Origin of the sequence: Peribacillus sp. YIM B13481, assembly GCF_042787985.1 — a bacterium.
Classification (GTDB): Bacteria; Bacillota; Bacilli; order Bacillales; family DSM-1321; genus Peribacillus; species Peribacillus simplex_A.
This window is the reverse complement of record NZ_JBHZPE010000016.1, coordinates 1-57,671: the sequence shown is the minus strand read 5'-3', so window position 1 is coordinate 57,671 and position 57,671 is coordinate 1. Positions and strand designations below refer to the sequence as shown.

At 36.5% G+C, this 57,671-nt stretch carries 43 protein-coding genes and 1 pseudogene; 30 read left to right on the top strand and 14 right to left on the bottom strand.

Annotated elements, in window-relative coordinates; all coding sequences use genetic code 11:
• Positions 1-492 precede the first annotated feature (492 nt).
• Positions 493-891, top strand: a pseudogene (locus ACFX4X_RS11785) (LysR family transcriptional regulator); the annotation flags it as partial.
• Positions 892-969: 78 nt separating this feature from the next.
• Here ACFX4X_RS11785 and ACFX4X_RS11780 read toward each other — a convergent pair.
• Complete coding sequence (locus tag ACFX4X_RS11780; RefSeq protein ID WP_377383597.1) at positions 970-1,755, bottom strand: glucose-1-dehydrogenase; 786 nt, start codon at positions 1,753-1,755, stop codon at positions 970-972.
• A gap of 18 nt (positions 1,756-1,773) precedes the next feature.
• On the bottom strand, positions 1,774-2,634 hold the full coding sequence (locus tag ACFX4X_RS11775) for a GRP family sugar transporter (protein ID WP_377383594.1): 861 nt from the start codon (positions 2,632-2,634) through the stop codon (positions 1,774-1,776).
• A gap of 195 nt (positions 2,635-2,829) precedes the next feature.
• On the opposite strand from ACFX4X_RS11775, the gene ACFX4X_RS11770 reads away from it, so the two are divergent.
• Positions 2,830-3,390: a thioredoxin family protein gene (locus ACFX4X_RS11770; RefSeq protein WP_377383591.1), complete on the top strand. Its 561-nt coding sequence runs from the start codon at positions 2,830-2,832 to the stop codon at positions 3,388-3,390.
• Between the two features lie 240 nt (positions 3,391-3,630).
• Here the strand turns inward: ACFX4X_RS11770 and ACFX4X_RS11765 are convergent, their stop codons facing one another.
• Positions 3,631-4,176, bottom strand: a complete 546-nt coding sequence (locus ACFX4X_RS11765; protein WP_089362838.1) for a helix-turn-helix domain-containing protein — start codon at positions 4,174-4,176, stop codon at positions 3,631-3,633.
• Positions 4,177-4,627: 451 nt separating this feature from the next.
• Here ACFX4X_RS11765 and ACFX4X_RS11760 point away from each other — a divergent pair, with 451 nt between their 5' ends.
• The 20 genes from ACFX4X_RS11760 to ACFX4X_RS11665 all read left to right on the top strand — a co-directional run bounded on the left by ACFX4X_RS11760 (position 4,628) and on the right by ACFX4X_RS11665 (position 41,043).
• The gene (locus ACFX4X_RS11760) at positions 4,628-4,867 is read left to right on the top strand and encodes a PLD nuclease N-terminal domain-containing protein (protein WP_061461669.1); all 240 of its coding nucleotides are present in this window, start codon (positions 4,628-4,630) and stop codon (positions 4,865-4,867) included.
• Positions 4,864-5,769 (top strand): ABC transporter ATP-binding protein, encoded by a 906-nt coding sequence (locus ACFX4X_RS11755; RefSeq protein WP_061461670.1) that lies wholly within the window; start codon positions 4,864-4,866, stop codon positions 5,767-5,769. Before ACFX4X_RS11760 ends, ACFX4X_RS11755 begins: the two co-directional genes overlap by 4 nt.
• On the top strand, positions 5,766-6,554 hold the full coding sequence (locus ACFX4X_RS11750; protein WP_061461671.1) for an ABC transporter permease: 789 nt from the start codon (positions 5,766-5,768) through the stop codon (positions 6,552-6,554). The genes ACFX4X_RS11755 and ACFX4X_RS11750 overlap by 4 nt, the downstream gene beginning before the upstream one ends.
• A gap of 48 nt (positions 6,555-6,602) precedes the next feature.
• Complete coding sequence (locus tag ACFX4X_RS11745) at positions 6,603-7,319, top strand: ABC transporter ATP-binding protein (protein WP_317777769.1); 717 nt, start codon at positions 6,603-6,605, stop codon at positions 7,317-7,319.
• Positions 7,294-8,886, top strand: a complete 1,593-nt coding sequence (locus ACFX4X_RS11740) for a hypothetical protein (RefSeq protein ID WP_317777770.1) — start codon at positions 7,294-7,296, stop codon at positions 8,884-8,886. The genes ACFX4X_RS11745 and ACFX4X_RS11740 overlap by 26 nt, the downstream gene beginning before the upstream one ends.
• Positions 8,887-8,974: 88 nt before the next feature.
• Entirely contained in the window at positions 8,975-9,259 is a 285-nt protein-coding gene (locus ACFX4X_RS11735; RefSeq protein WP_377383584.1) for a transposase, read from the top strand.
• An 836-nt stretch (positions 9,260-10,095) separates the two neighbouring features.
• Positions 10,096-10,752 (top strand): hypothetical protein, encoded by a 657-nt coding sequence (locus ACFX4X_RS11730; RefSeq protein WP_377383581.1) that lies wholly within the window; start codon positions 10,096-10,098, stop codon positions 10,750-10,752.
• Between the two features lie 12 nt (positions 10,753-10,764).
• Positions 10,765-18,288, top strand: coding sequence for an amino acid adenylation domain-containing protein (locus ACFX4X_RS11725; RefSeq protein ID WP_377383578.1), 7,524 nt, complete (start codon positions 10,765-10,767; stop codon positions 18,286-18,288).
• A gap of 10 nt (positions 18,289-18,298) precedes the next feature.
• Complete coding sequence (locus tag ACFX4X_RS11720) at positions 18,299-18,565, top strand: phosphopantetheine-binding protein (protein ID WP_377383575.1); 267 nt, start codon at positions 18,299-18,301, stop codon at positions 18,563-18,565.
• 26 nt (positions 18,566-18,591) lie between these two features.
• Positions 18,592-23,310, top strand: a complete 4,719-nt coding sequence (locus tag ACFX4X_RS11715; protein WP_377383572.1) for an amino acid adenylation domain-containing protein — start codon at positions 18,592-18,594, stop codon at positions 23,308-23,310.
• A 79-nt stretch (positions 23,311-23,389) separates the two neighbouring features.
• On the top strand, positions 23,390-31,066 hold the full coding sequence (locus ACFX4X_RS11710; protein WP_377383569.1) for an amino acid adenylation domain-containing protein: 7,677 nt from the start codon (positions 23,390-23,392) through the stop codon (positions 31,064-31,066).
• On the top strand, positions 31,063-33,969 hold the full coding sequence (locus tag ACFX4X_RS11705; protein ID WP_377383566.1) for a non-ribosomal peptide synthetase: 2,907 nt from the start codon (positions 31,063-31,065) through the stop codon (positions 33,967-33,969). The genes ACFX4X_RS11710 and ACFX4X_RS11705 overlap by 4 nt, the downstream gene beginning before the upstream one ends.
• 24 nt (positions 33,970-33,993) lie before the next feature.
• Positions 33,994-34,725 (top strand): thioesterase II family protein, encoded by a 732-nt coding sequence (locus tag ACFX4X_RS11700; RefSeq protein WP_377383563.1) that lies wholly within the window; start codon positions 33,994-33,996, stop codon positions 34,723-34,725.
• Between the two features lie 602 nt (positions 34,726-35,327).
• Positions 35,328-35,666, top strand: coding sequence for a carboxylesterase family protein (locus ACFX4X_RS11695; protein WP_377383560.1), 339 nt, complete (start codon positions 35,328-35,330; stop codon positions 35,664-35,666).
• Positions 35,641-35,919, top strand: a complete 279-nt coding sequence (locus tag ACFX4X_RS11690; RefSeq protein ID WP_377383557.1) for a hypothetical protein — start codon at positions 35,641-35,643, stop codon at positions 35,917-35,919. Before ACFX4X_RS11695 ends, ACFX4X_RS11690 begins: the two co-directional genes overlap by 26 nt.
• 320 nt (positions 35,920-36,239) lie before the next feature.
• Positions 36,240-37,304 (top strand): C45 family autoproteolytic acyltransferase/hydrolase, encoded by a 1,065-nt coding sequence (locus ACFX4X_RS11685; protein ID WP_377383555.1) that lies wholly within the window; start codon positions 36,240-36,242, stop codon positions 37,302-37,304.
• Positions 37,305-37,530: 226 nt separating this feature from the next.
• Entirely contained in the window at positions 37,531-37,821 is a 291-nt protein-coding gene (locus ACFX4X_RS11680; protein WP_125161863.1) for a DUF3817 domain-containing protein, read from the top strand.
• A 189-nt stretch (positions 37,822-38,010) separates the two neighbouring features.
• Positions 38,011-38,778: an ABC transporter ATP-binding protein gene (locus ACFX4X_RS11675; RefSeq protein WP_377383551.1), complete on the top strand. Its 768-nt coding sequence runs from the start codon at positions 38,011-38,013 to the stop codon at positions 38,776-38,778.
• A complete protein-coding gene (locus tag ACFX4X_RS11670) occupies positions 38,765-40,684 on the top strand; it encodes an ABC transporter permease (protein ID WP_377383548.1) in 1,920 nt (639 codons plus the stop codon). The genes ACFX4X_RS11675 and ACFX4X_RS11670 overlap by 14 nt, the downstream gene beginning before the upstream one ends.
• Positions 40,685-40,689: 5 nt before the next feature.
• The gene (locus tag ACFX4X_RS11665; protein WP_125161860.1) at positions 40,690-41,043 is read left to right on the top strand and encodes a YxeA family protein; all 354 of its coding nucleotides are present in this window, start codon (positions 40,690-40,692) and stop codon (positions 41,041-41,043) included.
• A 59-nt stretch (positions 41,044-41,102) separates the two neighbouring features.
• Here the strand turns inward: ACFX4X_RS11665 and ACFX4X_RS11660 are convergent, their stop codons facing one another.
• Together ACFX4X_RS11660 and ACFX4X_RS11655 are read right to left on the bottom strand one after the other, a co-directional pair.
• On the bottom strand, positions 41,103-42,503 hold the full coding sequence (locus tag ACFX4X_RS11660) for a sensor histidine kinase (protein WP_377383545.1): 1,401 nt from the start codon (positions 42,501-42,503) through the stop codon (positions 41,103-41,105).
• Between the two features lie 6 nt (positions 42,504-42,509).
• Positions 42,510-43,211 (bottom strand): response regulator transcription factor, encoded by a 702-nt coding sequence (locus tag ACFX4X_RS11655; protein WP_125161858.1) that lies wholly within the window; start codon positions 43,209-43,211, stop codon positions 42,510-42,512.
• A gap of 402 nt (positions 43,212-43,613) precedes the next feature.
• On the opposite strand from ACFX4X_RS11655, the gene ACFX4X_RS11650 reads away from it, so the two are divergent.
• Positions 43,614-44,789, top strand: coding sequence for an MFS transporter (locus ACFX4X_RS11650; protein ID WP_284471762.1), 1,176 nt, complete (start codon positions 43,614-43,616; stop codon positions 44,787-44,789).
• 76 nt (positions 44,790-44,865) lie between these two features.
• Here ACFX4X_RS11650 and ACFX4X_RS11645 read toward each other — a convergent pair whose 3' ends face one another.
• The 6 genes from ACFX4X_RS11645 to ACFX4X_RS11620 form a co-directional block, all read right to left on the bottom strand.
• Complete coding sequence (locus tag ACFX4X_RS11645; RefSeq protein WP_125161856.1) at positions 44,866-45,603, bottom strand: amino acid ABC transporter ATP-binding protein; 738 nt, start codon at positions 45,601-45,603, stop codon at positions 44,866-44,868.
• 29 nt (positions 45,604-45,632) lie between these two features.
• Positions 45,633-46,337 carry an amino acid ABC transporter permease gene (locus ACFX4X_RS11640; RefSeq protein WP_125161855.1) on the bottom strand — a complete coding sequence of 235 codons (705 nt, stop codon included), beginning with the start codon at positions 46,335-46,337 and terminating at the stop codon, positions 45,633-45,635.
• On the bottom strand, positions 46,321-47,145 hold the full coding sequence (locus ACFX4X_RS11635) for an amino acid ABC transporter substrate-binding protein (protein WP_377383540.1): 825 nt from the start codon (positions 47,143-47,145) through the stop codon (positions 46,321-46,323). The genes ACFX4X_RS11640 and ACFX4X_RS11635 overlap by 17 nt, the downstream gene beginning before the upstream one ends.
• 335 nt (positions 47,146-47,480) lie before the next feature.
• Positions 47,481-47,792, bottom strand: coding sequence for a hypothetical protein (locus ACFX4X_RS11630; RefSeq protein ID WP_377383537.1), 312 nt, complete (start codon positions 47,790-47,792; stop codon positions 47,481-47,483).
• A 410-nt stretch (positions 47,793-48,202) separates the two neighbouring features.
• On the bottom strand, positions 48,203-48,673 hold the full coding sequence (locus ACFX4X_RS11625) for a DinB family protein (protein ID WP_377383535.1): 471 nt from the start codon (positions 48,671-48,673) through the stop codon (positions 48,203-48,205).
• 567 nt (positions 48,674-49,240) lie between these two features.
• Positions 49,241-49,651, bottom strand: coding sequence for a GNAT family N-acetyltransferase (locus tag ACFX4X_RS11620; protein WP_089362864.1), 411 nt, complete (start codon positions 49,649-49,651; stop codon positions 49,241-49,243).
• A 552-nt stretch (positions 49,652-50,203) separates the two neighbouring features.
• Between ACFX4X_RS11620 and ACFX4X_RS11615 the strand changes: the two genes are divergently transcribed.
• On the top strand, positions 50,204-51,097 hold the full coding sequence (locus ACFX4X_RS11615) for a TIGR01777 family oxidoreductase (protein ID WP_377383532.1): 894 nt from the start codon (positions 50,204-50,206) through the stop codon (positions 51,095-51,097).
• 70 nt (positions 51,098-51,167) lie between these two features.
• On the top strand, positions 51,168-52,343 hold the full coding sequence (locus ACFX4X_RS11610; RefSeq protein WP_377383529.1) for an LL-diaminopimelate aminotransferase: 1,176 nt from the start codon (positions 51,168-51,170) through the stop codon (positions 52,341-52,343).
• A gap of 177 nt (positions 52,344-52,520) precedes the next feature.
• Here ACFX4X_RS11610 and ACFX4X_RS11605 read toward each other — a convergent pair whose 3' ends face one another.
• Positions 52,521-52,763 carry a hypothetical protein gene (locus ACFX4X_RS11605; RefSeq protein WP_377383526.1) on the bottom strand — a complete coding sequence of 81 codons (243 nt, stop codon included), beginning with the start codon at positions 52,761-52,763 and terminating at the stop codon, positions 52,521-52,523.
• Between the two features lie 262 nt (positions 52,764-53,025).
• On the opposite strand from ACFX4X_RS11605, the gene ACFX4X_RS11600 reads away from it, so the two are divergent.
• Both ACFX4X_RS11600 and ACFX4X_RS11595 read left to right on the top strand, forming a co-directional pair.
• Entirely contained in the window at positions 53,026-53,298 is a 273-nt protein-coding gene (locus tag ACFX4X_RS11600; RefSeq protein WP_061461701.1) for a phage holin, read from the top strand.
• A gap of 165 nt (positions 53,299-53,463) precedes the next feature.
• Positions 53,464-53,943 carry a C40 family peptidase gene (locus ACFX4X_RS11595; protein ID WP_061461702.1) on the top strand — a complete coding sequence of 160 codons (480 nt, stop codon included), beginning with the start codon at positions 53,464-53,466 and terminating at the stop codon, positions 53,941-53,943.
• Between the two features lie 88 nt (positions 53,944-54,031).
• On the opposite strand, the gene ACFX4X_RS11590 is transcribed toward ACFX4X_RS11595, so the two are convergent.
• The gene (locus ACFX4X_RS11590) at positions 54,032-54,568 is read right to left on the bottom strand and encodes a GDYXXLXY domain-containing protein (protein ID WP_284471750.1); all 537 of its coding nucleotides are present in this window, start codon (positions 54,566-54,568) and stop codon (positions 54,032-54,034) included.
• A complete protein-coding gene (locus ACFX4X_RS11585; RefSeq protein ID WP_377383521.1) occupies positions 54,561-55,619 on the bottom strand; it encodes a DUF2157 domain-containing protein in 1,059 nt (352 codons plus the stop codon). Before ACFX4X_RS11585 ends, ACFX4X_RS11590 begins: the two co-directional genes overlap by 8 nt.
• 231 nt (positions 55,620-55,850) lie before the next feature.
• On the opposite strand from ACFX4X_RS11585, the gene ACFX4X_RS11580 reads away from it, so the two are divergent.
• From ACFX4X_RS11580 to ACFX4X_RS11570, 3 genes are read left to right on the top strand one after another with little or no spacing between them, the layout of a single operon-like run.
• Positions 55,851-56,168: a PadR family transcriptional regulator gene (locus ACFX4X_RS11580; protein ID WP_089362873.1), complete on the top strand. Its 318-nt coding sequence runs from the start codon at positions 55,851-55,853 to the stop codon at positions 56,166-56,168.
• Positions 56,168-56,719, top strand: coding sequence for a DUF1700 domain-containing protein (locus ACFX4X_RS11575; RefSeq protein WP_377383518.1), 552 nt, complete (start codon positions 56,168-56,170; stop codon positions 56,717-56,719). The genes ACFX4X_RS11580 and ACFX4X_RS11575 overlap by 1 nt, the downstream gene beginning before the upstream one ends.
• A complete protein-coding gene (locus tag ACFX4X_RS11570) occupies positions 56,716-57,510 on the top strand; it encodes a DUF4097 family beta strand repeat-containing protein (protein WP_377383515.1) in 795 nt (264 codons plus the stop codon). Before ACFX4X_RS11575 ends, ACFX4X_RS11570 begins: the two co-directional genes overlap by 4 nt.
• The last annotated feature ends 161 nt before the right edge of the window (positions 57,511-57,671 follow it).

Below are 57,671 nucleotides of genomic sequence, written 5' to 3'. Positions count from 1 at the left end.
TGACCCTTCTTTTCTTTTATAAGGAGAAAAAATATAACATATACATGATGGTCCATCAATTTCCTAAAAAGTGGACCGCTTGGAAAAGTCCCGAAACGTCCAAAAAAGATTGACGAACAAAGAATAGATAAGGATTCTGTGCATAACTTGTGGACAATAAATGATCAAGTGACCATCCAAATCCATGAAGCTTTAGTTTTTAAAATCGGGAAAAAGAGAATGGAACTATTAGTTTTATTTACTTAGAATCCTCTACCTGCATAAATAGTATTAGGTTCCTTGAATACCATGTTGTATGAATCGCAATAAATATATCGTGACTTGTTGATTGTTCAGTTAATTAAATTACACCTTTACTTATTGGTTTTATAGGATTAAAATCGGTGAAAGAATTATTATAATAGGATGAGCTGATTGGACAACCAAAAGCTCCTGAACGCGATAAGCGAACAGGAGCTTTTTGCGTTCATTTTGGAAAAAGGAGTTGGGAAGATGAATATTGACCATATTGAAGCTTTTATGTATGTTGTTCACCTTAATAGTTTTCATAAAGCCGCAGAGGCAATGTTTTTATCACAGCCAACGGTTTCGGCAAGAATTAAGACACTTGAGAGTGAACTCGATTCAGTACTATTTGAGAGGCAAGGGAGAGGGATTATTTTAACCGAAAAAGGGAAAGCCTTCATTCCATTTGCGGATCAAATTATTCGCACCTTTCAACAGGGGAAAAAACAGTTGAAAACAGGAAGCGAACTGGAGGAAATAAAGATAGGGGCTAATATCATTACATCGCAATACTTTATTCCATTTGCTCTTCCTCTATGGAAAATGGAAAACCCCAATTTACGCTTTAAATTTATTTCAGCAACAAATGATGTATTAATGGAAAAATAAATTCTTTTCTACTATCCATATACATTTTCTTGTTATAAAAGGGAAATTTCAACAGCTACCTAAAACAGAAAAACTTTAGCCTTTTCCTGCTTGGAATCCTGGATATTTGGTCATTCCGCCATCAGCATATAAGGTCCTGCCCGTTACGTAGCTTGATTCAGCTGAGGCTAGCCAGGCAGCACAAGCGGCAATCTGTTCCGGTTTACCGATATATCCCATCGGTATCAGGTCGATGACTTCTTGTTTAGATTTTGGGTCATTGAACTTCTCTGCATTGATGGGTGTGTCGATTGCGCCGGGGGAAATGTTATTTATCCGTATCCCTTTAGGAGCATATTCAAGTGCAAGGGTTTCTGTCATCATCTTCACTCCGCCCTTACTTGCTGCATAATGGACAAAATGAGGCCATGGAATCCGGTCATGAACGGAAGACATATTAATGATATTGCCCTTGATACCATGATCGAGCATATAACTGATAGCTTCCCTGCTTGCGAGGAACATACCCGTAAGATTTACATCGATGACTTTCTGCCAATCCTCAAGCGTCAGCTTTTCGCTCGGGACTTCATTTTCAATGCCTGCATTGTTGATCATGATGTCGATGGTACCGAAAGTGTCGATAGCAAATGAAAGTAATTTCTTTACATCTGCTTCCTTTGAAACGTCGCCTTGAATGGCTGCGGCTTTCCCGCCTGCTGCTTCAATCGTTTTAATGATTTCCTTATGGTCCCCATTTTCAGTGTGATAATTTAATACGACATGTGCTTTTTCTTTACCGAACCTTTCGGCCATGGCTTTACCTAACCCTTTTGCCGCCCCAGTGATCACGACTACTTTTTTCTCTAAATCTTCATACATCATTTATCGCTCCTTTTACTATTCTTTTGTAAAGCCAATCATGATTCCACCAGCAATTACGAGTACACATCCGATGATGACGAAGGCCATCTGCTTTTTGGATTTTCTCTCTCCTAAAAGAAAGATGCCTCCTAAAGTGGAAATGACGATTCCCATTTGGGAAAATGAGAATGCAATGGCAACGCCAACCTTTGGATTAGCGAGCAGGAGACCGATATTACCCACTGCCCACATCATTCCGGTTAGAATATTTCTTCCGGCATACTTATTAAACGGTTTATGTTTGATGGAAAGGAGCAGGGCAGCTAGGAACATGCCAATTGCTTGTGGCAGGATGGCCGACCATCCGTCAACTTCATTCCATCTGACAACAATGACATATGTAACATAACCCAACGTTGAAATGGAAAGATAAAAAATCCCTTTTTTCATGCTTCCTTCTTTTTTGTTTACACCGTCGCCATAGCTTGTCAGCAAGACACCCGTAATCAAGCAGATGATTGCAGCTATGCCGATGATGATTGTAATTTTGTCATTCCATTCCCTGAAAATGATAACGGCAAAAAATGTATTTCCCAGGATTTGCAGTCCGGTTGAGATTGGAACGGTTTTAGATACTCCGATTTCCTTGACGCTATTAAATTGAAATAATTGCCCGAATGCCCACCCTATTCCGGATATGATGCCGACAATCCAGACTAGACTGCTCCATTCCGGTGGATTGATGATAGACATCAAGATGGCGAACAGTAATGAACCGATTGTAATGCCAAGTGTTTGATTATAAGAGTTGCCTCCAAGTTTTTCGGAAACAAGCACTAAGCTGCCCCATGTCAATGCAGGGAGTAGCGCAAAGAGAAAACCTTCCACAAATTTCATCTCCTAAACTAGAAAACAATGTTCTAATGAATATAAAATAGTTAGTTAGTAAGCTATTGAATGTATTTAGAGTTTTCCCTTTACACGGGAATGAAAACATGGATTTAATTTACCATTTGTAATTTTAGGGCTGAAACAATGAAATAATAAGTGGTTTATGCTACTTTTAACTTAAAAATAGATAGGAGAAATAGTATGACGACACTGAATGAATGGTTTGAAAAGGGGATTCCGGCTAAAGAATTTATATCTTCGATGAAAGTCCATAAAGAAAACTTACAATCGATTCAGGAGCGTTTTTCCATTACTGAAGCGGATCAAGTTTTTTTTAATGAATTAAAATCGAAGGAACTTCGAGCAATTGTCATTACTGAAGACTGGTGCGGAGATGCAATGATGAATATACCTATTCTGCTGAATATATCTGAAGCGGCAAATATTGATACTCGCATGGTTTTACGAGATCAAAATCTTGAGCTGATCGATCAATACTTAACGAATGGAACAGCGCGTTCTATTCCAATCTTTATATTCATTGATAGGAATGGTGAAGAAAAAGCGGTTTGGGGACCTCGCGCACCAAAAGTGCAAGAGTACGTAATGGAGTTGAGATCTGACCTGCCTGCTAAGGATGATGAAAGTTTTGAGGCAGAGCAAAAAGAAGTTTTTAAAAAGATAACAGTGGCTTTTTCTGAAGATAAACACCTTTGGGACGAAGTATACGGCAGTATCAAGGAAGCTTTGGGGAAAATTTGATAGTTGATGGGTGACCCTCTTGCAGCTGACATCGGGTATATTCATTTTGATGTCCTCAAAGCAAATAATAAAAACTTGGTGGTAAACTTTTTTTATTGGAGTTTCTTCCATTATGAAGGGGCTGTTCCAAAAGAGATTGGAACCTATTGCTTGTGAATATATAGATATGTTTTTAACGTTTTTTTCTATATTTTTTATGGTTTATGGTACCATGGTTTTGGAACAGCCTTTTTCATTTGTTTATGATTCTGGAATAATTGTAACGCCGATGGTTCGTATTGGAGAGTCCTGTTTAGCACTTTGATCCGTAGCTTTGTAGTATTTCAACATTAAATCGTTCAATTCATTTTGGAAGTTAATAAAACTTTCATCATCAAGCTTTAGTTCTAAAAGTGAAAAGGTTGACCCATCTTCTGAGCAGTCTCTTTCTTCTAATTTAGTAAGATAGTTCTGATATTGAGTCATAAGGGATAATTGATAATAAGAAAAAAAGTTCAGTTTTTTCTCATTTGAAGATTTTTTCCATTCTTCCCCGCTAAGTCGCGCTTCTTCTTCATTTAAAACATAGTATTTTTCGGAAACGGATCTCACTTTTTTCTCTTTTACAATGCGAATGACCCCTGAATCCAACAAAACCTGTATATGTCTATATAATGTTGCTTGTGGTACATCTTTAATGATTTTTAACATTTCTAATGGTGTTAAACCATTTTCCCTGTTTCTCATTAAAGCTTGAGAAATCTTTATTCTTACAGGGTGCATTAAAATTTCAGCTTTATTAATCATCGTATTCTCCTTACATTAGAAATTAATAACTGGATAATGTTAATCAATTTTGATGTTTCAGCAGTTCTCTTTCCTTATAGGTCATGAATAATAAGTTTATTTAATCATATATTGTAATGTTGGAATCATTTTCATTTACGAAAATGACACATTTGGAAAAATAATATTACCGAAATATTTTTTCGAAGTAAATAAAAAGCCATTTTTAAATATTTTCAATTGTTAAAAGCTAATCTCTCCATGCAATAAAGCATAGAGGATTTACACGAATAAGCGTTAAAAATATCATTATATTTTTATTGTTATTTATAATGATAATATTATCATTATAAATAACAATAAAAACTAAAACAATATTTTATAAAGAAAAAAATAGGTGCAATATTCCAGTTTACATGTTATCATTATTGATAATGATAACATTATTTCGTTATTAAAGGAGTGATTATATATGGAATTGCATTATGGATGGAACGAATTGAAAGATATTGATTTCATGTCTATTCTGCCGATTATTTTACCGGTAATTGTTATTGGATTGATTTTAGTCCTTATAGCATTGATTGATTTATACAGACATCGAAAGACGAGAAAAAATGTTTTATTGTGGACACTCATCATTATTTTTGCAAATACTATTGGTCCAATTCTGTACTTCGTTATTGGTAGAAAGGACAGTGACAGAATATGAAATTAGAAATTAGAAATGTTACAAAAAAATTCAAAGAAAAAACAGCGGTCAATAATTTTTCAATGGAACTGCAATCAGGGGAATGTGTTGGATTGATCGGGCCAAATGGGGCTGGTAAATCGACACTAATAAAAGTGATTGCAGATATTATAGATCCAAGTATGGGAGAGGTATTGCTTGATGGTAAGAAAATTTCAAAAATGAAAAAGGAAATAGGCTACTTACCGCAATACCCAAACTTCTTTCAATGGATGACTGCCAAAGAAACACTAACTTTCATGGGGCAGCTCTCAGGCATCAAGAAGGAAGAATTATTAAGGGGCATTCCAGAGATAATGTCGAAAGTAGGTTTGAGCGGGGAAGAGAATTCGAAGGTGAGGACTTTTTCAGGCGGAATGAAACAGAGGCTTGGAATTGCACAAGCGTTGTTACATAAACCAGCATTGATTGTCATGGATGAACCAGTTTCGGCATTAGATCCAATCGGCCGGAGAGAAGTGTTAAATATAATAAAAGAAATAAAGAAAGATACGACAATTTTAATATCGACACATATATTAAGCGATGCAGAAGAAATATGTGAGAGATTTGTCATTATAAAGAGTGGTAAAAAAATCGAAGATACAACAATGTCAGAATTATTAAACAGGAATAGCGGAAATAAAATTAATGTCGATATAACCTCTAAAAGTCAAAAATGGATTGAAAACGTTAAAAGCTTGAACTTTGTAAAAGGTGTAGAGGTAACGGGAAATAAATTGAAGATAGAAGTGGAAAATATTGAGTCGAACAAGAACATGTTACTCGCGAGTGCTCTTGAGCATAATGTTGATCTTGTAAGGTTTGAAATAGATAACGATACATTGGAAGAGATATTCTTAAAATTGGTGGTGGAAAAATGAATAATTTTACCGTTTTAGCGAAAAAGGAATTTGTTCAGATGGTACGTGAATTTAAAGTGATTTGGCTGCCACTTGTATTTATATTTTTAGGAATAACTCAACCAGTTGTAAGCTATTACTTACCTTCAATATTAGAGGCACTTGGGGGGGGCCAAGGAATCACGATTGATCCAAGCATGGCTGCCCAAAAAGGCGGCGAAGTTCTTGCAAGTACATTAGGGTCCCAATTTGATCAGCTGGGGGTCATGATCATCATCGTTTCCATGATGGGGGTCGTACAATCTGATAAAGCAAATGGTATGCTGGCTTTCATTCTTACAAGGCCCGTGACGGTTGTATCTTATATAAGCGGGAAAATCATTTCCAACTATCTATTTGTTGCCTGCAGTGTAGCATTAGGATACTTGGTTTCATATCTGTATGTAGTTTTTTTGTTTACGAGTGTTGATTTTGTGGATTTAATAATAGCTTTGTTGTTCTATCTGCTGTGGATTCTATTTATCGTTTCATTCACGACGATGATCAGTACCATTTTTAATAGTCAGGGTATTATTGCATTAATTTCGATTGTATTTCTCCTCGGCTGCAGAATCATTGTTGGTTTAAATCCGGTTATGGACAATTTGAATCCAGCAAGCATGAGTAAACATGCCATGGAAGTACTGATTTTAGGTACAGTCAATACACAGGCGATTTGGGGTGCATTAGCCGCACTTGCGTTGACGGCGCTAACGATATTAGTAACGAACATATGGATTTCAAAAAAGAAATTCAATAACGAATAAGTTTGGGAGGAAATGTGTTATTCATGAAGTGATTGGAGGATGATAACATTGTTAAGCATCACAGATTTAGAGAAAAGCTACTCAACAAAGAAGATATTGAATGGTGTAAATCTAAAAATCAAAAAAGGGGAAATTTTAGGTTTTATAGGTGCGAATGGTGCAGGAAAAACAACTACGCTGAATATTATTACGGGCATATTGGATTATGAAAATGGAAGGGTTGAAATAAATGGCCTGACCAAGGAAGACGGCATAGAATTTAAAAAACAATTTTTCTTCATTCCTGATACTATCAATGTATTTAAAAATGTTTCGGGGTTTGATTGGATTCGGTTCTTGATGAACCTATATGGGAATGATGACAAAGAACGTTTGGGGAAATATATCAATCGGTTTGGGATGCAGGATTCCATTAAAAAGCCAATGGGAAGCTATTCTTATGGGATGATGCATAAGGTATCCCTGATAGCGGCTTTTACCATTAATCCCCCGATCATCATTATGGATGAACCGTTAAATGGATTAGATCCAAACGCCGTTTTAGTTTTTAAGGGGTTAATCAAACAATATGTTGAAATGGGCGGTACAGTGTTTTTCTCGACACATCTGTTAGATGTGGCAGAAAAAATTTGTAATACAGTGGCTATTTTAAAAGAGGGTAAAATCATCCTGCATGATGAAATAAAAAATATAATAGGTGAAAGTTCTTTAGAATCTACCTTTATGGAGGCTCAGGTATATGAAGGAAAAACTTCAATTAACTAGATTTTTCGTTTCTTCCTTCTATAAAATGCCAAAGCAGACAATGCTGCAGGCTGTTTTGATAATAGCCGTTTTTTATATGTTTTTGCAGCTAACTGTCGTAAATGCCTTTGTTTATTTTCTTGGGGATACCCAGGTCTTCCTGTTTTACAATTTAACCATTTCGAGCATTCTCGTCTTTGCATTGGTTTGCTATTTATCCACATCGCAAATATTTGCTTATTATGAATTTAAAGTATTGGCTCCGCTGCCACTGACCTATAAGGAGATATCAAAGGCTAAGGTACTAAGTAGCTTATGGGTGCCTATCATCTTATCGATGGTAATCCAAGTGCCGACCATGGGATTCTTGATAGTCGATCAAAAGTTTATGGAAGCGATTAAATTATTTATATTTTTACCCATTGTAAATGGATTAACGGCATTGATCCTCCTATTCATTCTGTCGTGCATTAATAGGTATTATTATAAATTCAAAAATAAAATAACATATTTAATGGTGAACATTGCTGTCATCCTAATGCTTTTGATTATTTCCATTGTTTATTTTGCTGGAAAATCATCAATTGCTATATCAAAGGTCATTTCGGATATTGATTTGAATTCTATTGAAGGGTTAAAAAACTCGTTGGAATTCATAATGAAACATATGTTTGAAACCGCAAATATGATTCCAGTGATTAATTGGATACTAGATGCATTTGTATCAAATGAAATAACTGCTCATTTTCTTGTTATCTATATTTCGACAATATTAATCAGTTTCCTATTATATACATTCATTATAGAAAACATTTCTGTTAATTATTTTAAAAACGGGTTATTGGAAAATAATAAAATGAATATGAAAAACTCAAAGGTCAATATCTCCAAAAATCAATGGAGTAACTATTTACAAAGAGAGATATGGATCATTAAGTCTGAAGCATATTTTAAGATGCAAATAGTTTTAGGTCTTTTATTACCGCCAATCTTTTCACTTGTAATGCTATTGTTGATACAGAAGGAAGTGTTTCCAAATTATTTGGATATAACGAAAGAAGGAGTCTTTGATAAATACTTTTCATATTCTGTCCTCTTTTTGAGTTGTATAAATAATATAAGCGGAACCCCATATTCAAGAGAAGGGAAATATCATTATTTACTGAAAAGTGCCCCTTTTAATGAAAGATATGTTTATTTTTCTAAAGTGATATTTTCATCAATTATCAGTATTATAGCCGTAGTGATCAGCTTTTTAATATTTGCTCTATTTGGCCATTGGGAATTGGAAAGTGCAGTCATGTTGTTAATTATTTCTTGTTTAGTGGTTTGCTATAATCTTCTAACACCCATATATGATATGAAAAACCCAAGTATAGAATGGGAGAACCCATCAGCTGCAATTAAATCAAACCCCAATGTATTAATAAGCCTACTTTATGGATTTCCATTTTTAATCATGGTTGCACTCATTCATTTTGGCTTGGTCTGGTTCAGTGTCCAGCCAATTATGGGAGCTCTCATAATTTTAATGATCGTAATAGTAATCAATTCCGTTTTGGTTAATAGGTTGAAACTATATTTATGAAAGTCTTTATATTAGAAAAATTTTTTTCGTTGATAAAGGATGTACAGAAAATCGGCACTAAATAAATTTAAAAAAGGAGTGTCTTATTATGGGGAAGCACCATGATAAAGATTTTAAAATTTATGCTGCTCGATTAGTATTGGAAGAAGGCAGAAAACCTAGAGAATTGGCCGAAGAGCTCAATATCTCGATACCTACATTAAGAAATTGGATCAATAATTATAAAGAAACAAATGAACAGGGCTTGGAGGATTCCCGTAATGGTTTTACAGGGCTAAGTCTGAAAGAGGAAAAGGATAAAATAATCAAAGACTTACAGGAAGAGAATGAGATATTAAAAAAGGCAATGCATATTTTCACGAAACAACCATAAATGAATGAACAGTATATAAAGCCATTTTTTATTTTTCACAATTATAGTGAAAAATAAAATACGGCTTTTTTTATTGGAGAAATAAAGGTGGCCAATTAAAAATTTTTATATTTTTATAAAAATATTTAAATAAATTAATATTAGGTAAATTGGTAAAGTTATTATTTAATGTAGATAATTTACAAATTTTTAATGGACTCGACAAAATTGTTGTGATAAAGTGTTATCGATAATGATAATAGGCAATAATTAACCTAGAAAATGAAATATTTGTTTTAAAAAAGAAATTTTACAGGATAAAAATGGATGTAATTTGGAGGAGAGTCATTATAATTGATTGAATATTTTATGAATAAGAAAAAAATTTTCAAAACTTAGAGATAAAGTTTTATGAAGAGGATTCAGTCAATTTGGACTATATTGATGATATTTTCAACGAAAAGAATGGAATTATTTAATTTGCAAGCTGGCCCCAAAAAATCATCGAAGCAAAGAAAAGTTTGTTTGTGAAAAAAAGCAATTATGAATTTTTAGATATAGGTTTGGATGAAATAAAGAATATATCCCTGTTGAAAGGAGAATTTGGACAGCCGGTAATTGTTAATAACTTGTCTTTTACCAATGAACATCGGTATTTCCATCACTCATACAGATAAAACTTTTGGAATCTTGATTTTTGATCAACTGCATCCAATGGGAATCGATATTGAAGCTAAAACGAAAACTGACTCTGACTTTTTGGAGGCATTTAACGGAATCCGACAAAAAAAGATTAAGGAAAGTGAAGGAGTTTATTTTCTAATAAATTCCAGAAAATAAATTGAGGGGGAATACCAATGGAGTTAAAAGTGGAAGCAAATGCTGAATTTAAAAATAACAAACTAGTACAATATCTATTTAAAAAAGAGGAAAGAGTACATAAGTTAATCATTTCGTTATTGATCCTCAGTTTAATTGCAGGTATCGAGACGACGCTTTTGTTATATTCTGCAGATCAAAAAGGGATGAATGTATTAAATGGCATGTCCATTTCAGAGATAGGGGTCATGAGTTTTGCCATAAACACAATTGTAATGGGAGCTCTTGGATTATTGGTTACATTTATTATTCAAATAATAATTGTATGCCTATTATTTTTATTCTCAAAAGAAAGATCGGTAAATATAAAAGGGATTTGTCAAGCTGTCATTAATGCAGGGATATGCATTGTAGTTGGATCTGGTGTAAATGCAATAATCGCATTATTGGTTAAGAGCAAGGAAACGACATTTACTAGTTTATCCTTACTCGTGCATGATAAAACTTCAATTCTTCACACATTCATGGCTGAGTTTGAATTGTTTTATATTGTCAGTTTAATTTTATTCAGCTATAGCTTAGAAAAATTAGCACTCATTAAGAGAAAAAAAGCATTAATCATAACGATTTTCATAGCTTTAATTTCTTTAGTTTTTCATATGTTGACGGTCGCATCAGGCACATATTTAAAATGATGGGGGAAAATGATGAATATGGATTCTTTAGTGAATTTATTTGAGGCAAGTGTTAGGAAATATGAGAACAATATTGCAGTAAGAAATAAAGATATACACTTTTCATATAAAGAAACAAATATTTTGGCAAATAAAATGGCGATGTATATAAAGGATCAAGGGATAAATATAGGAGACAATGTCGGAATCTATATTGAAAAGTCCGAGTATGTTTTATTTTTAATCATAGCACTCCTTAAATTGGGTGTTACCTATGTACCTATCGACCCTAAAAGTCCGGATGAAAGAGTAAAGCATATAATAAGGAATTCGGAATTGAAGTTATTAATAGGGGATAAAGGTCAGCTTGACGATATTGATTGTGGGCATTTAACCATTGATGAGGTGGTAGAGAATTCTAAAGATATGACAGGTGATAATTTACATACCTTAATTGACCCAAAGGATCCAGCTTATATCATTTTTACATCGGGCTCAACCGGCAAGCCTAAAGGAGTTTGTGTTTCACATGAAAATGTCATGAACTTGTTTTTAGGTTGCGAGGGTTTGTTCGAGTTTAGTAATAAAGATAAATGGACATTTTTCCATTCCTACGCATTTGACTTTTCCGTTTGGGAGATGTGGGGAGCTTGGATTTATGGCGGAGAAGTCGTAATGGTTTCATTTGAAGAAAGCAGAAATCCAATATCTTTTGTTGATTTAATGGTAAGTACTCAAACAACCGTTTTTAATTGTACGCCAAGTGCTTTCTTCGAGGTGAGTGGAGAGCTCATAAATCGTCAAAATGAATTGAGTTTAAAATACATTATATTTGGAGGGGAAGCATTAAACTTCAAAAAATTGGCGCAGTGGTTTTCGCCAGAAAACGGCAGGCTGCCAAAGCTAATAAATATGTATGGAATAACTGAAACCACCGTTCATGTAACATACAAAGAAATCGCTAAAAGTGATGTTGAAAAAGGAATCACTAATATCGGAAAAGTCCTGCCTCATCTTGGATTTAAAGTAATGAATCAAAATGGAGAAGAAGTAATTGGAGATGAAGAGGGCGAGTTATACGTTTCAGGAAAAGGTGTTTCGCTAGGTTACTATAAAAATGCCATGATGAATAAGATGAAATTTACTTATATCGATAATGTTCGCTACTATAAGTCAGGGGATGTAGTGAAAGTTTTAGATGATGGGGATCTGCAATATATCTCCAGGAATGATGAGCAAGTGCAGCTAAGGGGTTTCAGGATTGAATTAGGGGAAATTGAGAGCTCGTACAATGAATTGAAAAACATCAAGAATGCTGTCGTTACAATGGATACAGCGTTTAATGATGATAAGCATTTATTTTTATACTATGTTGCTGATGAGGAATTAGCTGCTGATTATTTGAGGGAAAGTGTAGGAAGCTCATTACCGTCCTATATGATACCAAGCTTTTTTATCAAGGTAGACAACATCCCTTTAACCGTAAACGGAAAACTGGACAAAGCATTATTACCCAAAGTCATTATAAAAGACAGTGAAACTGCATCGAGTATCAAGAGTCCAGCAGATGAAAAAATAAGTGAAAAAGTAAGAGAAGTGGTTGTTAGCATCATAGGTAATGAGGTTATAAAAGATAATCAGTCATTACTTGAAAGTGGAATGAACTCATTATCGATAATGAGATTAATTGTCAAGATAAAAGATCAATTCAATACCGAAATCGCTCCTTCAGTTTTTTTGGATAACGATACGATTGCGAAATTATCCCAAGTTTTAGAAACCCGTAAAAAAGAAGAGGTAAAGCAAGATTATATACCTATAAATGACATGAATACATACCCTTTAACATATGAACAAGAAAATTTGTGGTTCATTCACCAAACCAATGTAGATAAATCGTTATATAACATAGTTTTTTCTTATGAAATATCAGGTGAAGTGAATAAAGGAAAACTGGAGATATCTTTAGATAAGCTGAGCAATAAACATCAAATTTTAAAAAGTATCATAAGAGAACAATCTGGAAAAGGCATCTTGGTTTTTGATGAGTCGATTAACCATTGTATTAACTATATTGATGTTTCGGACATTCCTTTAGACATACAGGAAGAAAAAATAAATCACTTGGTGAATGAAGAAACGGAACGACAATTCGATATAAGTAATGGTCCTCTCTTATGGATTGCGTTAGTGAAGAAAAATGAATGTGAATATCAATTAATATGTAATATCCATCATATTATTTTTGATGGTTGGTCGATTCCATTAATGATCAATGATTGGTTTTCCATTTATGAGGAAATCGAGAATGGGGAACAAAATGATATAAATAACAAATCCATTCAATATGGAGATTATGCTTTATGGCAAAAAAACTCACCAAATTATATAAGTGGCAAGGATAATGAGTTCTGGAGTAATGAAATAACTGCATTACAGCAAAAGTCCTTATTACAATATGATCATCAAAAAACAGGAGAAGGTAAAAGCACTTCCGATATTATCAGCTTCTTGTTACCAAAAGATATTCAACACAATCTAGAAAGTCTTCATAAAAAAACGAAGTCGACTTTGTTCATGAGTTTACTTACAGCCTATCAAACCTTTTTGTCTGTTTATTTTGATGAAGAGGAAGTTGTTGTCGGAAGTCCATTGGCGAAGAGAAACCATGTGGATACAGAAAAATTGATAGGTTATTTCGTCAACACCTTGCCCTTTAAAATAAAGGTATCTCAGGATGATTCATTTAAAGGGATTTTGAGAAAAAATATAAAAAATATTGCAGGTGTTTTTGACCATCAAAATTTACCTACTAAAGAAATATTAAAATATTCATCGGAAGAAAGAACCATGGAAAATACGCCTTTGTTCGATACAGTATTTGTTCTGCAGAATAACCAAAAAGAAAAGCTGGCGTATAAAGATTTCAAATTAAAACCCAAAAAAATCAATACCTTTAAAGCTAAATTTGATTTGGTTGTTCAGGTAGAGGAAATTGATGAGGATGAATTAGTCATTTCGTTTGAATTCAACAAATCATTATTCAATAAAACGACGATTCAAAGAATGGCTAAAAATTTCAAATATTGGCTGCAAGAGATTACAGCCCAGGAAAGCAGGAAATTAAAGGACATTACCTATTTAGAGCCTGCACAGTTACAATCACTAATCGAAATGGGGACAAGTAACGTAAAACAAGAAATGGAAGATCAACATTTTGAAGATGTAATAACTAGGTTTGAGAATAAAGTACGTACAAATTTCAATGATATTGCCATTGTTCATGGAGATGATCAAGTATCGTATAGCGAGTTAAATGCCCGGGCAAATCAGGTGGCACATAAATTATTCCGAAACGATGTAGGTGCAGAAGATAGAATAGGTATTTTTATGGATCGATCGATCAATATGGTAACGGCTATTTTAGCCGTTATGAAAGTTGGGGCAGGGTACGTGCCTTTGGACCCGTCACAGCCAGAGTCGCGGCTGAAACATATGATTGAGGATTCTCAAATCATATATTGTTTAAGTAATGAAGAAGGACTTTCAAAGTATCCCGGTGATGAAGGAAAACTAATATTGATCGAAGACATACTAAAAGTAAGAGAAAGTGAATGTGAAGAATTCGATTCAAGAAAGCTATCGGATAATGATTTGGCCTATATCATCTACACTTCAGGAACAACGGGAAAACCTAAAGGAGTCATGATTGAACATGGCGGATTGGCAAACCTCTGTGATTGGCATATCGATTATTATTCTGTTGATGAAAAAGATGCAGCATTACTGGTTTCGAATACATCTTTTGACGCTTCTGTTTGGGAGGCATTTCCTTACCTAACGAATGGGAATAAACTCCTGATTCTGGATTACTATGATTTACTGGATGTTGAGATCCTTTCGGAGAAGTTAGAAAAGGAGAGTGTCACACTCGCATTTTTTTCAACGGGACTGCTAGAGCAATTATTTATCAACGAAATGAAATTCCCGCAATCAATCAGAGCTATATTGACAGGTGGGGATCGTTTAAAAACGAAACCTGATCGTTTGAGTTTTGACTTATATAATAATTATGGGCCAACGGAGGGTACTGTCGTAGCGACTGTATATAAGGTACTTCCAAGTGATGATACAGTGATCCCCATTGGTAAGCCAATTCTAAATGCAGAAGCGTTCGTGTTGAATTCCAGGATGAAGCCTACACCTAAAGGTCAAATAGGCGAGCTGTATATCGGCGGAAAAGGAATTGCAAGAGGATATATAAATAATCCGGAGAAGAACGATGAAAGCTTTATTCCGAGTCCGTTCAATCCCTCAAAAAAGCTTTATAAAACTGGAGATTTGGTTAAGTATACCGAGGATGGAAATTTACTATTTGCAGGAAGAGCGGATGACCAAGTGAAAATCCGGGGATATCGTATCGAACTTGGTGAGATCAGTGCTGTTCTAAACAAATGTACAGGTATAAAGGATTGCTTTATCGCGATAAAAGATGAATCTAAATCGAAGAAATTTATCATTGCTTATTATATCTCAGACAATGATCTGGAAGAAAATCATATCAGGGATTATATGAAGAATCATCTTCCTCATTATATGATTCCTTCTTACTTCATTAAAATGGAGTCTTTTCCGCTGACCGTTAACGGCAAAGTGGATACGAAGAGCTTACCGGATACAAAAACGAACTCGGAAGAGACTAAAAGTAAAAGTGTCATTAATGAAACGGAACAAAAATTGCTAAAGATATGGAAAGAGGTCCTGAATAATCAGGAAATAGTCATCCGCGATAACTTTTTCGAATGTGGGGGAGACTCCATCCTAAGCATTCAAATTTGTTCACTTGCCAAGAAAGAAAATCTTTTCATTACTTCAAAAGATATCTTTGAAAAACAAAGTATCGAAGAGCTGGCAAAGGTTGTGGAATCGACGGGGGATTTAACGATAAATCAGTCTGACGTTTTTGGAAAGGCATCATTTACACCTATTCAAAGTTGGTTTTTCTCTCAACAAATAAATAATTATAATCATTGGAATCAATCCGTAACATTAAAGGGCTACCCGCAACTGAGTGAGAAAAGGCTTATGAAGATCATGGCGCATATCGTTAAACATCATGATGGGCTGAGATCAAGGTTCACTAGCAAAGAAGCATTTTCACAAATAGAAAAAAATACGGATCCGAATGAAAATTGGACTTTGAATTACGTAAATCTATCAAACATGAATAAGGACATACAAGAACAGGAAGTTGTTAAACTCGGAATCGATGCACAAGAGGGCATAAACATTTCAAACGGACCGCTGATGAAAATTGTATGCATCAATACAGGCAAAAATGAGCATAGAATCATTTGGATCATTCATCATTTACTTGTTGATGGGGTTTCCTGGAGAATCTTAATCGAAGACTTTGACCGGCTATATATTCAAGATATTAACGATAAAGAACTAAAACTGGATAATAAAACGACATCATATAAGGAATGGGCAAATAACCTTAATGATTACAAAAATAGTATTCCTTTAGTCATTAAAGAGTACTGGCTGAATGAAAATAACGCACTGTATGAAAACGCCTTGGCCAAAACTGGGAATGCATACGATGGAAGATCATTTGATATGAAGCTTAATAAAGAGCTTACAAACAAAATCTATAATGAAATGACAAAAGCTCATAAAGCATCAATCGATGAAATATACTTATCTATTTTTGCAATGCTAATCGGGAATTATTTTAATAAAAAAGATATTCATTTTACTTTGGAGGGACATGGTCGCGAGGAATTATTCGCAGATGTCGATTTATCCAGAACAGTTGGATGGTTTACGACCATGTGCCCGGTTTATTTAGAAAATAAAGAATCCATTACAAACACGATTAAAGGTACAAAGAAAAAGTTAAGGGCCTTGCCTAATAAAGGGATTGAGTATGGGATCATGACCGAATTATGTGGCGAGACACAAATGAAACAAAATAAGCCGCTTATCAGTTTTAATAATTTAGGTAGATTTCATCAAAACAATGAATTGGCTGCGAAGGAGGTCATCTTTTTTAGTGAACATGATATTCAACATAATTCCTATACCGAGCATGAAATCGATATCGAATTACTTGTAGTGAATGAAGAGCAAACTATAAAAATAAACTACAACAGACATTTCGTAAGAGAAGATTTTGAGAATTATGTTCAAAACAATTTGCTGGAATTGTTGGAAGCAGTGACAAAATTGGAAAATTCGATGTACGGGCCGGAAGACTTTCCAATAGTGGATGTGCCTGAAGAGGAACTTAACCAACTACTAAGCAAAGAAACAGGAATTGTTGATATTTATGAATTGACTGCTTTGCAAAAAGGGATGTTATATCATAGTTTATTTGATAGTGAGAGCAGTCAGTATAAAGTACAACTCATTTTTGATATTAAAGGCGTTCTGGACGTCGCAAAATTAAAGAATGCCATTGGGACAGCAGCTGGGAAACATGACATTTTAAAAACGAAATTATATTCAAGTAGAAAAGGGATATTCTATCAACTATTAATGAGTTCCATGGATATCGAGATTAAATATGAAGAAATGACCGATCATCAAGCGAAGCTGGAAAAGTTGTTAGCAGATCAATACAAAATCATAGATATCGAGAACAATAGGTTGAATAGCTTCATGATCGTTAAGCTTGCGGAAAATGAGTACCAATTAATATGGACATTCCATCATATTATTATGGATGGTTGGAGTTATTCGATGGTGATTAATGACATTTTTGACTCTTATCATTCAATAACACCGTCATCATCTTTGAGTACCTCATTTAAAAAGTATGTTGAATATATGAAAGATTATACGAGTAATAAGGAGCTGCGGGACTATTGGGCAGGGAAACTGGAAGGTGTCCGAAGTTCTGTACCTAGTTTAACGGGAATGTTGGAAGGCGAGGGTTACATTGAGAATAGCTACTTGAAAGTACTGGATGAGGAATTGAGTGATTCCATTCAACGATTCTGTCAGGAATACAAGATTACCATGAATACTTTCTTTCTAACTATTTGGCTAGCTACTTTAAAAGAAATAAAAGGTACGGATAATGTATGTTGCGGCGTAGTGACATCAGGCAGGAATATCCCGGTCCAAAATATTGAGGTTATGGTTGGTCCATTTATCAATACCGTTCCGTTTATAAAGAATATCAGCCAAGAGAAGACCTACATGGAACTGCTGGATGAGGTTCAAAAGGAATTTTTGGAACTAAGTGCCTATGAGAATACACCATTATCAGAAATTTATGAATGGGCTAATATGAAAGATCATTTATTTGACTCATTATATGCTTTTGAAAACTATCCCATGCAACTAGCTAATACTGGTGAAATCAATGTAAGTTTGAAAGAAGGGCGGGAAACCACCCATTATCCAATCGTCATCATCATTAACCCTGGTTCAAGTGTTCAAATTAAGTTTAATGAGGCAGCGGTCAATCTAAAGTTAAGGACATCAGTCATTTCTATATTTAATCAAATCTTAAACGGAATGTTAGAAAAAATGAAAGTTAAGTGAGGGGAAATATATGGAGACAACTATTGCGGTCAAGGAAAGGTTAATTGAGGAAAAGCTTATTGGACTTTGGAAAGAGATCTTAGAACAAGAAACCATTGGTACAGATTCTAATTTCTTTGATTTAGGGGGGAATTCCCTTTTAGCTATGCAATTTATTCAAATGGTGAAGAATAACATGGGAGTAAGATTGCCAATCAAAGTGTTGTTCGAACAATCAACCATACAGGAACTATCTGTACTCATCAAACAATTGGACGATATTAATAAGTTAAGTTGAATGGAAAAGAATTGAGGTGATGTTCTATGAACAGGATCATAAGTGAAACGGAAGATAGGCTATTAAACATGATTTCAATTATCATCGAACCTCTTAAAATATCACTATTAGAGGACATGAATGCATCACTAAGTACAAATGAAAAAAAGGATGAGTTTTTGTCTTCGATAAAACGGGAGTTCGGTATTCAATTAACATCTGAAATCATTACAAGTCAATGGAACATAGAAAAGTTGGCAAGTTTCCTGGACATGCTTCTCAGCATGAGAGAAGACGAGGTCAATAAGCCTTATAAACGTGGAAAAAGGGAAGGGATGCTTTCTCATAATCAAGATCGAATGTATCTGTTTGACAGTCTCGATGAAAGGAAAATGCTCTATAATATGCCATTTAAATTCATTTTAAATGGCGTAGTGGACATTGGTGACTTACAACAGGCATTAGATATCATGATTGAACGCCATGAAACTTTACGAACCAATTTTAAGGGTGAAGAACATCAAGTACTTCAATTCTTGTCAAAAAACAGCAGTAACTTAATAGCCTATGAAGACTGTCGGGAAGTAGGCCCCGAAGTCAGTAATATAATGGTCACCTCTCATCTTACTGAAGAAATGGAAAGATGTTTTGATCTGGAAAATGATCGGTTATTTAATATGAAGCTATTTCGAATTGAGGAAAAAACGTATTATTTAGTATGCAATTTTCACCATATCATTTTTGATGGAGTATCGTTTGTAACCTTTTTCGAGGAGTTAATGGAGATTTATGAAAGGATTCAAACGGGCAAGGTTGGTGATATTCCTCCTGTGGACATGCAATATTTAGATTATGCTGTCTGGCATAAGGAGTGGGTCAGGGAAAGTACGCCAAGCCAGAGGAGGTTTTGGGAAAGTTATTTAGATCGGGAGGAAGAAGCATTAGAACTTCCATTTGACTTTCAGCGTCCAAAATCACCTTCTTATTCTGGTGACAGACTGGAAATGCCTATAACGGATGAACTTCGTTTATTGATAGACAGGATTTTAAAGGAGAATGGCACAACTTTATATACTTTTATGATGACCGCCTATCAAGTGTTTTTAAGTCAGTATACCGGGAAGAATCGAATCATTGTTGGGAGTACCGTCGCAAACCGCGGTCAAGAAGAATTTTCCCGGACAGTTGGGTGCTTTGTCAATACGCTGCCACTGAAGTTAACGGTGGATGTTACGGAATCATTTCATGAAATCTTGACCCGAAATCGCAAAGTGATTTTGGATGTATTGGAACATCAGGCTTTTCCATTTGAAAAAATTGTTGAAATCATTAATCCAGACAGGGATCTAAGCCAATCCCCATTGTTCCAAACAGCTTTGGCTATGGAAGAAAGCTTCGAAGGGAATTTTAGCAATTCATTCTTCACGCTTGAACAAGACCAATTCGAAATACCTTTTTCAAACTATGATCTAACTATAAAAGTAAAGGGTTCTCTTGACCTAATACTTGAATTCGAGTATTCCGATGAGCTTTTCAAACGGGAAACAATCGAAAGACTCATGATGAGTTTCGAAAAATGGTTATTCCAAATTTGTAACAATACAAATATGCCCATTTGTCATTTGGATTATTTAGACGAAAATCAAATGAATAAATTGTTATTTGAGTGGCAAGGTGAGGTTTCGGATTTACATCAAAATGAGACGATCACCTCCATTTTGGAAAGAATCGTTAAGAAGCATCCAAACAAATTAGCCGTTGCTGATAATGGTAAGACCATTACCTATTCAGAATTAGATCAAAAGTCAAATGTGATTGCGAAATTGCTTAGAAACTATATGGAAAATGGCTCTAATAAAGTGGGCCTGCATGTTAGCAGATCTATTGAGATGGTAATCGGCATGTTGGGAATCATTAAAGCTGGATGTGCATACGTTCCGCTTGATCCCATGCTACCAGCTGAACGGTTGGAATATATCATCAATGATTCAAAAATGGACATATGCATTACGAATCAAGTTGTGGTACCTGCGATTAAAAAGATAGCTAATGTAATAGATCTTGAATCTGTCCATTACATGGATTCCGAATGCTGTACCGAAATGATTACACCATCAGATCTAGCTTACATAATTTATACTTCCGGCACGACAGGAAAACCTAAAGGCGTCATGTTATCCCATAGAGGAGTAGTGAATTTAGTAATAAGTCAAAACAAGTACTTACAGCTTGATATGACCTCAAAGGTATTACAATTTGCTACCTTTAATTTTGACGCTTCTATATATGAGATTTTTGGAAGCCTATTAAATGGTGCAGAGCTGCATATCGGGAATAATAAAGAGGAAATGTTTGATTTATTCGCATTGGAAAATCAAATCAAAAGTGAAAAGTTAACGCATCTAGTATTGCCGCCAGCGGTATTACAAGAGCTCAATATAGATGGATCTGATGTGAAATTCGTTGGTTCAGCCGGATCTGAATGTCCAATAGCTTTGCTGGAGCGCTATCAAAATATAAATTTTTATAATGCCTATGGTCCAACGGAATATTCAGTATGGACCACGATTGAAATGTTTAAAGCGTTTGAAAAAAATGAAACTACTAATAATAAAGTATCGATAGGCAAACCAATCCTGAATACTGACGTCTATTTATTAAGTCCTGAGCAAAGACTCGTACCAATAGGTGCTGCAGGGGAAATATATATTGGTGGTGAAGGATTAGCTGTTGGATATGTGAATAATGATGATTTAACAAAAGAAAAGTTCATTGAACATCCTTTTAAAGCTGGAAAGCGTTTGTATCGCAGCGGTGACCTTGCAAAATTCACGAACAATGGTGAGTTGATTTTTCTGGGGCGTAAGGATAATCAAGTGAAAATAAGAGGCTTCCGGGTGGAAGTTGAGGAGATTTCGGTCAATCTCAATGCGTATCCGCAAGTAAGTGACTCATTCATTATGGTTCAGGATCAGCCAAACTTAAATAAACAAATAATCGCTTATTTCACATCAAAACAACAGGTTGATAACGATCACTTAAAAGCATTTTTAAAAGAGAGATTACCAAGTTACATGATTCCTTCATTCTTTATGCAAGTGGACAATTTTCCGTTAAATGCAAATGGGAAAATTGATTCAGCAATTCTTCCGGTACCAGTCACTAGAAACAATACATCAGAAGAACCTAAGACGTTTAATGAGAAAGTGCTTCTTCAGATTTTTAAGAATGTCTTAGGGTTAGATGACATAAGTATCCGAGATAACTTTTTCGAACTTGGTGGCGATTCCATTCAGAGCATCCAAATATGTTCCCTAGCAAGGCAGGAAAGTATAATCATCAGTCCAAAATCAATTTTTGAAAATCAAACGGTAGCTGAGCTTGCAGCCGTTGCAAAAACTGAAAATAAAGTCATGATTCAACCAATAGCCACTAGAGGAAATGTGGAATTGACCCCCATTCAAGAATGGTTCTTTGCTGAACACACGACTTCCATCAATCATTGGAACCAGTCTATTGTGTTTAGTAAAAATTCCTGTGCCCTAATGGAGGATATTGAAAGTATTCTATCTCAAATCGTGGAACATCATGATGGATTGTTGACCTTATTTGAAAAGCATGACGAAAAATATATCGGGAATATAGACTCTGAACACAAAACATGGGAGTTAGTCTATAAGGATATTCATCATTTAGATGAGGAAACGCGAATAAAAACGAGAGATGAATGGGAAAGTACGGTTCAAGGTTCATTGGATATAAGTAATGGACCGATCATGAAAATGCTTGTTTTAAAAGAACAAATGAACAAGTATCGCTTCTTTTGGGTAATCCATCATTTATTAATCGATGCAGTTTCCTGGAGGATTTTACTTGAAGATTTCAATCATCTCCATGATCAAGCATTAAACAATCAAAAAGGGAAACTCGCCTATAAAACTTCATCATTTAAGGACTGGTCAAATTTCTTAAAGAAATACAATGAAACGTTGATGGACCCTGAAACACTCCGTTATTGGGAACAAAAAACAAAAAGTGAAATAACGGATTTCATGATAGGGGAAGACTTTATAGCTACGCAAGAAAGAACGGTGGAGAAATCATTCGGTGAAGAAGAAACTGAGTTTTTGATCCAGGAATTAACAGGGCAATCTAAAGCGACTGTAGAAGAAGTATTGTTGTCATTAATTGCGAAGAGTTTGAACCAATCTTTTGAAGTGAAGAAATTCTGGATAGAAGTAGAAGGGCATGGCAGGGAAATGGTGGACGAAACAATGGATGTTACTCGGACCGTTGGCTGGTTTACTGCGATGTATCCAATATTGCTGCATTCAGATAAGGCGTTTGATGATACTTTAAAAAACACGAAGAATGCTATAAGGGAAATTCCGAATAAAGGTTTTGATTATGGTGTGATCAAGTATTTTAGTCCTGGGGTCATTCAGGAGCCGGATATCCACGTTACTTTTAATTATTTAGGAAGGTTGGACTCTCAATTCGAATCATCCAATAGCCAGGACTTTGGTGAATTTGAACAAAAACCGAAACTCCATTTTTTGGCCATGATTCAGGACGGAAGACTAATCTTAAAAATAATTTCAAAATTAGCTGAAGAAAAAATGAGCTTATTAATAGAAGCCATTGGCAAAGTCGTGATGGAAATCAAGGGATCTGAATTTGATCAAGGTTCTTTAATAGAAAGTGATTTTCCAGATGCGATGCTTACTGAGGAAGATCTGTTTCAAATATTGAATTCTAATAAATAAGGTGAATACTCATTTAATAGAATGAAGAAGTCAGTAGATAGGATGGAACACAACGATAATGGAATCGGGAGGCGCTAAATTGGAGAAATCTATTCAGAATATCTACTCATTAACTCCGCTTCAAGAAGGAATCCTCTACGAACTGGAGATGAACAATACAGCAGAGAACCTTTACATTTCTCAAATGCGAATCAGGATAACGGGCGCTCTTGAGGTAAATGCATTATTCCAGGCGTGGAGTCAGGTTGTAGAACGTCATGAAGCATTAAGAATGAAGGTCATCTCTAAAAATATTGAAAATAATGTTCAGGTTGTATTCAATGCAATGGACTATCAACCAGAAATAATCGATATGACAGAGTTGAGTAAACATGATCAATTAAATGAAATTCAGAGAGTGACATCAAAATCCCAGGAGATGGATGTGAATAACTCCAATTTGATGAAACTCCAGTTAGTGAGAATTGAAGAAAATCAGTATATCTTGATTTGGACTCATCACCATATAATTTTGGATGGCTGGAGTACCAGCATAGTCATCGATGAACTCTTTGTTACTTACAGCCGAATTGTAGGAAAAGACTCCAAACGGCTTATTGAAAAGCCAAAGCAATATGGAGATTTTATCCGGTATATGAATAAAATCGATGCGGAAGATCTAAATCGTTTTTGGAAAGAGCTAGCAAAGGATATTGAGCAGCCGACAATCACATTCCCCGTGCTGAAATCTGTGAAGGAAAACCAGCAGGAAAATGATCTATTTTGGGAGCTGGATAAAAAACAGAGTGAGCTTTTAAGAGAATTTGCCGCTAAAAACCATGTAACGATTAATGTATTATTGCAGTTAATATGGTCCATCGTGCTAAAGGAAATGTCCAATCATAATCGAATAGTCTTTGGAATTGTAAGCTCTGGCAGGTCGAATAACTTATTCAAATCAGAAGAAATTGTTGGTCTGCTCATTAATACGATTCCAATGATAGCTGAAATAAACGATACTGACAGCGTTACTGATTTACTGAAACGGTTCCAGGAAACATTAAACAATATGCTGGAACACTCTCAAATTTCTTTAGTGGATATCAAAAGGCATACGAAATTAAAGAAGGAAGATCCCATTTTCGAAACGTTATTTGTTTATGAGAATTATCCGGAAGCTAAAAATGAAGGCAATAGTATCAACTGGGAAGTTGAAGGTGGAAAAGAATCACATAGCTTTCCGTTATCATTACAAGCCCAGGATAATAAAGAAACCATTAAATGCAAATTGTATTTTAATCGCTGCTTCATAGAGCGTTCACTAGTTAATGATATCCAAAAAGCCTTCATGCAGATTGCCCATCAAATTACAAAAGCACAGCAAATTGACGAAATATATGTCGATGTTGATTTTTCAAAACTAAAGAATAATGTAGGTAATGGCTTTCATGCAACAAGTGACCATTCGATCACTTCGGCATCGGTTAATCAAGAACTTAAAGAAATATGGCAAGAGTTTTTCTTGAATACTGAGATTAATGGTGATTTCTTTCAATTGGGCGGGCATTCGATAACAGCTATGAAATTGGTATCTAAGGTGAATAAAAGACTTGATGCGAATATAAAATTGACTGATTTGTTTGAAAATCCCACATTAAAATTGCTAAGTCATAAGATCTTTCCAGAAGTGATTACATCTCCTAAAGATGAAACGCAATTAGTTTCATCATTTGTAGAAAAGACATTTTTGGAGGTCTTATCAACAAGTCAAATCGAAAAAGATGCCGATTTTTTTGAAATGGGCGGACACTCGATATTAGCCATGAAGTTATTGACAAAGTTAAATAAAGAATACAACCAAATTCTAACTTTGAAAAATATTTTTCAAAATTCAACGATCGATTCGTTGACGGCCTTCATCATGACTCGAATTTCAAATACTGACAGTGAGCACAAAGAAATCCAAACAGAAAATCATGTTTTATCCAGTAACCAAGAGGCTTTGTGGTTCAACGAAAAACTCAATGGTAAAACAACCAATTATAACATTCCTCAGAAATATAAAATTACTGGCAAAGTGGATACTTCACTCCTGGAAAAATCCGTCAACCATGTCATTGATAGACATGAAATCTTAAGGACCATCGTGCATGAAAAGGACGGTAAAGGCTATCAAGAAGTTAAGGAAGATTTGTACATTAAAATAAATGAAATGGACCTCTCTGAATTAAAGGCAGAACAGCAAACGACCCGTATGCTACAAATTGAAGACGACGTCCAATCGGAAATCTTTGAACTTGAAAAAGGTCCTCTCTTGACATTGAAACTTGTTAAATTGAGTGAAAATGAGTCTGTTTTATTTGTGAATCTTCACCATTTTGTTTTTGATGGATGGTCAGTGAGTATATTTTTAGATGAATGGTTATCATTTTATGACAGTGAAGTGAATGAAAAGGAACTTAACCTTGGAAACGACTTTACACAATATAAGGATTTTGCCATTGAGCAAAAAAGCTGGTTGGAAAGTAACATTAAAGAAGAAACGCTATTTTGGGAAACAAACTTATCTGGGGAATTACCTAAATTGGAGCTTCCTTTAGATACTATGCGTACAAATGAAAATCGCAACGATGGCAGTAGTTTTATAGTGGAACTAACAAGGGAAGAGCTCCAAGGTTTAAAGCGGATGTCCCTTGAAAAAAACTCGACATTATTCATGACACTTCTAACGATGTACCAGTCTTTTCTAGCAAAATATACAGGTCAAAACGATATCATTGTCGGAAGTCCTTTGGCGAATCGAATGATTGAAGGAACAGAGAAATCGATAGGTTATTTTGTCAATACACTGCCATTTAGATTAAAGCTGGGACTCGAGGAAACATTTGAAGAGATTCTTCAAAGAAATACAAGTCATATCATTGAAATCTATGATCATCAGCAAATGACATTGGAGAAAATTGTTGAAATCATTAACCCTGAAAGAAATTTAGTAACCACTTCTTTATTTCAAACCGTCTTCATTTTACAAAATAATGCTAAAGCTGCATTTGAAAGTGAATACATAAAGATAACGCCTGAAGTAATAAAATCAAAGGTAGCAAAATTCGATTTGAGTTTAGCTGTGGAAGAATATGAAGATAAACTTTTATTCGCTTTTGAGTATAATTCAGGTATTTTCAATGAACAAACCATTCGATTATTAGGTGAAAATTTCTTGGAGTGGATTCGGACAATTACATACGAGCCTGAACGATACATTGACCAAGTATCTGTAGTGAGTAAGAAGCAGGAGAAAGTATTATTGGAAGAATGGCAGGGAGAAACCGTTCAGTTTGAGGGGATCGATGATACAATCCCAGAAGCATTCTATAAAATTGTTGAGCGATTTCCTGATAAGATAGCCATTGTTGATGGTCCCAGAACCATTACATATCGCGAATTGAATCATAAGAGCAATCGTCTTTCACGCCATTTAATAAGCAGGGGAATTTCTACAGAAGAAAGAATCGGAATTTATGTGAATCGATCAATTGATATGGTTACCGGGATGTTGGCAGTAATTAAAGCTGGAGCTGCGTATGTTCCATTGGATCCTCATTATCCTAATGAGCGATTAAGCTATATGGTTCAAGATTCGTCCATTTCCTATTGTTTGAGTCACAAAGAATTCGGTGTGAATGAATTGATCGATTCAGCTAAAATAATATATTTTGAAGATATTGAAGAAGAATCAGATCTGTTAATGGACGCCAATCTTCACATTCCGGATCAGAGAAATCTAGCGTATGTCATTTATACTTCGGGAACGACAGGCAGACCAAAAGGAGTCATGTTAGAACATAGAGGAATCATTAACTTAGTGTATAACCAAAATAAAATGATGTGCTTAGACACATCAGCTAGAGTGTTGCAATTCGCTACATTTAATTTTGATTCATCCGTCATTGAGGTTTTCAGCTCACTTTTATTTGGTGCCGAACTGCATATAAGTGTGGATAAAGAAAATCAATTTGACATGAGTAAACTTGTTGAACAAATTAAGGGAGAAGGAATTTCCCATATCATTTTACCGCCTGCCGTGTTGAAGGAACTGCCAATCACGGAATTGAACAGTATTAAAGTACTGGGATCTGCAGGTTCTGAATGTCCATTTGAGCTCGTTTCAAAGTTTAAACATATATCGTTTTTTAATGCCTATGGGCCTACAGAATATTCGGTGTGTACAAGTTTTAAACTATTTCCTCCGAATGAAGAGGTAGCGAATGAATTCGTTGTTTCAATTGGGAAGCCTCTGACTAACACAGTTGTACTTGTTTTGGATGAAAACCGGAAACTAGTTCCGGCAGGATCGGTTGGTGAACTATACGTTGGAGGAATTGGGTTAGCAAGGGGATATTTGAATAATGAGAGCATGACAAATGAAAAGTTCATAGCCAATCCATTCAACCCTGCAGAAAAAGTATATAGAACCGGGGATTTAGTTAAGCATAACAAAGCTGGGGAATTAGTCTATATAGGCAGAGCGGACGATCAAGTGAAAATAAGAGGATACCGGGTTGAACTATCGGAGGTTAATGTTTCCTTACGAAAGATGGAAGAAATTAAGGATAGTTATGTAACGGTATTGGAAGATGAATTTGAGAATAAAAGGCTAATTGCTTATTATACGGTGAGTGATGTGGTTTCGATAGAATCAATCAGAAGACGATTGAAAGAAACACTGCCTGCATTCATGATTCCTGCTCATTTTATGCAACTGGATAAATTTCCTTTGACGCCGAATGGGAAAGTTGATCGGAAATCCCTGCCGAAATGGACGGAACAGATGGACGAGCGGAAGGGAAAAGTGCTGGATGTGCAAGAATTGTCCAAAACTGAAACAGCGCTTCTGACAATATGGAGAAACGTTTTAAATGATCCCACTATAGGCCCGGATGATAACTTCTTTGAATGTGGCGGTGATTCAATCATCAGTATTCAAATATGCTCTGCTGCAAAAGAAAAAGATTTATTTATAACTCCTAAAGATTTATTTGAATACCAAACGGTCCGCGAGTTGGGGAATATTGTGAATGAATTGGAGCAAAACCAAGTGGTTCAAGAAACAATATCAGGTTATGTCCCGTTAACGCCTATTCAATCATGGTTTTTTAATGAAAATCATGAGAATATCCATCATTGGAATCAGTCCGTAGTATTAATGAAGGATAATACATTATCAACTGAACAATTTAAAAAAATCATCATGAAATTAATTGATCAGCACGACGTATTAAGGACATTATTTGAAAAACATGGTGATTCATATATAGGGAATATTGGGAATGCTGATACAGCATGCGGTTTTTATGAGTTTAATGTTTCAAGTTTTAAAGATGAAAATAGTTTGAAGGAAATTAAGGAGCTAGAAGAAAACGCCCAACAAAGTTTAAACATACACAATGGCCCCATGATGAAGTTTCTTCTATTCAGGGATCAAAGGGAGGTAAGGATCTTTTGGGTGATTCATCACCTCATAGTTGATGGTGTTTCATGGAGGATACTTCTTGAACATTTCGAAAGATGTTATCAGCAGATGAAGAATGAACAAGAACTATCACTTCCTTTAAAAACGACTTCTTATAAACAATGGTCCGAGAAACTAAACGAATATCAGAACACTGACCTATCGGAAGAAGCCGTTCAATATTGGGAAAAGGAAATGAATACTCCCGTTTCTCCGCTAACGAAAAGCTTAGGAGAAACGTGTGATTTTGAAAACATGTACAAAATAGAAGTGGATGAGGATCAAACACAAAACCTCATTAAAAATACATTAAGAAAACATAAAACGACGATTGATGAAGTTTTATTATCAGTTATCGCCCAGGTGTTTTCCAATCGTATGGGAATCAATGAATTTTGGCTCGATTTAGAAGGACATGGTCGAGAGGATATTGAGGAAGGCGTTGATCTTTCAAGGACGGTAGGGTGGTTCACCTCCATCTATCCAGTAAGGATTGAAGGAAGGGCGTCTTTGGGATCTACACTGAGAAATACGAAGAACATAATAAGAAGTGTGCCGAACAAAGGGTTTGACTTTGGAATCCTAAAGTATATTTCCACTCGGGATTATCGTTATCCAGAAAGCCTTGTGAGTTACAACTATCTAGGTCAGTTTAATAATACAGGTGATATGGAGCAAACCAATAGCAGCAATATCGATTTGAAATACAAATTTCCATATAAACTCAATTTTGTCGCTAGCATCGTAAACAATAGACTCATGCTGAATATTATCGGGGATAGCAACAATGAAAACTTCCAAATGATATGTAAAGAAGTTGAAGCACAATTAAACAAAGTTTTAAGCGGAAGTGCAGATTTGAATGACTCTATTATCGAAACGGATTTTGAATCAGAGGAAATAGTTGATGGAAGTACAATTAAGCATTTCATTAATAAGTTTAATAACATTGAAGAGATTTACCCAGTGACATCACTTCAAGAAGGGATGTTATTCCATAGCGAAGTAACTCAAAGTCCTGAATATATCTCGCAGCTATCCATCGACTTAATAGGCGATCTTGATCTGGATAAATTAGAAGAAGCCTGGAATGATACTTGCAGAAAATACGGCGTCCTAAGATCGGTTTTCAGGCGCAATCAATTGGGGGACCGTTATCAAATCATACTCAATGATATTTATTATGTGTTTAATCATGTGAATCTAACGATGTTCAGTGTAGACGAGTCAGAATCCAAGATAGAAAATCTATTAGAACAAAGCAGGAGCAGACAAACGGATTTAGAGAATGGGCCGCTCATGAACATCACCTTAATTCAGCTATCGGATCATCGTTTTAAATTCATCTGGACACATCATCATGCTTTAATAGATGGCTGGAGCCTGCAAATCGTCATTAATCATTTTTTGGATAATTATCGAAATCCATCCAGTACGTTAAAAGACAGTGATGAACATAAGTATGCTTATAAACAAGTCATGAACCATGTAAGAAATATTAATAAACAGGAAGAAGCAGCTTTCTGGAACAAAGAGTTGAGCGATTTCGAACAAGTAAAAGCACTGGTGAGTAAGAAAACGGATAAGGAAGCTTTTACATCGGATAAAGTTATTGAATATAGCTTACCTGAAGAGCTTACTGAAGAATTGATAGAGTTATCCAAGCGGCATAGAAAAACAATTAATACCGTTGTTCAAGGAGTTTGGGGAATCGTTCTATCTTACCTTAGTGAAAGCAACTCAGTATGTTATGGGGTGACAAGCTCAGGAAGGAACCTCAGCATTCCGCATATCGAATCAGCTGTAGGCTTATTGATCAATACTCTTCCATTCTCTTTGAAAATCGATTGGGAGGATGATTTACAATCCTATTTCACCGCTATTCAAAACAAGCAATTACAAATGAGAGAGTATGAGTTCAGTTCACTTACGGATATAAAGCGATACGCTGAAATTCCATGGGATAGGGATTTATTTCAACATATATTTGTATTCGAAAATTATCCGAGCGCAGAACAGGCAGATGATTCGCCAATCATGATCGAAAGTTCAGTTGGAAGTGAATCAACTAATTTCGATCTTACGTTCTCTGCAGCTGTAGTGCAATCAAAGTTGCATTATAAAATCATTTATAAAAACAATAAATTCGATGAAAATGAAATTTTAAGTTTTATGGATTCCATGCAAGAAATATTCTTAAATCTAACAAAAGATGAAACACTATCTATTGGTAAATTAATAAATCACTTGAAAGTTGGGGCCCGATGATAAGTAAATCGATGACGACGAATAAATTGATGTCAATAACTGAAGCTTTTAAAAAAATGGCGGGCGATAATCAATCAAAAGCGGCACTTTATGAAAATGAACGGCAAATAACTTATAAAGAATTAGATATTCTCTCAGATAATCTTGCCAAAAGGATCATTGATTTGGGAATTCAAGAAGAAACAATGATCGGGATTCCAAGCAAAAGGTCCATTGAACTGATCATAGGGATGCTTGCCATTATAAAGTCTGGCTGTTGCTATGTTCCAATAGATGAAAAGTACCCATTAAAAAGATTGGAATATATGCTTGAGGATACGGATATGGAGTTCTTCTTATCATTTAATGATCATGAAGGGAAGCTCAGTGAATTGGATATTGAACCAATTCCATTTGAGATTAAAGAACTGAGCAGGGAAGGGCACACTCCTGTGAACCGTTCTTCAGAGAATGGTCTAGCGTATGTTATTTATACATCTGGAACGACTGGAAAACCAAAAGGCGTAATGATAGAACAAAGAAGCGTAGTCAATTTAGTATTGAACTCTGAAATACTTGAAATAAACGAAAATAATAGAGTGGCTCAATTTTCCAACCCTTGCTTTGACGCCGCAACTTTTGAGATATGGGGAGCGTTATTAAATGGAGCAACATTATTCCTGATGACGAATGAGTTCACTTCTTTTGATGATTGGAAAGAAGCCATATCGATTGGAAAGGTGGATGTAGCTTTTTTTACGACCGGTCTTTTCAATGCAATGGTTGATGAGGATCCATTAATTTTTGAAGGATTAAAGAAAATTGTGGTTGGCGGAGATAAAATCTCGATTTCCCATGTCAAAAGATTGAAGCAGACAATCGGTCATTTTTCCTTAATTAATGGGTATGGACCAACTGAATGCACAACCTTTGCCATTTGTCATGAAGTTGAAGATAAGGATGTAGATGTTATTCCTATTGGAAAGCCATTGACCAATGTCGAAATCAGGATTTTATCTGAAGAACAAGTTGAGGTAGGCGATGGTGAAATAGGCGAAATCCACATTGGCGGTCAAGGGGTCATGAGAGGCTATTTAAATCAGCCACAATTAACACAACAAGCTTTGATCATGGATGATTTGAATCAAACGAAGTGGTATAAAACAGGTGATCATGGCATCCGGTTAAATAATGGTGAGATCCTTTACAAAGGACGAAAAGACAGTCAAGTGAAAATTCGCGGCTTTAGAATAGAACTGAATGAAATTCAAGATAAGCTTGATAAGTACATGAAGGTTGAAAGTTCAGTAGTAGCAGTTAAAAACATCAATGATGAGAATTATGTTATCGCGTATTACAAACATAAGGATGAAAACGCGAAAAATGCTGAAAAGGATATTAAAGATTATCTGGGCAATGAATTGCCGAATTATATGATTCCACACTTTTTTGTCAGAGTGGATGATTTTCCGCTTAATGCCAACGGTAAAGTGGATAAAGCGAAATTATTGGAAATGGATATCATGCAAAATAAGACTTTTTTAGCCAATCAAGAATATGGAAAGAAAAAAGAAGTATTGGAGATTTGGAGAAATATATTAGGAAATCAAAGTTTAGGATTAGACGACAACTTCTTTGAAAATGGAGGCCATTCCATTTTAGCTACCAAACTGGTCTATATAATGAAGGAAACTGTACTTCCTGAAGCTACTTTACAGATTTTATTGGAAAATAATACAGTGAATAAATTTGTTGGTGCACTTGAAATTGATTCATCTGGCAGTATGGAAGCTGTGATGGAGAAGGACTCCACACTCGATCGATCGCTTATGGAGAAAATAAGGAAAATATGCACTAAACCAGTTAAATTTGAAAAGAATATGATGATTACTGGTGGAACAGGGTTTTTAGGAGCCCATCTATTAAACAAATTGTTACGGGAATTGGAACATGTCAAAATATATTGTTTGGTTAGATTTCCTTCAAGAAATAGATTGAAAGATACTTTAATGAAATATGGTCTTTGGCAGGATGAGTTCGAAAGTCGAATCGTTGTAATTGAAGGGGATTTTAGTAAACATCAATTCGGTTTGGATGATATTACATATGAGAAATTAAGCAATGATGTTTCCCATGTATATCATGTCGGTGCCGAAACGAACTTCTTCGAGCCGTATAGTAAATCAAAGGTTTCAAATGTGGATGGTGTAGTGGAGATCATTAAGTTTGCTTCATCATACACTCGGAAAAACATCTATTATGCGTCAACGCTTTCTGTCTTGACCGGCGAAAGGAAATGGGATGAGGAAGACGAATTGGTTTACTCCCCCGATTTAATGATCGGGTACAGCCAGTCCAAATGGGTAGCAGAGAAACTGCTTCTTCAAGCAAGGGAATATGGACTGACAATCGATATTTTTCGATTAGGCAGGATTTCATCTAATTCACTAAACGGGGTTTGGAATGAGAAGGATATGCTGTACAAGGTTTTTGAATCATTTATTGAACAAAGGATATTGCCATTTAAAGAGGAAATTCATTTTGAATTGATGCCAGTCGACTTTGTAAGTGAGTTTATGTATAAAATATCAAGATTGAATGAGAATCAGAAACTCGGAATCTATCACATGTTCAATGATCAGAGGGTTTCAAGTGAATTCGTGACCTCCTTCTTCGAAAAAAATAATATACCTTACTCCAATATGGATTTGCAAGAATGGTTACAATCTTTAAAGGAAAAGACACAATCTAATGAGATTCATTCATTAAGTGCTTTGTCCCAGTTAATTGATGAATCAACAAAATTAAAAGAGTCGGAAATCCTTCAATCCAAAACCAAGAAGGATATGGAATGGCTATCAATGAAAATGCCGGAAATTGATTCAAGGTATGTGGAAAGCTTTATGAAGTTCATGTTGAAATAATCTTTATTGAACTGGAGAAGGGGGATGAAAGGACTGAAGAAAACACTTTTTTGTTTCCCTTATGCTGGGGGAAGTGCATCTTTTTATAGAGAGTGGAAATTTGATGACGATGTGATAGAGGTAGTCCCGCTGGAATACCCTGGACATGGCAGTAAATATAGTGAACCATTGCGTGATCATATGGCTGATCTGACGGATAGCCTAATGGAAGAAATGGAAACGAAATATCAAATTCAATCATTGGAAAACATCTCTTTGTTTGGACATAGCATGGGTGCGATAGTAGCCTATGAAATTGCGGCAAAATTAGAAGAGAGATATGGCAATAAAGTAGAGCATTTATTCATTTCAAGTAAATCGTCCCCAGATTATAAAGTAGGTCAAATCGATTGTTCTAATTCAAATAATTTAAAACAATCACTGAAAAAAATCGGGGGAACGAACAAGGAGCTCTTAGAAACGGAAGATTTCATGACATTATTCCTGCCGATAATACAATCGGATTTAAATGTTTTAGCCAACTACCACGATGAAAATAAACGCAAAAAAAAGGTGGAAAATAAAGCAGTTTTGCTATTGGGCTCAGAGGATTCCGTGACGAAGGAAAGTATGGAAAGCTGGAATGAATACATTGAACATATTGAAGGATTGCATATATTAAAGGGAGATCATTTCTATTTAAAGCAAAACCAAGATATTGTATTAAAAATCATTCAAGAGTATTTACTAAGAAGTCGTTGTGAAATTCTGATTTAGGTATATGCAATTGTTTGTGAACTCGGATTAGGAATAATTAATGTAAAAAGAATATGACCCAAAAGTGTTCAGATCATGACTCTAGAATTATGGATTATATCCAGATTTTAAAGATGAAATGATTTCAGACACTTTTGGGTCCTTTTTTTCTATCTAAGCTATAATGCGACTTTGGTTTTTAAGCTGGTTATTAATGGGCTAGACACTATTTATTGAAATCATATATATTATCATGTAAGGCTCAAATTGGAGCAGCTAAAGTCTCTAAAGTTAATGGGGAACAATTATCATTGGTTGTTATTATTATTATCAGCCAGTATGTTTGGGGATATGATTAAACATTGACTCATAACGGTACGAAAAATTTACCTTTGATATAAAGAATATGAAGCAAAAAAATGCTCCAAATAGTTTTTTTGAAAGAATGGATCTCTATACAGATTTTCATGTTTAATTAGAAAGATAAAGAAGGGTTGACGCAATTGATAACAACGACCAAATTTTATAAGAAAAAACGATGGATGATTCCGATCTCTATCATGATCATTCCAATTATCCTTGTATTAATAATAGGGAAATTCACACCGGTACTTAATACCTTTATGATCAAGCAGCTTTTCGAAGCAGATTCTTTTGCATCTCCTAAAAACATGGAGATCATTAAAGAACAGGTTCATGTCGAAAAAGATTTAACTTATGATAAGCATGGAATGGATAATAGTATTTTAGATATTTATTATCCCAAAAATATGAATAAACCACTCCCCGTTATCATGTGGATACACGGAGGTGCTTTTGTATCAGGCAGTAAGGAACAAACAAAAAAATATGGAATGGCATTAGCCAATGAGGGATATTTCAGGGCAACAAACAGGACAACAAAATCAACAGCAAAATCAACAACAAAATCAATTAATGGAACAAATCCAGCAATTTGCTAGCCAAGCACAAAACCAACTGCAACAAACTGATCAACAATTACAACAGTCCATTCAACAAGCAATCCAATCTTTAAACCAATGTCTTCAATATGCACAAACAACTCAAGCGCTTAACCAGATCAATCAAGTAGTAGGTCAAGCACAACAGCAATTTAACCAATTGGGTCAACAGCAAGGTCACCAACAAGGTCAACAACAAATGAGCAATCAGCAATATGGCCAAATGGGACAACAACAAAACCATTTACAATAATTTTACCTAATTCAATCTATTTGAGAATCCAGTACTATATTGGATTCTCTTTATTTATGTATTTAAATTTTTAACCGGGTATTCCTTGTTTATAAACCCGATTATCAATGCAATAAATACAACATAAATCCAATGGAGTGCCGGTAATTTCATTCATCCCCATGATCCGTCTACCCTTATAAATATGTCTAGTTACAGATTATGAGGGAGGTATGGGGTGGTGAGTTGATTGATAAATTTAAGGCTTATCTTCTTTATTTTCAACAATACTTCAAGTATCCTTAATTTGAATAGCGACTATAGTAAATGAGGGATAAGCCGTGAAGCAAATATATAGTGATGTCATACAATTTCGGGGTACACATTATGAGTTTGGGTACATGCAAGGGAAGGAATTAAAAGATTCACTTACGGTGAAAAATCGTGAAGATCAGTGGAAGATTAGGCAGCCGCGATTTACGGTTGAGGAAGAAGAGGTCAAGAACGCAATTACACAATTCGCCCCTGGAGTTTGGGAAGAATTACTGGGGTTGCAAGAAGCGTTGAAATGGCCAATTGACCGCGTGCTGCAAGAGTTCGGTGGATATCGATTGGATTATGTTCGGTCGGGCTGCTCCATCATGACTGGCGATGATTATCTGATTCGCAATTATGATTACCACCCAAAGACATATGAAGGACGCTATGTTTTATTCCAGCCAACCGATCAAGGGTATTCAAGCATAGGCCCGAGTCAGCGAGGGACTGGCCGGATGGATGGGATGAATGAAAAAGGTTTGGTGATAGGCTATAATTTCATGAACCGCAAGAACCCTGGTGATGGTTTCATTTGCTGCATGATTGGCAGACTGATTGTTGAATCGTGTGCGAACGTACAGGAAGCGGTCGCGATGTTGAAGGAAATCCCGCATCGTCATTCCTTCACTTACGTCGTCTATGATAAAAGCGGAAGTACCTATATCGTGGAAACCTCTCCGAGAAATGTAGAGGTGCGCACGTCAAATGCCTGTACCAATCACTTTGAAATCATGAAAAATGAGAACCGTAACCATCTTATCGATTCGAAACGCCGATTGGAGATCATCCAAGATCATGAAGGGAGACTTTCATCTGCCTACGATGCTTACAGGTTGTTTAATGATACCGATCGAGGTGTCTTCTCGGATTTATATAGCAGCTGGGCAGGAACGATTCATACATCCGCTTATTTACCTAAGGAGATGAAAGCTTGGATTGCCTTGGGAGGGAACCAGGAGCCGACTTCAATAGATTTTGCGAAATGGCTCGATGGGGAAGATGTTGATTTAGAACGAATCAAAGGTGTAATTGATACGGATATCCCCTTCGTGCATATGGATGAGGGAGCGAATTGGTTTCGGAATTGAACGTTCTTGAACCCTTTAAGTAAATTTCAATTACGTTGAATAAGTAAGATATTTAAAGGGCCCAATCCTTGGATTGGGCTTTTGCTGTTCTATTTTTAGGCAAACGGATCCTGGAACTTTTTATTAGTGGATCTGCCAGTAATATAATATGATAGAGGAACAGATTTTGGATTGGGATTAAGAAGCTGGAAGTCTGTTTGTGTACAATGGATAAGGGGATGTGCGAATGTTTTCTACAGCTATTGGATGGTTTCGGTTTATTACAATAATTGAGGGGATCTCATATGTTCTATTGCTTGCTATTGGTATGCCCATTAAGTACTTATTGGATATTGGGGAAGTAACACTCATTTTAGGCAGCATCCATGGTTTCTTATTTGTCGTGTTTGGGCTATTACTGCTCTATGTGAGCATTAAATCAAAATGGTCCTTTTTTAAAATGGCGATGATCTTCATCGTTTCATTCATCCCATTTGGGAATTTCGTAATCGACCGCAGGATATTGAAGCAAAGTTAAATGATAAAGAACCTGATTTCGTATTTATTCAGTACTTTTACTTTTGACAAATCCATAAAAAACGTCTTCCTATTTAATTGGAAGGCGTTTTTTTTTATAGATTTAAGCTTGCTGTAAGGTTGGCATAATTATGCTGTAAGGATGAGCATGTAAAGTATAAGTATCAACAATATTGAAGAGGTGAAATACATGGAACCATTATTAAAAGTAGAAAATATTAAAAAAACTTATGGTAAATCAAGCGCTTCCTACACAGCGTTAGAAAATATATCTTTTGACATTCATGAAGGAGAATTTGTAGGTATCATGGGACCTTCTGGAGCGGGGAAATCGACTTTGCTTAATATGTTAGCAACTATTGACTCTCCAACAGAGGGGGAAATATATATGAATGATACGAGCATTCACGATATGAAGGGAGCCGAATTAACAGATTTCAGACGTGATAACCTTGGTTTTATCTTCCAAGACTACAATTTGCTCGACTCATTGACTGTGAAGGAAAATATATTATTACCACTGGCGATTGCGAAAATTCCAGCGAAAGAAATTAATATCTTAGTGAATCGGATTGCTAAAGTATTCGGGATTGAAGGTTTACTAGCTAAATATCCATACCAAATCTCCGGTGGCCAAAAGCAAAGAACAGCTGCAGCCAGGGCGCTTGTGACAGAGCCAGCATTGATCCTTGCAGATGAGCCAACGGGTGCGCTTGACTCAAAATCGGCGACAGGCCTGCTGGAAAGCTTAAGTGAATTGAATGAAAATAATAATTCCACCATCATGTTGGTGACACATGATGCATATGCCGCAAGCTTCTGCCGTCGTATTATTTTCATCAAGGATGGAACGCTTTCAACAGAAATTTATCGTCGTGGCCGAACACGTAAAGCTTTCTTCCAAGAGATTTTGGATGTCCTTGCAACAATTGGAGGTGAGGTAGATGACGTTATTTAGTCTAGCGAGAAAAAATATTGCACGAAACCTCTCCCAATATTTTTTATATATCGCATCCATGGTTTTTAGCATTATCATATACTTCACATTTGTAACATTAAAATATAGCGACACGATTGCAGAACAAACGGCTTCATCACAAAAATTAGGTTCATTGATGAGTGGTGCGGCAGTCATCCTGATTTTCTTCGTTGCCATTTTTATTGCCTATTCAAATTCATTCTTTATGAAAAAACGTAAAAAAGAAGTGGCATTATACGCATTGCTTGGCGTACGTAATCGTCAAATAGGGTTTATGCTCTTCTTTGAAAACTTATTACTAGGTTTGGTTTCATTAGTTGTGGGGATTTTACTTGGATTCCTTTGTTCAAAAGGATTCATGACGATTTTGATTTATTTAATGGGTTATGATGTCATAGCTCCATTTACATTTTCGGGATCTGCAGCTTTGAACACCTCTATCGTATTTCTTATTATTTTCTTGGTGACATCATTCCAAGGCTATCGTTTAATATATCAATTTAAACTAATTGATCTCTTCCATGCATCGAAAAAAGGGGAAGCGGCTCGGAAGCCATCAATGATTGTAGCCATTTTGGGAGTTTCCCTGATTGTCATTGGTTATTGGTTGGCGATGCAAGACCTTTTTACTTCTAAAGTGTGGGAAAAAGCCGGCTTTTTAATTACGGCACTCACTATTTTGACAACAGTAATTGCCGGTACGTTTTTATTGTTTCATAGCGTGACAGGCTTTGTGTTGGCCATGATTAAGAAAAATGAAAAATGGCTATGGAAAGGCCTTCATTTAATGACGATTTCGCAACTGCTATATCGCATTCGGGGTAATGCACGTACATTGACCGTAATTGCGGTGTTAAGTGCTACAACGGTAACGGCTGGCGGTGCGGTTTATGGTCTTTATTACAACGCAAATGACCAAGTTATGACCGCTGATCCGAATACCTTCATGTATCAGCAAACGGATGAAAAAATCGATCAACAAGTCAGCGCTGTATTGCCAGATACCATGTACGATAAAAATATCGTAGCACTATCTGTCCCATTTAATACGAAAGAATTAAACACGGCATCAGCATTCGATAGCTCGGAAAAAAGAGTTTATACAGTTATCGACGAAAAAACATATAACGAATTAGCAGAAGTACAAGGTAAGGAAGCACTGCTTGTGAATGATGACAATGCAGTCATTTTAGATATTGGATATGACAAAAGATTCTCACCTAAATACAAGGACAAGACCATTAAGACAGAAAACAGCAAGGCAATCACATTCCAAAGCTATAAAACACAAACAGTTTTAAATGCCGGAACAGCAGGCATTACAGTGGTTGTATCAAATGATCAATTTAAAGCATTGCAAACAGAAGGCGAACACCTAAATTATCGTGTTATTGGAATGGATCAAGCTTCCACGGATTTATCTGAAAAAATTGCAAAACAAATACCTGAAGAAGCGCTATTTTCTAGTGCACCTAGAGATTTCCAAACAAGCATCGAAGGTGTAGGCTCATTGCTCTTTATCGGAAGTTTTCTGGGTTTGGTTTTTTTAGCTGCTACAGGCAGTATCATTTACTTTAAAGTTCTAACTGAAGCTGAGGAAGATAAATCACAATATAATATGCTTCATAAAATGGGCGTTAACGCAAAAGAAATGAGGAAGTCCATTGCCTCACAAGTATTCGTAATCTTTTTCGTTCCACTGGCAGTGGGGTTATTACACAGTGCAATCGCTTTAAAAGCCTTCTCGGGCTTATTGATGATGGACCTAGCAAAACCTGTGTTGATCTGGATGATTGCTTATACGGTTATCTATGGGCTGTATTATATCTTAACGGTAGCTTCCTATAATCGTATTATCACACAAAATAATAAAACAGAAGGATGATCGGAATGAAGAAATTTTTTATGGTAGTTGGTATTTTGTTAATACTGGGAGCGGCGGGAGTCTTCGCGCTTAATAAAATAGACTTTAACCGCATGAATGCCGACAATTATTATTTGCAAGTTACAGAGGATGGGGTACAGCATGAAACCAAACTGGATGATGGTTCAGTCATGACTTATTATTCTTATAAACTGGACGCCAAAAATGCAGATGGTGAAATGATACCACTTGAATTCACCGCACAAAAAAATCTTCGAAAAGATGCTTACTTAAAGATGTACGTGAAAAATGGTGATGAAGTTTCGTCATATGATGAAGTGAAATTTGAGGAAATTCCAAAAAAGGCACAAACAAAATAAAATAGGAAAGAAGGGCTGTCTGTAAGTGAAGGACAGTCCTTTCTCTGTAAGAAAAATAATTATAAAAGTAGAGTAATGGTGGTTCCTTCATTTTCAACGCTAGTCAAATTAAGTTTCCCATTATGAGCCAGAATAATATCTCTTGCAATAGCCATTCCTAAACCAGTCCCATGTGCACTGGCTGTATTCGTACCTCGATAGTATCGTTCAAAAACCTGTTCTATATCTTTAGGGGGAATACCTCGGCCATTATCGGCAATGGTAATTTGGGTATGAAGTTCTGATCGTAGATGAATATCATCAATTTGTATTTTAACAACGACATTTTCTTCGTTATGCACGAGTGCATTGTAGATAAAGTTAAATATAGCCCGTTTCAGTAATTTTTTATCCACTTGATGTGTTGCCTTATCCACATTTGCCTCGAATTCAACCTGGCGATCACCAAATTGTGAATCATTTAAAAGCTCGATCGTCATTTCTCGTATAAACCCAACGATATCTACATCTTCAAATTGCAAAGGGAGTCGTTGATTGCGTAAACGCATCGTTAAATTTAGATCATCCAACAAATCTTGCATATAAATGGACTGTCTATTAATAATGGACGTATACTCATACAGTTCCTGTGATGTTAAATCAGTGGCGTTATCCTTCATCAATTCTGTATAACCATGGATTGAAGCGAGTGGTGTCTTCATGTCATGAGAAACATTGCTAATCCATTCCTCACGCATTTGGTCGAGTTGATCACGTTCTTTCTCATATTGATCTAACTTTACCGATAGTTCATTCATATTGCGAAACACATCTTCATAAACACCTTTTGGTATGCTCATCCTTTTAAAGCGCTTCTCCCGGAGCTGCTGAATTCCTTCTATTAATATGTTAAGCGGACTCGTTAACCTTTTACCAAATAAGAATCCAATGACGATTGCAATAATGATATCCACAATTAAAAACAGTAAAAGGAACACTTTAAAGTTTTTAAAAACTTTTTCATAATCATAGGTCAGGACATAGCGACCTATTTTCTGATCCTTAACGCCTACAAAATAGCTGAAATCATGGGCCGCTCCTGCAAAAACAGTCGTCTCTGCATCAACTTCTTTATACTTATACATTTGGACGATTTCAACAGGGGAATACATGGTTTGCAATTTTGGAGGAGTATAAAAGGCAGCCACTTGCTCACCCTTATTATTCAAAAATTGTATCCAGGCGTTATTCTCCTGCAGTTTTTCTAGTCCTTCTTCATTTACAATTGGTTTGTTATCTTTTAGTTCTACATATTGTGAAAATGTTCTGCTAAAGTTTTCTGCAGATGCTTCTTCAGTCCCGAAATTATGCATGGCCCGATAAAAGAGTAAGCTTAAGAGTAAAATTGTATTTACAATCCCTACGATTACAACTATTGCCACAACGGATACTAAAAAGCGCCGTGTCAATTTCCACTTCATCTTGTTTCACCCCTTGGTTTGTAATTTATAACCAAGCCCTTTAACAGTTATTAAAAACGAAGGTTTTGAAGGATCTGCCTCGATTTTTTCGCGTAAACGGCGAATATGTACCATCACTGTATTATCAGAGCCAAAGAAATCATCGCCCCACACATGTTCGAACAAAGTTTCTTTGCTTAAGATCTGATTCGGGTGATGCATAAAACAGCTCATCAGACCGATTTCTTTGGCTGTGAGCTCAATCGTATTGCCATCCTTTTTCACTTCATTTTCATTTGCACTAAGCTCAAAAGGACCAACTTGCAAATTTTTCGGAACAGCTTTTTCATCCGAAAAGCCAGCACGCCTCAAATGTGCCTTTATTCGATATGCTACTTCTTTCGGACTGAATGGTTTGGTGATATAATCATCCCCGCCTATCGCCAACCCTAAAAGCTTATCAATTTCCTCATCCTTTGCCGACAAAAATAAAACGGGAACATTCGACACCTCACGAATTTGCTTGCATAAATCATAGCCTTCACCATCTGGCAGCATAATATCTAGCAGCACAAGTGCAGGATTGATCTCCTGAAACTTTGACCAGCCATCCGCAACTGTTCCAGCCGTAACAATATTCGGGATACCTTCTTTATGTAAAACGGTCTCCATGAGACGTGCCAAATCTTCTTCATCGTCAATAATTAAAATCCACTGATCATTAGACATTCTTGTACCTCCCAAACTTCAATCATACCCTACAGTATAGTTTACCCCATAGGAAAAAATAAGGGGGAAGGGATAGATATTTCTCGAATAAGTGGTGACTTTGGCATCCGTCATAATTTTTTCAAAACGTTATGGATAAGAGCAATTAAGTTTTACTAAAAAATGAAAATGTACTTTCAAGATCAGGACTCCGATGCCTGATTTTTAGTTTAGTGGGTTTCCTTTCATTTGGGGAGAAAGAAGATCGTGCTTCATACTGATTTGGTAAAGGTTGTGTGATAAACTGTTTAAAGTATTGCTAGGAAGATTATGCTAAGTAATATGATTCGCTGCTGTTCTTTTGACCCAAATCATTCTATAAAAGTTATTAGCGAATGTGGAAGAATAAAAGGAGAAAAAATAATGGAAACAAAAAAAGTGTTACCCGTTCTTTTTTTAGTGATGTTTTTAGTCATGGTCGGATTTGGGATCATCATTCCCGTCATTCCGTTCCTTGCTGAAAAGGTTGGCGGCAGTCCTACTGAGCTTGGTCTTTTAATGGCTGTTTATTCATTAATGCAATTATTTTTTGCTCCGATGTGGGGACGTATATCTGACCGGATAGGACGTAAGCCTGTCATGATAATCGGGATTGCTGGATTGGCCCTTTCGTTTTTCATCACGGCTTCGGCAGATTCCTTATGGGTATTATTTGTAGCCAGGATCATTGGCGGGATTTTGTCTTCGGCAAACATGCCAACCGCAATGGCGTATGTGGCTGATATCACGACGCCGGAAGATCGAGGAAAAGGGATGGGGATCATCGGTGCGGCTACAGGGCTTGGATTCATCTTTGGTCCGGCGATTGGCGGGGTATTCTCCAAATCAAGTTTGAATTTACCGTTTTACATTGCTGGAATTTCTTCTTTGATTACTTTATTTTTAGTAATTGCGATTCTGAAGGAATCACATACTGTTGAAAAGAGGGCCCAACAGTCTAAAAATGAAGAGTCCATGTGGAAAGCCTTTAAAGGGCCTCTTACAACCATGTTCTTTCTGCAATTGATCGTCACCCTTTCAATGGCAGGACTCGAAACGACTTTTGCCTATTTCGCAGCCAAAAAGGCTGATATAAGTCTTGTCCAATTAGGCTATATCTTCATGATCATGGGGTTTGGCAGTGCGATTGTTCAAGGTGGACTAGTGGGTAGGCTGACAAAGAAATATGGGGAAGGCGCGGTCATACGAATGGGAATCATCGTATCGGCAGTTGGTTTCATTCTGATCCTGTTTTCTTCCGGTTTTTGGACATCGGCGGTTTTCCTGACGATTTTCGGAGTGGGTAATGGGTTCATCCGGCCGGCAATTTCGGCACTGCTGACCAAAAGTTCCATGACGGGCCATGGCAGTGTAACTGGACTGCTATCTTCCTTCGACTCATTCGGCAGGATTGCAGGTCCTCCGATAGGCGGTTGGTTATTTTCGATTTCGATAGATTTACCATTTATATCGGGCGCGATCCTTTCCGTTTTTGCTTTGATTCTTTTTCAGGTATATCATGCACGGACACAGACTAAACAGGTCCAAGTATCTCATTAATTTGATGATGGGCAAAAACCCCCCATTTCTAAAAATGGGGGGCGGCCGCGAGCGGTGCTTGAAAAAGCACCGTTTTTTATTGAATCATATTAAGGAATTTACGTGTACGCGCTTCTTTAGGGTTTGTGAAAATCTGTTCGGGTGTTCCCCGTTCCATTATTTTTCCTTCATCCATGAAAATGACCTCGTCGGCGACCTCACGGGCAAAACGCATTTCATGGGTTACCACGATCATTGTCATGCCTTCTTCTTTTGCCAGGTCTTTCATGACCTGTAACACGTCTCCAACTAGTTCGGGGTCAAGAGCGGAGGTGGGTTCATCGAATAGCATGACCTTCGGCTCCATGGCCAGGGCCCTTGCAATTCCGACTCGTTGCTGCTGTCCGCCGGACAATTGAAAAGGATAAAAATCGATTTTTTCACCTAAGCCCACTTTTGTAAGCAGGGCAGCAGCCGTTTCTTTCGCTTGATGTTTGGCTATGTTTTTTACAATGATGGGGCCTTCCATAACATTTTCCACTGCTGTTTTGTGGGGGAAGAGGTTATAACTTTGGAAAACCATCCCAGTCAAACTTCGAAAAGATGTAATCGATTTTTTTCTAACGGTTTTTTTGAAGTCCATTAAGCTTTGATCGATTTCAATCGTCCCGTCCGTTGGCACTTCAAGGAGATTCAAACACCGAAGAAAGGTTGTTTTACCTGAACCCGAAGGACCGATCAATACAATGACTTTACCCTGCTCCACTTCCAAATCAATGCCCTTTAAAACTTCAAGGTCACCAAACGATTTATGAAGATTCTTAATGTTGATCATTTTAAAATCTCCTTTAACTACTGCGGTTCTTATTTTGCTACATAACGATTAAGTCTGTCCTCTAAACTTCCTTGAATGAAAGATAAAATAGTACACAAAATCCAATATAAAGCAGCTGCTTCTATGTAAATTAGCAGAAATTCATAGTTTTTTGCAGCGATCTCCTGAGCTTTACGGAATAGTTCCGTTACAAGAATGAGTGATGCAAGCGATGTATCTTTTATAAGGCTAATGAACGTGTTGGATAATGGGGGAATGGATACACGTGCTGCTTGCGGCAAAATGATGCGCTTTAAAGCTTGGGTATATGTCATCCCGATTGAATAGCCTGCTTCCCATTGTCCTTTTGGTATGGATAAAATGGCTGCTCGTATAATTTCCGAAGCGTATGCTCCCACATTTAAAGAGAATCCTATAATAGCCGATATGAAAGGATTAATGGTTACACCTAAATTTGGAAGTCCATAGAAAATAATAAATAATTGCACAAGTAAAGGTGTCCCGCGGATGATTGACACATATACACGCGCAATTATTTGAAAAATTTTAATGGAAGATAATCTAGCTAATGCTGTAAGTACAGCGAGAATAAGGCCGATAACAAATGAAATTAGCGTTAGTGGAATCGTATATTGAATGGCTCCCTCTATCATCGGATAGAGGGAGGTTTGAGCGATGGAAACAAGCTGGTTCATACGCTCAGGGTCACTGAAAATATTACTTAGGAGAAACATCTTCACCAAACCATTTATCTGAGATTTTTGCGTAAGTGCCGTCTTTTTTCATGGCTTTAAGTGCTTTGTTTACTTCTTCCACTAATTTGTCGCTGTCTTTTCTGAACATTAAACCACTGGCGACTCCGCTTTTTTCCTCATCAGCCACTTTGATAGGTGCATCCGGGTGTTTCTTTTTATAATCAAGGTACGACAATTTGTCATTGATCGTTGCATCTACACGTTTAGAACCGATAAGCTGTACAGACTGGGAAAACCCTTCTATACCGGTAACCTTTGCACCATGTGATTTGGCTATTTCATTGTAGTTACTCGTTAAAGATTGAGCAGAAGTCTTACCTTTCAAGTCATCGAATGATTTAATATCCGAATTATCTTTGTGAACAAGTAAAACGGCTCCTGATTGAATATATGGGTCAGAGAAATCATATTTCTTTTGACGGTCTTTATCGATGCCCACTTGGTTTGCGATCATATCAAAACGTTTGGCATCCAATCCTGCAAACATGCCGTCCCATTGTGTCTCCTTGAAATCAGCTTTCACTCCAAGGCGTTTTGCGACTTCTTTAGAGATTTCAACATCAAACCCCGTTAATTTGCCTGAATCATCGTGGAATGTGAAAGGAGGGTATGTACCTTCTGTTCCGACGGTTAATACGCCATCTTTTTTGACTTTATCATATAGACTTTCTTGTGAAGAAGACTTATTGCCGTTATCGTTCGCCTCATTTTTTGTATTTGAACCACATGCAGTAAGTACAAAAGTGAAAGCTAACAATAGCGATAAAAGCGGAACCATTTTTTTCATTTCGGTAAACCTCCTAGTAATCTGATAGGGATTGATACAATGTGATACTAAACAAGAATAGGAAAAAAGTCAATGAAAATAACTTATATGATTAGTGTTAATGAATCTTGGTGAATTATACGGATTTTGACGGATCGGAGTGAAATAATATTAAAAGAAAGAAGTATAATTCCCGCTTAATTAATTCGAGGAAGGAACTTAAAGGAAATGAACGGTTCATTAAGATTGCATATCCTTTCTGTGGGGACAAAAAGACCCTCATCCACGTCGATTATTAGCTAAGTGGAAGAGGGCCTTTTTGGACTGTCCGGAACTATTGAATGGATCTTTTTAACTTAGTGTTTATCATCATGTTTTCTGTCCTCTACGCTGATAAAAATTTGGTATGAATAGAACCAAAGGTCTTTATAGTTACGTTTGTTGATTTTTGAAAAACGTGTTTCGTTATCCTCGTTCTCCGTCTTCGTATCGATTAGCGGTTCACCGTCAATCGTTTCTCCAGAGACATTTGCCCCTAGATTCGTGCCTCGCAAACGGAAATATTGATTCATTATTTGCTTTGACCTTGTAAGTGATGGCATGAAAACCGTCGCCATCGGTTTTCCAGTCTTTACTTGTAAAGCGTTTAACCACTTTTGCCGTATCATTGGTAGCTTTATTATAAGCAGGTGTTCCAGGCACAGTTTTTCCGGTTACTCCCCCGAAATTAAATCCACATGATCCACTTTGACTGCGTCCCCGTTGTTGTTCTTTTCGGGCTCTTAAATCGGATGGTGATCTTGACTTCCGGGATATGGGGAATGGGCATTTCACAGCCTGTCATCATGTGTGAAAATTGTTGAACTGTGTGACTTATACATTTAAAGAATATTTTACGATGACTATAGATTTGATTAGGATAATCATTATTTTTCACTAATGGGTGGCTAGAATAGAGCGGAGTTATCTTGAAGTCAGGTTATAGATATCTTAAGGATTTTTCATGCCGTATATGACACGCCTGCAAAATAAAAGGGGTGATTCACCATGATGAATCACCCTTTTGAAAATGATGCAGTTAATCCCAAACGCTAATTCTAGGAACTCCGGCAGTTCTTAAGTAGTCCAATAATTGACCAGTATGTACTGACTCATGATAAGCGATTCTAAGTAACATGTCTCCTAAATCTCTAATATATCCCATATTAGAGCGATCAATTTTAATATTTGATAAGTCGCTTTCGTTGAAGGATTTTATTGTTTCCAAAAAATCACGCCTGTAGGGTTCGGCAAAGTTTAATTCTGCTTCGACAGAGATAAGTGGCTGTTTTTCGAATGGTGATTCATAAACTGATAAGCTACCTTGATTTTTAATAGATAAATGATAGTAATGCTCACTATCAAGGACATGTCTAACCATTTCTAAACAACTCATTGCCTTGTCATCTGGTTTCCAATGGAGAGTGTCATTAGGTATTGAAATCCATAGTTTAATGTTTCTTCTTCTGACCTCTTCCAGATTTAAGATGATTAGTTCAATTGATTTCATAATTTCCTCCTCATTAAGCAGTGTATATCATTACTATACACGGTTTGATGCGTGATTTATTGAATTATTTTGAAAATAAGGAAAAATTAATGATCGTTCGAAGTTGTATATTAATACGTGTTCCTTCTAATATATATTGTACCGTTCCTGTTTAATTCAATTAGGATATCGTATAAGGTTAGCCAGTTTCTACTTGTTGGCCTTTTTAAAGGAATCTCTAATACCATGCCAAGGGAGGACATATGGGCGGAGGTTTTCGTTCAATTAGATTGTCCGTGATTAAATGTAGAACAGATTATTTTAATGAGGCAACCTAGAGAGGAATTAGATCATGATTAAGGTTTAATAAAAGGTTGAATAGACTACAGGGAAAATGCCTATGAATCCATGTAGAATTTACAGGCGATTTCATTTTCCTTGTTGTTCATTGCATGGAGGAACACAAGATTCATATATCCGTGTAATCCTAATATTCCTTATTTGAGAGTCCAATTAATGAAGGATAAAACAGAATGTATTTTAATCGATTTCTTCGTATTTATGGTGATAGGGGGCAGGAGGACCCTTTTAAATCAATGATTGAATTAGAATGTCATCATGATAAATTAAAATCGGTTTAAATCCAAATTCTTTAAATTTTTGCAATGCTTCAGGGTTATATTTGTTCACAAAACCGGATACTACAAGGATCCCTTTTTTTCTTGCATAAGCTACTAATCCTGGTAAAAGGGATTGCAGATTTCCCTTTCCTCTATACTTCTTCTCAAGCACTATATAATTAATATGAGCCACTTTAGATAAATAAAGATTATAACAAAGAAATCCCACTACTTTACCTTTATCATTACAAATCACAAGTACCTTATGTGACTTTTGCAAAATTTCATTCACTGTATCAGACGAAACCCGAAAATTACTTACCGTAATTTCCGTTAATTTCTTGATGTCTTTTTTAGGTTTCCAGTCTCGAAAGTACATCGTAATTTCTCCTTTATCTCTATTGGATATAACAGTTATTTACCAGAAATATATAGCTAGGACTTGTATATACATAACCAAAACTTAGCAATCAGCATTAATGTTTTATTAATATGGAATCCCTTTAGAGTATTCCAAAGGGATTCCATATTAATCTTTAAAAAAGAAACCTCTTAAAAATTCCGTTTAAATTCCTTGATTGAATTACCGTTATTGTTTTTTAATAAATTTTCCAAGACTCTTATCAAGCCAGCCCTGCGGCTGCTATTTCCAATTCTGGAATTGCCGCTTCTAAAATTACTAGTTCTAGAACTACTTGTTCTTCTTAGTTTTTTATTTGACACTGTAATCATCCTTTTGTTTTATAATTTTCCACATTACTAATTTATGTGTAATTTCCCCTTTTGCTTGGACAAGTTCCTTAATTATTGCCACCGTGGTATATACCATTTAATGTAATAATATGGTATAATTTTTGTGAAGTAATTCACAAAAAGGATGTTACTGGTTATTACTCGAACTATTAACACATAACAGAAAGCGGGTTGTTATATGCTGAAGAAAGTGGTTTTAGCTGGCGGGACTGGTTTTGTCGGTCAATATTTTGAAAATCATTTCAGGAATTTGGGATATGAGGTAAGAATCATCTCCAGGCAACCCCCGCATATCGGGTGGGATGATAAAGAAGGAATAAGGGAAACAATCGATAATTCGGATATGTTAATCAACCTCGCCGGAAAAACAGTCAATTGCCGCTACAATGTCAAGAATAAGAAAGAAATCTTAGATTCACGAACAAATACGACTGAAGTGCTCGGACAGGCGATTGAACAATGTGAAAATCCTCCTTCATTATGGATAAACTCAAGCACGGCAACCATATACAGGCATGCTGAAGATAAACCAATGACAGAAGAGCATGGTGTAATCGGTTCAGGCTTTTCCGTTGATGTAGCAAAAGCCTGGGAGCGCTCATTTTTCGATTTCCGATTACCCAAGACGAGACAAATTGCTTTACGGATCGCCATTGTATTGGGCGATGGGGGAGTGATGACCCCTTATAGGAATTTGGTTAAATTCGGCCTTGGAGGACATCAAGGATCAGGAAATCAGAAATTCAGTTGGATACATATAGAAGACTTATTTAACATTGTCCTTTTTCTGAGAAAAAATGAGGAGTTGAGCGGGGTGTTCAATTGTTCATCGCCGCACCCAGTTACAAATCGTGAACTGATGGCCTATTTGAGAAAGAACATGAATAAAAGGATAGGAATGCCTTGCCCAACACCCATGCTTGAAATGGGGGCTTTCTTTATGGGGACCGAAACGGAATTGATATTAAAAAGCCGCTGGGTCATACCTGAGAGGTTGGAAAAGGAAGGATATGCATTTAAATTCCATCATCTTGATGAAGCTCTTCATCAGATACTGATGAACTCTAATTAAGGGTATAAAATATTATAGATTGATTGCTATAATGATAGATATAAGATCATTAATGAAGGGGAATCGCAGAATGAATATGGCTCCATCAGAAAAAGTCGGAAGATTCAAAACAGGTATATTTTCAGAGTTGGCGACCCGCAAGCAGGCAGCGATGAAACGAGGGATGGATGTTATCGATTTGAGTGTCGGAAGTCCGGATTTACCACCGCCTGATTTTGTTGTGGATACGCTTGTGAAGTATGCACAGGATCCTAATTCCTATGGATATACGTTAAAAGGTACGCCTGAATTCCATGAGGCAGTCCGTTACTTTTATCGGCAGCGTTACGGAGTGGAACTGGATGCAGAAAAGGAAGTCCTGCAACTGATGGGATCCCAGGATGGCCTTGCACACTTGGCAACGGCGATGATAAACCCGGGAGATTATGTGCTGGTGCCAGATCCGGGATATCCAATTTATGAAGCGAGTGTTGAGCTTGCCGGCGGAATCATTCATCCGATGGCGCTTACTGCGGAGAATGGATTCCTGCCGCAGCTCAACGGCATTCCGGATGAAATAGTGAAAAAAACGAAAATGATGATCATCAGTTATCCGGGAAATCCAGTCACCGCCCTTGCTGATGAAGCTTTCTTTTCAGAAGTCATATTGTTTGCGGAAAAGAATGAGATCCTTGTGGTTCACGATTTTGCTTATTCTGAGTTGATTTTTGATAATCATCCACAAATTAGTTTTATGTCCATTCCTGGTGCCAAGGAAGTGGGGATTGAATTTAATTCACTTTCCAAAACATTTAATATGGCCGGCTGCCGGATTGGGTATGTGGTCGGCAATCGCGATGTGCTGAACATCTTGGGAACATTGAAAACACACATTGATTATGGGGTTTTTTATCCCATCCAAAAAGCTGCCGAAATGGCGCTTACTTCCAACCTTTCGCTGCTATCCGATCAGGTTAAGGAATACGAGTCCCGGCGTGATGCCTTGATATCAGGCCTTGCCGAAGGGGGATGGAAAGTGCCGAAGACCTCAGCGACCATGTTTATTTGGGCCAAAGTTCCAACTGGTTGGAAATCACGAGATTTTTCCTATGCACTGATTGAAAAAGCAGGAGTTACAACCGTTCCTGGAGATGCTTTTGGGAAACAGGGTGAAGGGTATGTCCGGATGGCTTTGGTCCAACCGGCTGAGAGGTTGACGGAAGCTGCTGAACGGATTCGATTGTTTTTGGAGGAATATCGAGTGTAAAAGTTGTCATTTAGTAAGGGAAGTAAAGGCATATCACTCCAGGATTTCACCCTCATGCAAATATGGGGAAAATTGAAGCGAAAAGCAAGTATCATGCCTATTGATTTATGTTCATTACATTGGGATATAAGAACGCTCGATCATGGATCGAACGTTCTTTATTTTTGTTTCTACTGCTTAATTATTTTTCGCGACTTTATTTAAAATGAAATAGGCTGATACAGCAGAGATTGCAGCAATTATCATTATAGGCATTTCCGAACGTTGCACAAAAATGACCTCATTGGATAATGTACCGCCGATATGTCCTGATCCTGAAAAATCAGGGGCATATGCAGCAGTTAGAATAAGTCCGGATAAAACTTGTAATATCATGAATATCACTAAGAAACTAATCGTGAAAAAAAGATACTTTTTCATTTTACACCTCCTCATTCATGTACGTATGTCCTATATAAAAGTTACAAAATTTTACACTTTTCGTAAAGGGAATTGGTTTCTCTCACTCTAGTTTTCTAAAACTATTTTGATTTTAAGAGAAGGTCCATCCTCGGATGGACCTTTTTAAAGGTGAATTTCATGGAGTTTTCGAACGTAAAATGGACAAGCAGCATAATATATAGCAAGTCCGTAACTATTTTTCAATAAAGTTGACTTAATATGATAGATAGGGGGAAAAGCAATGATCAACTGGAAAGTACGCCTTAAGAATCCGACGTTTATATTCACTGTACTCCTTCCAGGGCTTTTATTTTTGGCGCAGATGGTTGCTGCGTTCATAAACAATTTCATTACCCCAATAGGCTTTAGCATAACTGATGATGCAATTAACGGGGCATTAGGCATCATTAACTTCATAGCGCTTACTTTCTTTGGGGTCGGCGGTGTGGTCGATCATACCACGAAGGGTCTTAGCGACAGTGAAAATGCTCGACAATACGAGGAGCCCAAGTAATAGAAAAAAACAGATAACACCGTACTAGTTACACAACGGGGTTATCTGTTTTTTTGTTTTTTTGCAGGGATGTTGGTGGACGAATGAAATTTTTTTTGGTCTGAAAACTAAAATGCAACATACATTTAAAATTGTGGTTCATTTTCAGTTTGGGGAGGAAAAAGAATGAGTTATCGTTTACCAGTTTCAAAATGGCTTGCTGCCATAGTTTTACTCGGGGCATTGTTGACGGCATTCATATTCAGTCCGGCTAATGCTTCAGCTTCTATTAATTATGGTGATGAAGTGGCTGCTTTGGCAAAGAAGCAGGTGGGAAGCTCCTATAAATATGGAGGGACGACACCAATAGGGTTCGATGCAAGTGGTCTTACCCAATATGTATATAAAAATGCTGCGACGGAAATGAAGATTCCGAGAACGAGTGCGGAACAGTATAAAATCGGAAAGGCCGTGAAACAAAAAGACTTAATGGCGGGCGATTTGGTCTTCTATGCTACAGGTAAGAAAGGGCAGGTCTCCTTTGTTGGAATCTATTATGGAAATGGCACATTTGTCGGGACCACGACCAAAGGAGTCAAGGTGGTCAAAATGAGTGATAAGTATTGGAAAGAAAAATATATAGGGGCAAAACGAGTCATTAAGTAACAATTTGACTTTCATATAAAAAGTACAGCAAATAAAAGAGCATCGATTCAGATGCTCTTTTTGCTAGTCATATCCGGGATCGGGTCATTCATTCAATGATAATATCCGTTAATACAACATTGCCATTACGAACCTTTACCACGGCCACTGAAGGATTGGCCAATGCGTCCTTCTCCATTTCCTTAGCCTTTTCTTCGGATGCGAAATAATTGTCCAGACCGTATCTGATCTGAATGGTTTTAGCATTTTGCAGATCATAAGGGATTTCCAATTCCCCTTTTAGGTAAATGCCATTGCCGGGTTTTTCTTTCGATACGGAATCGACATCATATAGTCCATCGGCGTTTTGTTTTAAACGTACATATACCTTTTTATAATCACCCGTATTTCTAGTATTGAAATCGGATTTAATCGAGCCATCGAGTTGTGATGGCTTAACGGATTCAATTTCGTATTGCAATGCCACATAGCTGCCCCTAAACAAGTCAGTCGGATCGACCGGGGCAGTTTTGATTTTGATTACATCGCCTGTCATTGTTGTCCAGACTGGAGGAAGAGCCAAGACTAACAGAATCAAGACTGGAATGGAAAATACGATGAGTGGCCGGAATGATGGTTTATTCATTGAGTTCTCCTCCTTTTTTTCGTCGATTTTCAAAGAAGAAGCCAAAACCGATAAGCATGATGCCGCCGATGATGAATGTAAGCGATTTTGGCAGGAAGTCAAAGGAATCGATGTAATATCTGAAAATCAGTGCACAGATGATCACGATGCTGGTCAAACTTCCTTTTAGAATGAGATATAGCAGAAAAACGAAATAAGCTAGAGGGAACCAGATTGAAAAATCAAAGGTAAGGAAGAGTGCAGTAATACCATGTAACATATGCCCTTGTATGTGGGTGATGTTTTGTAATTTAGCTCTTACCGGAATATAGGCCAGTACGATTCCCAGCACAAACAGAATGGAAAGGACAATCGTATTCGAATTTTCAAACTCCAGCTTAGGCACGAATTCCATAAGAAATAAGGCAATTGTATTGATGGCTAAAGCGTTAATGAAAAAGGTCAGATATTTAGGGTAATCGAATTTCTTTAACATAATGTATAAAGCCGGTAAAAAAACAAGAATGGCAAGCGGATAAGCTGTTTCATCAACGAAAATACTTCCGTTAATATAAATGAAAAGCAGGAAAGATGTAAAAATAAGGATGAAGACATCCTTTAAATAGTAACCGATGAATACCGTACCGATCGCCCATAATAAAAAGGAACTGTTGAAATTGATGCTGATATTAAACATCTGCTCAATTAGAAAAATCCCTGCACCAAATATTAGAATCCCTGCATAATGCAGACTTCGTGACGTTTTGGGAAAGCGTGCCTGCCACCTCACACCAGCAAAGTTCACCCCGATGAGGCATGCAATGATAAGCACGAATTTGACCGCTTTACTTAAATAGATCCAGTTACTGGCGACAAAGGTCAATACCCCCAGACCTAAAAGAAGTGCCCCAATGGATAATAGAATAGTGATGAAACTCAAATTACCTTTTACATCATAGGAACCTAACATCCTCACTTTCTCTTGCTGGGAGATGACGCCTTCCTTTTCAAGGTAATTAAATTCATGTTCAAGAAACTCGAATTTCTTTTTGGTTATTACTTTTTTGACCAAAACACTTCCCCCTTCCATATTTTACTATTATACAATGTATTCTCTTACAGCTATGAATATATGTTAATTTTCTTCTACCCTCATTGGATTGCATGTAAGAAAAATATATTTTCAGTACCTTGCAATAAATAGTACCATATGGTAAATTATTTACATAAGATGTACTGTTCGGTGTTAAGTACTGTTTATTGAACTATACTGAAAAAAAGTTTTGGAAGGAGTGTTGGTGCTATGAATGTACAATTTAAGAAAGGTGTCTTGGAACTGTGCGTCCTGGTCTTATTGGATAAGCAGGACCGCTATGGCTACGAACTTGTACAGAAGATTTCAGATCAAATCGAGATATCGGAAGGTTCGGTATATCCACTTTTACGACGATTGACGAAGGAAGAGTATTTTACGACTTATTTGCAAGAATCAACAGAAGGGCCACCGCGCAAGTATTATAAGTTAACCGACAAAGGCCGGAGATACCTTCAAGAGTTGCTGACGGAATGGAATGAATTTTCCAATGGGGTCAACCAATTAATCAAGGAGGGTGTGAACTAATGAATAAAGAACAGTTTTTAAAGCAGTTGAATGAATCTTTAACAGGGCTTTCCTTAGAGGAACAGGAAGATATCCTCCAAGATTACGAAGAGTATTTCGCAATTGGAATGGAAAAAGGGAAGACAGAGCAGGAAATTTCCACTTCCCTTGGGAATCCTAAACAGATTTCGAAGGAGCTGTTGGCATCCTACCATCTTGGTCAGGTCCAACAATCAACTTCTGCCGGTAATGTAATGCGGGCCGTTTGGGCAGTCATTGGTTTGGGATTCTTTAATTTAGTGATCGTTTTAGGACCTTTTATGGCATTGGTCGGAGTTGTTATTGCAGGATGGGCATCGGCGGTAGCGTTCATTCTTGCTCCGTTGGGCGTTATTTTCAACCTTGCAGTGGGCAACTTTCAATTATTCGATCTGTTCTTTGCATTGGGGCTAAGCGGGATTGGCATTTTCATTGCCATGGGAATGTTTGTCGCTACGAGCGCTTTAACCAAAGGTTTCATTCGTTATTTAAAATTTAACGCTTCCCTTGTGAAAGGCGGTTTGAAAAAATGATTAATGTTAAAAAGTTATCGATCATTGCACTTGTATTGTTATTGGTCGGAGTAATAGGAAGTCTGTTTACTTTTTTCCAAGTGACGGATAAGAAAACGACTACAGAGGAAAAAACGGTTTCGGGGATCGTGACGGACGTTCAGGTCGACGCTGACAATGCAGCTGTAGAGATTATTCCAACGAAGGATAAGGATACCAGGATAGAGTTGGTTTCAAAAGGTGTGGATGTTTCCAAGCTGGATTTCTCTGCAGATGTGGAAGGCAAGAAACTTTCGGTTACATTAAAAGATAAACATTCCTTTAGCTTTGGGTTTCAAATTCAATCATTACATTTAAAAGTGTATGTGCCCGAGAAATCTTATAAGTCCTTTGTCGTTAAAAGTGATAATGGAAAAGTGCAAATGAATGAACTGGAGATAAAGAATCTGAACGTGGAATCACAAAATGGCCGTGTTGAATTAAATAATATAATAACCGAAAAAGTCAAAGTGAAATCTGCTAATGGAAGAGTAGATCTTAATAATGTAGAGGGAAATCTGGTTGGGTCATCGAATAACGGTAAAATCTCTCTTGTCACAAAAGACTTGGATCGGAATATTCAATTGGAAAGTGACAATGGGAAAATCATGATTAAAACAGATAAGGAGCCGACCAATACAACCTTTGATGTTCATGTTGACAATGGGAAAATCGATATTCTCAATAAATATGATAGGAATGTTGTCATTGGCAAAGGTGAAAACTTAGTGAAATTGGAAACGAATAATGGGAAAATCGAAGTAACGAAATAGTCGTGAAGCGTGAAAATTTGAAAGAGGCCCAGTGTCATGAACTATACCCCGGATAACGGACACACATAAAAAAGTGTCCCTTATGGGGCTGTTGACAATCTAAAAGGATTTTTGAAACCTGTATAGAATTTATTCTATGCAGGTTTTTTATTGGAGGGATT

What these genes read in the sequence shown, in the direction of transcription:
- ACFX4X_RS11740 (WP_317777770.1), top strand. Translation starts at nt 7,294, where the DNA reads ATGAAGGAAAAACTTCAATTAACTAGATTTTTCGTTTCTTCCTTCTAT.
- ACFX4X_RS11620 (WP_089362864.1), bottom strand. Translation starts at nt 49,651, where the DNA reads ATGTACTTTCGAGACTGGAAACCTAAAAAAGACATCAAGAAATTAACG.
- ACFX4X_RS11700 (WP_377383563.1), top strand. Translation starts at nt 33,994, where the DNA reads ATGAAAGGACTGAAGAAAACACTTTTTTGTTTCCCTTATGCTGGGGGA.
- ACFX4X_RS11775 (WP_377383594.1), bottom strand. Translation starts at nt 2,634, where the DNA reads ATGAAATTTGTGGAAGGTTTTCTCTTTGCGCTACTCCCTGCATTGACA.
- ACFX4X_RS11640 (WP_125161855.1), bottom strand. Translation starts at nt 46,337, where the DNA reads ATGTTTCTCCTAAGTAATATTTTCAGTGACCCTGAGCGTATGAACCAG.
- ACFX4X_RS11765 (WP_089362838.1), bottom strand. Translation starts at nt 4,176, where the DNA reads ATGATTAATAAAGCTGAAATTTTAATGCACCCTGTAAGAATAAAGATT.
- ACFX4X_RS11570 (WP_377383515.1), top strand. Translation starts at nt 56,716, where the DNA reads ATGATTAATGTTAAAAAGTTATCGATCATTGCACTTGTATTGTTATTG.
- ACFX4X_RS11580 (WP_089362873.1), top strand. Translation starts at nt 55,851, where the DNA reads ATGAATGTACAATTTAAGAAAGGTGTCTTGGAACTGTGCGTCCTGGTC.
- ACFX4X_RS11610 (WP_377383529.1), top strand. Translation starts at nt 51,168, where the DNA reads ATGAATATGGCTCCATCAGAAAAAGTCGGAAGATTCAAAACAGGTATA.
- ACFX4X_RS11605 (WP_377383526.1), bottom strand. Translation starts at nt 52,763, where the DNA reads ATGAAAAAGTATCTTTTTTTCACGATTAGTTTCTTAGTGATATTCATG.
- ACFX4X_RS11760 (WP_061461669.1), top strand. Translation starts at nt 4,628, where the DNA reads ATGGAATTGCATTATGGATGGAACGAATTGAAAGATATTGATTTCATG.
- ACFX4X_RS11720 (WP_377383575.1), top strand. Translation starts at nt 18,299, where the DNA reads ATGGAGACAACTATTGCGGTCAAGGAAAGGTTAATTGAGGAAAAGCTT.
- ACFX4X_RS11625 (WP_377383535.1), bottom strand. Translation starts at nt 48,673, where the DNA reads ATGAAATCAATTGAACTAATCATCTTAAATCTGGAAGAGGTCAGAAGA.
- ACFX4X_RS11615 (WP_377383532.1), top strand. Translation starts at nt 50,204, where the DNA reads ATGCTGAAGAAAGTGGTTTTAGCTGGCGGGACTGGTTTTGTCGGTCAA.
- ACFX4X_RS11705 (WP_377383566.1), top strand. Translation starts at nt 31,063, where the DNA reads ATGATAAGTAAATCGATGACGACGAATAAATTGATGTCAATAACTGAA.
- ACFX4X_RS11645 (WP_125161856.1), bottom strand. Translation starts at nt 45,603, where the DNA reads ATGATCAACATTAAGAATCTTCATAAATCGTTTGGTGACCTTGAAGTT.
- ACFX4X_RS11680 (WP_125161863.1), top strand. Translation starts at nt 37,531, where the DNA reads ATGTTTTCTACAGCTATTGGATGGTTTCGGTTTATTACAATAATTGAG.
- ACFX4X_RS11770 (WP_377383591.1), top strand. Translation starts at nt 2,830, where the DNA reads ATGACGACACTGAATGAATGGTTTGAAAAGGGGATTCCGGCTAAAGAA.
- ACFX4X_RS11590 (WP_284471750.1), bottom strand. Translation starts at nt 54,568, where the DNA reads ATGAATAAACCATCATTCCGGCCACTCATCGTATTTTCCATTCCAGTC.
- ACFX4X_RS11750 (WP_061461671.1), top strand. Translation starts at nt 5,766, where the DNA reads ATGAATAATTTTACCGTTTTAGCGAAAAAGGAATTTGTTCAGATGGTA.
- ACFX4X_RS11695 (WP_377383560.1), top strand. Translation starts at nt 35,328, where the DNA reads ATGATCAAGCAGCTTTTCGAAGCAGATTCTTTTGCATCTCCTAAAAAC.
- ACFX4X_RS11600 (WP_061461701.1), top strand. Translation starts at nt 53,026, where the DNA reads ATGATCAACTGGAAAGTACGCCTTAAGAATCCGACGTTTATATTCACT.
- ACFX4X_RS11630 (WP_377383537.1), bottom strand. Translation starts at nt 47,792, where the DNA reads ATGATACGGCAAAAGTGGTTAAACGCTTTACAAGTAAAGACTGGAAAA.
- ACFX4X_RS11575 (WP_377383518.1), top strand. Translation starts at nt 56,168, where the DNA reads ATGAATAAAGAACAGTTTTTAAAGCAGTTGAATGAATCTTTAACAGGG.
- ACFX4X_RS11730 (WP_377383581.1), top strand. Translation starts at nt 10,096, where the DNA reads ATGGAGTTAAAAGTGGAAGCAAATGCTGAATTTAAAAATAACAAACTA.
- ACFX4X_RS11665 (WP_125161860.1), top strand. Translation starts at nt 40,690, where the DNA reads ATGAAGAAATTTTTTATGGTAGTTGGTATTTTGTTAATACTGGGAGCG.
- ACFX4X_RS11655 (WP_125161858.1), bottom strand. Translation starts at nt 43,211, where the DNA reads ATGTCTAATGATCAGTGGATTTTAATTATTGACGATGAAGAAGATTTG.
- ACFX4X_RS11690 (WP_377383557.1), top strand. Translation starts at nt 35,641, where the DNA reads ATGGAACAAATCCAGCAATTTGCTAGCCAAGCACAAAACCAACTGCAA.
- ACFX4X_RS11650 (WP_284471762.1), top strand. Translation starts at nt 43,614, where the DNA reads ATGGAAACAAAAAAAGTGTTACCCGTTCTTTTTTTAGTGATGTTTTTA.
- ACFX4X_RS11735 (WP_377383584.1), top strand. Translation starts at nt 8,975, where the DNA reads ATGGGGAAGCACCATGATAAAGATTTTAAAATTTATGCTGCTCGATTA.
- ACFX4X_RS11670 (WP_377383548.1), top strand. Translation starts at nt 38,765, where the DNA reads ATGACGTTATTTAGTCTAGCGAGAAAAAATATTGCACGAAACCTCTCC.
- ACFX4X_RS11635 (WP_377383540.1), bottom strand. Translation starts at nt 47,145, where the DNA reads ATGAAAAAAATGGTTCCGCTTTTATCGCTATTGTTAGCTTTCACTTTT.
- ACFX4X_RS11755 (WP_061461670.1), top strand. Translation starts at nt 4,864, where the DNA reads ATGAAATTAGAAATTAGAAATGTTACAAAAAAATTCAAAGAAAAAACA.
- ACFX4X_RS11595 (WP_061461702.1), top strand. Translation starts at nt 53,464, where the DNA reads ATGAGTTATCGTTTACCAGTTTCAAAATGGCTTGCTGCCATAGTTTTA.
- ACFX4X_RS11660 (WP_377383545.1), bottom strand. Translation starts at nt 42,503, where the DNA reads ATGAAGTGGAAATTGACACGGCGCTTTTTAGTATCCGTTGTGGCAATA.
- ACFX4X_RS11715 (WP_377383572.1), top strand. Translation starts at nt 18,592, where the DNA reads ATGAACAGGATCATAAGTGAAACGGAAGATAGGCTATTAAACATGATT.
- ACFX4X_RS11780 (WP_377383597.1), bottom strand. Translation starts at nt 1,755, where the DNA reads ATGTATGAAGATTTAGAGAAAAAAGTAGTCGTGATCACTGGGGCGGCA.
- ACFX4X_RS11675 (WP_377383551.1), top strand. Translation starts at nt 38,011, where the DNA reads ATGGAACCATTATTAAAAGTAGAAAATATTAAAAAAACTTATGGTAAA.
- ACFX4X_RS11725 (WP_377383578.1), top strand. Translation starts at nt 10,765, where the DNA reads ATGAATATGGATTCTTTAGTGAATTTATTTGAGGCAAGTGTTAGGAAA.